Source organism: Microcoleus sp. T3_A4 (assembly GCF_036700465.1).
Lineage (GTDB): Bacteria > Cyanobacteriota > Cyanobacteriia > Cyanobacteriales > Microcoleaceae > Microcoleus.
Genome location: NZ_JAUBOY010000045.1, coordinates 1 through 57,671 on the forward strand (window position 1 = coordinate 1; position 57,671 = coordinate 57,671).

The 57,671-nt window shown below is 45.9% G+C and carries 53 protein-coding genes (1 of these 53 running past the window's edge); 21 read left to right on the plus strand and 32 right to left on the minus strand.

Features of this window, described 5'->3' with window-relative positions:
• Window positions 1–665: 665 nt before the first annotated feature.
• Entirely contained in the window at window positions 666–2,603 is a 1,938-nt protein-coding gene (locus QUA07_RS22760) for a serine/threonine-protein kinase (protein WP_333329558.1), read from the minus strand.
• 502 nt (window positions 2,604–3,105) lie between these two features.
• Between QUA07_RS22760 and QUA07_RS22765 the strand changes: the two genes are divergently transcribed.
• Together QUA07_RS22765 and QUA07_RS22770 are read left to right on the plus strand one after the other, a co-directional pair.
• Window positions 3,106–3,588, plus strand: coding sequence for a 2Fe-2S iron-sulfur cluster-binding protein (locus QUA07_RS22765; RefSeq protein WP_006635922.1), 483 nt, complete (start codon window positions 3,106–3,108; stop codon window positions 3,586–3,588).
• 38 nt (window positions 3,589–3,626) lie between these two features.
• Window positions 3,627–4,097, plus strand: coding sequence for a phycobilisome protein (locus QUA07_RS22770; protein WP_333329561.1), 471 nt, complete (start codon window positions 3,627–3,629; stop codon window positions 4,095–4,097).
• A 17-nt stretch (window positions 4,098–4,114) separates the two neighbouring features.
• Here the strand turns inward: QUA07_RS22770 and QUA07_RS22775 are convergent, their stop codons facing one another.
• The 5 genes from QUA07_RS22775 to QUA07_RS22795 all read right to left on the minus strand — a co-directional run bounded on the left by QUA07_RS22775 (window position 4,115) and on the right by QUA07_RS22795 (window position 7,946).
• Window positions 4,115–5,281, minus strand: a complete 1,167-nt coding sequence (locus QUA07_RS22775; protein WP_333329564.1) for a pentapeptide repeat-containing protein — start codon at window positions 5,279–5,281, stop codon at window positions 4,115–4,117.
• A 242-nt stretch (window positions 5,282–5,523) separates the two neighbouring features.
• Window positions 5,524–6,186, minus strand: a complete 663-nt coding sequence (locus tag QUA07_RS22780; RefSeq protein WP_333329567.1) for a V4R domain-containing protein — start codon at window positions 6,184–6,186, stop codon at window positions 5,524–5,526.
• A 57-nt stretch (window positions 6,187–6,243) separates the two neighbouring features.
• Window positions 6,244–6,714 carry a phycobilisome protein gene (locus QUA07_RS22785; protein WP_333211707.1) on the minus strand — a complete coding sequence of 157 codons (471 nt, stop codon included), beginning with the start codon at window positions 6,712–6,714 and terminating at the stop codon, window positions 6,244–6,246.
• A gap of 170 nt (window positions 6,715–6,884) precedes the next feature.
• Window positions 6,885–7,151: a hypothetical protein gene (locus QUA07_RS22790; protein ID WP_333042386.1), complete on the minus strand. Its 267-nt coding sequence runs from the start codon at window positions 7,149–7,151 to the stop codon at window positions 6,885–6,887.
• A gap of 93 nt (window positions 7,152–7,244) precedes the next feature.
• The gene (locus tag QUA07_RS22795; protein WP_333084954.1) at window positions 7,245–7,946 is read right to left on the minus strand and encodes a V4R domain-containing protein; all 702 of its coding nucleotides are present in this window, start codon (window positions 7,944–7,946) and stop codon (window positions 7,245–7,247) included.
• Between the two features lie 281 nt (window positions 7,947–8,227).
• Between QUA07_RS22795 and QUA07_RS22800 the strand changes: the two genes are divergently transcribed.
• The 4 genes from QUA07_RS22800 to QUA07_RS22815 all read left to right on the plus strand — a co-directional run bounded on the left by QUA07_RS22800 (window position 8,228) and on the right by QUA07_RS22815 (window position 12,792).
• On the plus strand, window positions 8,228–10,063 hold the full coding sequence (locus QUA07_RS22800; protein ID WP_333329570.1) for a caspase family protein: 1,836 nt from the start codon (window positions 8,228–8,230) through the stop codon (window positions 10,061–10,063).
• Between the two features lie 771 nt (window positions 10,064–10,834).
• Window positions 10,835–10,990, plus strand: a complete 156-nt coding sequence (locus QUA07_RS22805; protein WP_333329573.1) for a hypothetical protein — start codon at window positions 10,835–10,837, stop codon at window positions 10,988–10,990.
• 565 nt (window positions 10,991–11,555) lie between these two features.
• A complete protein-coding gene (locus QUA07_RS22810) occupies window positions 11,556–11,780 on the plus strand; it encodes a hypothetical protein (RefSeq protein ID WP_006635912.1) in 225 nt (74 codons plus the stop codon).
• 760 nt (window positions 11,781–12,540) lie between these two features.
• Window positions 12,541–12,792 carry a TIGR02450 family Trp-rich protein gene (locus QUA07_RS22815; protein WP_242725377.1) on the plus strand — a complete coding sequence of 84 codons (252 nt, stop codon included), beginning with the start codon at window positions 12,541–12,543 and terminating at the stop codon, window positions 12,790–12,792.
• Window positions 12,793–13,015: 223 nt separating this feature from the next.
• Here the strand turns inward: QUA07_RS22815 and QUA07_RS22820 are convergent, their stop codons facing one another.
• The 5 genes from QUA07_RS22820 to QUA07_RS22840 form a co-directional block, all read right to left on the minus strand.
• On the minus strand, window positions 13,016–14,128 hold the full coding sequence (locus QUA07_RS22820) for a M24 family metallopeptidase (RefSeq protein ID WP_333329576.1): 1,113 nt from the start codon (window positions 14,126–14,128) through the stop codon (window positions 13,016–13,018).
• Between the two features lie 94 nt (window positions 14,129–14,222).
• Window positions 14,223–15,308, minus strand: a complete 1,086-nt coding sequence (galT, locus tag QUA07_RS22825; RefSeq protein ID WP_333329579.1) for a galactose-1-phosphate uridylyltransferase — start codon at window positions 15,306–15,308, stop codon at window positions 14,223–14,225.
• A 224-nt stretch (window positions 15,309–15,532) separates the two neighbouring features.
• Window positions 15,533–17,212, minus strand: a complete 1,680-nt coding sequence (locus QUA07_RS22830) for an AarF/ABC1/UbiB kinase family protein (RefSeq protein ID WP_333329582.1) — start codon at window positions 17,210–17,212, stop codon at window positions 15,533–15,535.
• A gap of 442 nt (window positions 17,213–17,654) precedes the next feature.
• Window positions 17,655–19,880: a GAF domain-containing sensor histidine kinase gene (locus tag QUA07_RS22835; protein ID WP_333329585.1), complete on the minus strand. Its 2,226-nt coding sequence runs from the start codon at window positions 19,878–19,880 to the stop codon at window positions 17,655–17,657.
• Window positions 19,881–20,413: 533 nt separating this feature from the next.
• The gene (locus QUA07_RS22840; protein WP_333329588.1) at window positions 20,414–21,292 is read right to left on the minus strand and encodes a hypothetical protein; all 879 of its coding nucleotides are present in this window, start codon (window positions 21,290–21,292) and stop codon (window positions 20,414–20,416) included.
• Between the two features lie 177 nt (window positions 21,293–21,469).
• Between QUA07_RS22840 and QUA07_RS22845 the strand changes: the two genes are divergently transcribed.
• Window positions 21,470–22,018 carry a LeuD/DmdB family oxidoreductase small subunit gene (locus tag QUA07_RS22845; protein WP_333329591.1) on the plus strand — a complete coding sequence of 183 codons (549 nt, stop codon included), beginning with the start codon at window positions 21,470–21,472 and terminating at the stop codon, window positions 22,016–22,018.
• Window positions 22,019–22,118: 100 nt separating this feature from the next.
• Here the strand turns inward: QUA07_RS22845 and QUA07_RS22850 are convergent, their stop codons facing one another.
• Together QUA07_RS22850 and QUA07_RS22855 are read right to left on the minus strand one after the other, a co-directional pair.
• Window positions 22,119–22,541 carry an NUDIX hydrolase gene (locus tag QUA07_RS22850; RefSeq protein ID WP_333329594.1) on the minus strand — a complete coding sequence of 141 codons (423 nt, stop codon included), beginning with the start codon at window positions 22,539–22,541 and terminating at the stop codon, window positions 22,119–22,121.
• A 221-nt stretch (window positions 22,542–22,762) separates the two neighbouring features.
• A complete protein-coding gene (locus QUA07_RS22855; protein WP_333329598.1) occupies window positions 22,763–23,188 on the minus strand; it encodes a DNA-binding protein in 426 nt (141 codons plus the stop codon).
• A gap of 144 nt (window positions 23,189–23,332) precedes the next feature.
• Between QUA07_RS22855 and folD the strand changes: the two genes are divergently transcribed.
• The gene (gene folD / locus QUA07_RS22860) at window positions 23,333–24,202 is read left to right on the plus strand and encodes a bifunctional methylenetetrahydrofolate dehydrogenase/methenyltetrahydrofolate cyclohydrolase FolD (RefSeq protein ID WP_333329601.1); all 870 of its coding nucleotides are present in this window, start codon (window positions 23,333–23,335) and stop codon (window positions 24,200–24,202) included.
• A 242-nt stretch (window positions 24,203–24,444) separates the two neighbouring features.
• Here the strand turns inward: folD and QUA07_RS22865 are convergent, their stop codons facing one another.
• Window positions 24,445–25,209 (minus strand): methyltransferase domain-containing protein, encoded by a 765-nt coding sequence (locus QUA07_RS22865; protein WP_333329602.1) that lies wholly within the window; start codon window positions 25,207–25,209, stop codon window positions 24,445–24,447.
• 98 nt (window positions 25,210–25,307) lie between these two features.
• Window positions 25,308–25,796 carry a GNAT family N-acetyltransferase gene (locus tag QUA07_RS22870; protein ID WP_333329604.1) on the minus strand — a complete coding sequence of 163 codons (489 nt, stop codon included), beginning with the start codon at window positions 25,794–25,796 and terminating at the stop codon, window positions 25,308–25,310.
• 110 nt (window positions 25,797–25,906) lie between these two features.
• Between QUA07_RS22870 and QUA07_RS22875 the strand changes: the two genes are divergently transcribed.
• From QUA07_RS22875 to QUA07_RS22885, 3 genes are all read left to right on the plus strand, one after another.
• The gene (locus tag QUA07_RS22875; RefSeq protein ID WP_333329607.1) at window positions 25,907–26,794 is read left to right on the plus strand and encodes a LysR family transcriptional regulator; all 888 of its coding nucleotides are present in this window, start codon (window positions 25,907–25,909) and stop codon (window positions 26,792–26,794) included.
• A gap of 190 nt (window positions 26,795–26,984) precedes the next feature.
• Window positions 26,985–27,911: a geranylgeranyl diphosphate synthase CrtE gene (crtE, locus tag QUA07_RS22880; protein ID WP_333179856.1), complete on the plus strand. Its 927-nt coding sequence runs from the start codon at window positions 26,985–26,987 to the stop codon at window positions 27,909–27,911.
• Between the two features lie 14 nt (window positions 27,912–27,925).
• Window positions 27,926–28,384, plus strand: coding sequence for a divergent PAP2 family protein (locus tag QUA07_RS22885; RefSeq protein ID WP_190658220.1), 459 nt, complete (start codon window positions 27,926–27,928; stop codon window positions 28,382–28,384).
• Between the two features lie 60 nt (window positions 28,385–28,444).
• On the opposite strand, the gene QUA07_RS22890 is transcribed toward QUA07_RS22885, so the two are convergent.
• The 4 genes from QUA07_RS22890 to QUA07_RS22905 form a co-directional block, all read right to left on the minus strand.
• Window positions 28,445–28,948, minus strand: a complete 504-nt coding sequence (locus tag QUA07_RS22890; protein WP_333211678.1) for a YbjN domain-containing protein — start codon at window positions 28,946–28,948, stop codon at window positions 28,445–28,447.
• Window positions 28,949–29,217: 269 nt separating this feature from the next.
• Complete coding sequence (locus QUA07_RS22895) at window positions 29,218–30,111, minus strand: ferritin-like domain-containing protein (protein WP_333329610.1); 894 nt, start codon at window positions 30,109–30,111, stop codon at window positions 29,218–29,220.
• A gap of 309 nt (window positions 30,112–30,420) precedes the next feature.
• The gene (locus QUA07_RS22900) at window positions 30,421–30,654 is read right to left on the minus strand and encodes a hypothetical protein (protein WP_333329613.1); all 234 of its coding nucleotides are present in this window, start codon (window positions 30,652–30,654) and stop codon (window positions 30,421–30,423) included.
• Window positions 30,651–30,977 carry a hypothetical protein gene (locus QUA07_RS22905; RefSeq protein ID WP_333084935.1) on the minus strand — a complete coding sequence of 109 codons (327 nt, stop codon included), beginning with the start codon at window positions 30,975–30,977 and terminating at the stop codon, window positions 30,651–30,653. The genes QUA07_RS22900 and QUA07_RS22905 overlap by 4 nt, the downstream gene beginning before the upstream one ends.
• 37 nt (window positions 30,978–31,014) lie before the next feature.
• On the opposite strand from QUA07_RS22905, the gene QUA07_RS22910 reads away from it, so the two are divergent.
• Window positions 31,015–31,494, plus strand: a complete 480-nt coding sequence (locus QUA07_RS22910; RefSeq protein ID WP_333329615.1) for a hypothetical protein — start codon at window positions 31,015–31,017, stop codon at window positions 31,492–31,494.
• A 109-nt stretch (window positions 31,495–31,603) separates the two neighbouring features.
• On the opposite strand, the gene glnA is transcribed toward QUA07_RS22910, so the two are convergent.
• A complete protein-coding gene (glnA, locus tag QUA07_RS22915; RefSeq protein ID WP_333329618.1) occupies window positions 31,604–33,025 on the minus strand; it encodes a type I glutamate--ammonia ligase in 1,422 nt (473 codons plus the stop codon).
• A 337-nt stretch (window positions 33,026–33,362) separates the two neighbouring features.
• Between glnA and apcB the strand changes: the two genes are divergently transcribed.
• The gene (gene apcB / locus QUA07_RS22920; RefSeq protein WP_293258696.1) at window positions 33,363–33,872 is read left to right on the plus strand and encodes an allophycocyanin subunit beta; all 510 of its coding nucleotides are present in this window, start codon (window positions 33,363–33,365) and stop codon (window positions 33,870–33,872) included.
• A 239-nt stretch (window positions 33,873–34,111) separates the two neighbouring features.
• Here apcB and QUA07_RS22925 read toward each other — a convergent pair whose 3' ends face one another.
• Window positions 34,112–34,309: a hypothetical protein gene (locus QUA07_RS22925; RefSeq protein ID WP_333329621.1), complete on the minus strand. Its 198-nt coding sequence runs from the start codon at window positions 34,307–34,309 to the stop codon at window positions 34,112–34,114.
• Between the two features lie 264 nt (window positions 34,310–34,573).
• Between QUA07_RS22925 and QUA07_RS22930 the strand changes: the two genes are divergently transcribed.
• The 5 genes from QUA07_RS22930 (at window position 34,574) to QUA07_RS22950 (ending at window position 38,593) form a co-directional block, all read left to right on the plus strand.
• Complete coding sequence (locus QUA07_RS22930; protein ID WP_333329624.1) at window positions 34,574–35,416, plus strand: TlyA family RNA methyltransferase; 843 nt, start codon at window positions 34,574–34,576, stop codon at window positions 35,414–35,416.
• 135 nt (window positions 35,417–35,551) lie between these two features.
• A complete protein-coding gene (locus QUA07_RS22935; RefSeq protein WP_333329627.1) occupies window positions 35,552–36,241 on the plus strand; it encodes a hypothetical protein in 690 nt (229 codons plus the stop codon).
• Between the two features lie 183 nt (window positions 36,242–36,424).
• Entirely contained in the window at window positions 36,425–37,024 is a 600-nt protein-coding gene (locus QUA07_RS22940; protein ID WP_333329630.1) for a Crp/Fnr family transcriptional regulator, read from the plus strand.
• 135 nt (window positions 37,025–37,159) lie between these two features.
• On the plus strand, window positions 37,160–37,321 hold the full coding sequence (locus QUA07_RS22945) for a hypothetical protein (protein ID WP_333329633.1): 162 nt from the start codon (window positions 37,160–37,162) through the stop codon (window positions 37,319–37,321).
• A 111-nt stretch (window positions 37,322–37,432) separates the two neighbouring features.
• Window positions 37,433–38,593 (plus strand): serine hydrolase, encoded by a 1,161-nt coding sequence (locus QUA07_RS22950; protein ID WP_333329636.1) that lies wholly within the window; start codon window positions 37,433–37,435, stop codon window positions 38,591–38,593.
• 541 nt (window positions 38,594–39,134) lie between these two features.
• On the opposite strand, the gene QUA07_RS22955 is transcribed toward QUA07_RS22950, so the two are convergent.
• The 7 genes from QUA07_RS22955 to QUA07_RS22985 all read right to left on the minus strand — a co-directional run bounded on the left by QUA07_RS22955 (window position 39,135) and on the right by QUA07_RS22985 (window position 45,107).
• Complete coding sequence (locus tag QUA07_RS22955) at window positions 39,135–40,625, minus strand: DUF697 domain-containing protein (protein ID WP_333329639.1); 1,491 nt, start codon at window positions 40,623–40,625, stop codon at window positions 39,135–39,137.
• A gap of 83 nt (window positions 40,626–40,708) precedes the next feature.
• Window positions 40,709–41,059 (minus strand): hypothetical protein, encoded by a 351-nt coding sequence (locus tag QUA07_RS22960; RefSeq protein ID WP_333329641.1) that lies wholly within the window; start codon window positions 41,057–41,059, stop codon window positions 40,709–40,711.
• Window positions 41,060–41,081: 22 nt separating this feature from the next.
• A complete protein-coding gene (locus QUA07_RS22965) occupies window positions 41,082–42,530 on the minus strand; it encodes a slr1306 family protein (RefSeq protein ID WP_333329644.1) in 1,449 nt (482 codons plus the stop codon).
• A 250-nt stretch (window positions 42,531–42,780) separates the two neighbouring features.
• Entirely contained in the window at window positions 42,781–43,203 is a 423-nt protein-coding gene (locus QUA07_RS22970) for a thioesterase family protein (RefSeq protein ID WP_333329646.1), read from the minus strand.
• A 4-nt stretch (window positions 43,204–43,207) separates the two neighbouring features.
• Entirely contained in the window at window positions 43,208–43,384 is a 177-nt protein-coding gene (locus tag QUA07_RS22975) for a hypothetical protein (protein ID WP_333329649.1), read from the minus strand.
• A gap of 94 nt (window positions 43,385–43,478) precedes the next feature.
• Window positions 43,479–44,561, minus strand: coding sequence for an ATP-dependent 6-phosphofructokinase (locus tag QUA07_RS22980; RefSeq protein WP_333329651.1), 1,083 nt, complete (start codon window positions 44,559–44,561; stop codon window positions 43,479–43,481).
• Between the two features lie 303 nt (window positions 44,562–44,864).
• Window positions 44,865–45,107: a hypothetical protein gene (locus tag QUA07_RS22985; RefSeq protein WP_333052315.1), complete on the minus strand. Its 243-nt coding sequence runs from the start codon at window positions 45,105–45,107 to the stop codon at window positions 44,865–44,867.
• Between the two features lie 137 nt (window positions 45,108–45,244).
• Here QUA07_RS22985 and QUA07_RS22990 point away from each other — a divergent pair, with 137 nt between their 5' ends.
• Together QUA07_RS22990 and QUA07_RS22995 are read left to right on the plus strand one after the other, a co-directional pair.
• On the plus strand, window positions 45,245–45,751 hold the full coding sequence (locus QUA07_RS22990; RefSeq protein ID WP_333211658.1) for a hypothetical protein: 507 nt from the start codon (window positions 45,245–45,247) through the stop codon (window positions 45,749–45,751).
• A gap of 285 nt (window positions 45,752–46,036) precedes the next feature.
• Window positions 46,037–46,855 (plus strand): FkbM family methyltransferase, encoded by an 819-nt coding sequence (locus tag QUA07_RS22995; protein ID WP_333329654.1) that lies wholly within the window; start codon window positions 46,037–46,039, stop codon window positions 46,853–46,855.
• Window positions 46,856–47,313: 458 nt separating this feature from the next.
• Here the strand turns inward: QUA07_RS22995 and QUA07_RS23000 are convergent, their stop codons facing one another.
• The 4 genes from QUA07_RS23000 to QUA07_RS23015 all read right to left on the minus strand — a co-directional run bounded on the left by QUA07_RS23000 (window position 47,314) and on the right by QUA07_RS23015 (window position 57,275).
• Entirely contained in the window at window positions 47,314–48,894 is a 1,581-nt protein-coding gene (locus tag QUA07_RS23000; RefSeq protein WP_333329657.1) for a glycosyltransferase, read from the minus strand.
• Between the two features lie 121 nt (window positions 48,895–49,015).
• Window positions 49,016–50,458: a xylulokinase gene (gene xylB / locus QUA07_RS23005; RefSeq protein WP_333329659.1), complete on the minus strand. Its 1,443-nt coding sequence runs from the start codon at window positions 50,456–50,458 to the stop codon at window positions 49,016–49,018.
• Between the two features lie 21 nt (window positions 50,459–50,479).
• Window positions 50,480–55,663 carry a PAS domain S-box protein gene (locus QUA07_RS23010; RefSeq protein WP_333329662.1) on the minus strand — a complete coding sequence of 1,728 codons (5,184 nt, stop codon included), beginning with the start codon at window positions 55,661–55,663 and terminating at the stop codon, window positions 50,480–50,482.
• A gap of 115 nt (window positions 55,664–55,778) precedes the next feature.
• Window positions 55,779–57,275, minus strand: coding sequence for a mannitol dehydrogenase family protein (locus QUA07_RS23015; RefSeq protein WP_333329664.1), 1,497 nt, complete (start codon window positions 57,273–57,275; stop codon window positions 55,779–55,781).
• 312 nt (window positions 57,276–57,587) lie between these two features.
• Between QUA07_RS23015 and QUA07_RS23020 the strand changes: the two genes are divergently transcribed.
• A protein-coding gene (locus tag QUA07_RS23020; RefSeq protein ID WP_333329667.1) for an NAD(P)/FAD-dependent oxidoreductase crosses the window boundary here: on the plus strand, window positions 57,588–57,671 show its 5' portion. 1,206 nt of this gene lie beyond the right edge of the window; only the first 84 of its 1,290 coding nucleotides appear in the window; it begins with the start codon at window positions 57,588–57,590; the stop codon falls past the right edge of the window.

The following is a 57,671-nucleotide window of genomic DNA, read 5'->3' on the forward strand; positions in this document are numbered from 1 at the left end:
TTTACTCTCTATCTTGATTTTTTTGACGAGGTTAATAGTGCTTTAAGCTTTCAAACTATTCTTTTTTCTAGGTTCAGTTTTCTACCTTTAGTTCGTGGTTCAGTGAACCGCTTCCCTTCTGGCGCTTTATTAATATACTTATTCCGCAAGGTGTTGTCAAGCGTTTTGTGAAAATATTTTTGAGTTTTTGGGGAACCTATACACAGTAAAGGTTTGAGCTGTCCTTCACCGCTCCGGTATCCCCTGGCTGACTCCTCTTTTAACTATGGGGTCTTTTTTTAGACCAAAATTACGGCTTTGGGGCAGACTCTCTCCCGCGAATCGGTAGAAGAACTCAGTGGTTCAATATGATGATGGGGCTTACTGGGACTAGAGCTAAGGCAAAGTTAGAGTGTAAGCTGTGAGGCTGCATCATGGGCTTAGGATGACAGAAGCAGGCTGGTGCATGAGTCATATATATGTAAGTGGTGTCTGCATTTCTTGGACTTTACTGAGGGACGTTTGGGTCTCAGATTGAGCCGATCGCCCTTAACAATTCCTCTGATTCAAAATCCAGAAGCTGACACGACACGGTACTCTAACCCAGATCAAACTCCCAGGAATCGATCGCCCGCAAATACACTCTTCTGAATTACACCCCCAAACTCCTTCAGTTACGCCAGTTATCAGCCTTTGATGATCGAGGGCGAGTTGGTATCCTCAACATCTACATCTAAAAAGTGCAAGTGACTCTCTTCCTCAGTATTGACAGCAATCACCAAACCTCTATTCCCCCAGGGAGCTATCGCCCGGGGCGAGGCGGGGCTGCTAAAACTCCCTACTTGAATCCCTTGACTGTTTACCACCTCTATCTGCCCTCCAACATCTGCCAACACCCATCCCCAATTAGCCACACAAGCAGACACAGGCAAAGTTTCAAGAGGAATTCGCGCTACCTTGAGTGGCCACAATTTCATCAACAGCACCGCCGCTTTACCACCTTGAGGAATTCCCAGCAAAGTATAAGGCTCAGGTGTCAACAGCATCTGTCTGACACTGGCAGACAACCGCACAGAACCCACAGGCGTGCCACGACGAGTGTAAACTCTAAAAATAGTTTGGGGATTTTTTGGTTCGTTGTCCGGCCAAACTGCTAAGACGTGTCGCCGATCCAAAAACATTAATTCTGGTAAATAGTGTTCTGGTAACGGCACAGTAGCGATCAGCTTCAGCGCTTTTTTCGGATCGCCCGCAGTGCTGTTTCCAGCTAAAGAATAAAAACGCAGTTCGCCGGGAACCGCTACTGTCAACCAGTTGCCGTGAGAGTCTACAGCAGCTTTAAAAGCATCTGGACCTTGCCTCAAACCCATATCCAGCAAACATTGAGGCTCCCAAGAGCGCTCATTGAGCCAGTAAAGTTTTTGCGGAGTGAGAACGCAGCAGCCGTGAGAAACAGGTAAAATGCCCCGCACAATTTCCGCCATTAATGAAATAGAAGTAGACATTTCTCCTGTAACTAGCTGTTTTCCCGGCTGAGACCAAACCTTGACCTCTGTACCTACAGCAGCATATAGATACGTTTCAGTGGCAATTAAAGCGGTCAACGGTGCAGGAAGTATCAGTGGCTTTGGCTGCGAAAGCGAATAGCGCACAGTCCCAAGTAAATTAATAGCCGACTGTGATGCTTCTTCCTCTTCAACTTCCAGCAAAGAGTCAGTTTCCGATTTCAGACTTTTATCAATACTGGTTGTGGGGCTTTCCCAAGGAATAATGCAGTCGCCCAATTGCCTGACAGCGGGGTCGTACATGATCAGCCGCAGAGCTTGAGCCATTTGGGAAGCACTGGCAAAACGGCGGGCTGGCAGCTTTTCTAAAGATTTTTTGACTATTGCTTGCAAAGGTTCGGGGATGGCGTCGGGAAATTGCAAGCGTTGATTCAGGTGTGCCCACCTCAAGTCTCCGGGGGTTCCCCCGAAAGGGCGGTAGCCCATTAGCAATTCAAACAGCAGAATGCCTACTGCATATATATCTGACATCGGGGAAAAAAGACCGTAAAACCGCTCAGGGGCCATGTAAGCGGGGGAACCTACGGTAGCGTCGGGAGAAAGTTCTTGGTGGAGGCGAGTGGTACCAATTTCTGGCAGCCGACGCGCGATGCCAAAGTCAGAAAGCCGGGGCGACCAACCTTTTGCTCCTAAAGTTAGGAGGATATTTTCGGGTTTGATGTCGCAGTGAACTACGCCTCGGCGGTGGGCGTAGTCTAAGCCGGCTAAAACTTCCATGACTAGCTGTAAACCTTCGAGCAGACGCAAGGGGCGGTCTTGTTTGAGTAGGTTGCGGAGGGTTCCTCCCTCGCAGTAGTCCATAACCAAGTACCTGCCTGTAGCTGTGTGTTCTAGAGCTCGGCAGGTAACAATGTTGGGGTGCTGCAATGTGATCAGAAACCACAGCTCTCGCAAGAATTCGCTAGTTGGGGCTTTTTGATGACTAAGTTCTTTCAGAGCAACCAGTTGGCTGGTGAGGCGGGAGTCCTGGGCGGGAGCTTCTCGAACGCTGGCACAAAAGACTCGACCAAATTGTCCTTGTCCGACTAGCCCTAAAATGCGGTACTTAGAATGTTGCATCGGTCTAATTATAGAAAAAGCTTGAGCTAGTATTAAAATATGTAAATAATTCTGACAAAAATTCAAATTTTTGAATCGCTCGCCAGGTACAGCCTATGTTATCTCAGGTTCATTCTCAGCCTCCTTGAGAGCGATCGCACACTCGCACCTACTAAAATCCTTGAGCTTCGGAATCACTATCAATCTTGCCGGATGCCGGTATCTGATCGGGAACTACCTGTGGCTGCTATTTTAGTCGATCGCGACTATTACAGTTTTTTCAATGCCATCCAGAAAGTATCTAAGGTTTTAGCTTTTCAAGGCTAAGCTGGGGAATCGGGGCGAGGGAACAGCGATATGACCAAAACAGAAGTGCGGTTATGCCATAGGGGTTAGAGAGCCAGAAGCCGATGCTTTCGTCAAGGCATCTTAACCTTTTTGAGTGTTAGCCAAATTTTTTTGCGCTTTGAATAAGTTGATCGTAACTTGCTAAATACTGAAGTTGACAGGAGTAAACATCAATATGGTTAAAATTATTAAACTAGATCCCATTGCGGAGGAAATAGCAGTCGAAACCCGATCAAATATCCTGTCTGCCTTACTTTCCAAAGACTTAGACGTTCTCAAGGAATGCGGGGGGCGGGGAATGTGCGCTACCTGCCATGTTTACATTAAAGAAGGCATGGAAGGCTTGTCGGACATGAACCGCCGCGAGAGAAGAACGTTGGAAGTCATTACTACGGCTAAAGCCAATTCGCGACTTGCTTGTCAGGCTCAAATTATGGGTGAGGGTGTGGTTGTACAGTTGCCTGCGGGGATGTACATTAATGCGATTGAAAATGTCGAAGCTTTGATCGGTCGCCGGGCCCAGCAAGATTTATTACACCCAATTACGGGTCAAGTAGTTGTAGAATCGGGAAAGTTAATTACTCGTTCTATCGTTACACAGCTTAATGAAACCCGCTTTCAAGTAGGACAGTATTTAGTTCGGACTAAAGAAGCTTAAAACTGATATGTTTGTATTTTAGTAGTAGAGAAAAATCTATGTTGAGCCAACTTGCGCGTTTGAGCACGGAAACAGATGGACGCTACGCCAGTGCAGAAGAACTCCAATTTTTGAAAGACTACTTTCAGTCTTTGAATCACCGGATGAGTGCTTATAAAAAAATTCAAGCCTCTGAAACAGAAATTATGCGGCAAGTGGAAGCACAAATGCTGTCTCTAGACCCTAATTTATTTCGCCGGGGGGCTAACGATATGACTGAAAAGTGCCGTGGAGATATTGTGCGGGTGTTGAGGCATTCGGCTGCAGCACTGTTGATTAATGATACTGAACGGTTGCGCGATCGGCTACTACTTTGGTTGCAAACTATTTTAGGCGCTGTTCAAGTTAGAAATAGTGCAACCGTGACCTATGATGTGATGAAAAAAGTCCTTAAACAATATCTCACGGTGGAAGAAAGGAACCTATTTTTTCCGATTCTGGACATTAACCGCACATTGCTGGGCAAATAATCAAGGGGGTTGACCAGTTAACGCCAATAAACTGTGCCGTTAGGAAGAGTGGCTCCAATCAACTTCGCTCCCGTCAAATCCGCCTCAGTGAGAATCGCTCCCCGGAGGTTGGCTCCTGTCAAGTCAGCTTTCTGCAAGTTGGCTTTACTCAGGTTAGCTTTGGTCAAGTTAATTTCATGCAGGCAAGAATTAGACAGGTCGGCATTGATCAGGTAGGCTAGACTCAAGTTGGCTTTGCTGAGGTTTGCCCCGCTTAAGTTAGCTTCCATTAGATAAGCACCGCTCAAGTTGGCTTCGTTCAACAATGCCTCTGCCATATTAATTCCAGTTAAAAGTTTGCGACTCAAGTCTACACCGCTGAGGTCGGCCCCGCTGAGGTTAATACCGCTTAAGTGGCTGCCATTCAAAGTAATGTTTCTCAGGTAGGTTTTGCTGAGGTCTGCTTTGCACAAATTGGCTCTATCCAAGCAAGCTTCGCTAAGGTCTGATCCGATCAAGCACGCGCCGTTTAAATAGGCTTGAGTGAGGTTAGTTCGCCTAAGATTTGCTTTCAACAGGTTGGCTTTGCTGAGGTTAGCACGGGTTAAGTTGGCTCCGGCTAGGTTGGCTTTGGATAATTCGGCTCCGGTGAGCTGTGCTTCGGTCAAGTCTGCCTCTTTCAAACTCGCTAGACTTAAGTAAGCATCTTTGAAGTTGGCTCCGTTGAGATTGGCTTTAATCAGATAGGCTTTACTGAGATTGGCCTCGGTGAGAACGGCTTTGGTGAGGTTAGCGGCGCTCATATCTGCACCTATGAGATTAGCATTGGGAAGATTTGCTCCGGTCAGGTTTGCCCAATTCAGATGAGAGCCGGCTAGGTTGGCGCCGGTGAGATTAGCACCGATGAGATTAGCTCCGCTCAGACTGGCTGCCATGAGGTTGGCGCCGGTGAGATTGGCTCCGCTGAGGTCAGCTTTGCTGAGATTGGCTCGGCTCAGATGGGCTTTGGTGAGGTCGGCCCCGCTGAGGTTAGCGCCGATTAAGTAGGGTCGTTGCTGGTGTTGGTTGAGGTTTGCCAAAATTAGAGTTGGGGCATCGCTGGAACGGTATAAATCGATCGGACTCAACACAATGCCGCGCAGATTTGCCAGTCTAAAATCTCTTTCGCCGGCTGCATATCGAGTTAGAAGTTCATTGGCGTCCATTAAGTTCTAGCAAAATGTTTGAGGTTTTGATGGCTTTTAAATTTTATGAGTTTCTAGAGTAAGTTATGAAGTTTCTAGCTGCTAGTTATCATCAGGTTTTATTTGAATTGCTAAAACCTTATTTTTTAACTCACGAGCTTTTTTATAATTTAACTCACAGTTTTGATGATACGGTCGATAATATGGCTGCCCAAAAATCGATTTGACAGCTATTAGCAACAAACTAATAGCTGTCAAATAAGTCAGTTTTTTTGAAAAAGTTGACTGAGAATAGCTTCATGGTCTTTTCCTTCTTCGACCATAGAATCTGCTGGTTGGAGGCGCTCGCGCAGCCCTAAAATAAAGCGGTTGCAGTCCGAGCCCAATGATTCGCAGGATGTTTGCAGGCAGTGAAGTTCTCGACCCGTAAGCTGACTAAAGAAAGAACTTAAAATACCTGCTTCTAAAAAACAGGCTGGTCGCTTAGACTTGGGGGCTGTTTTAGCAAAAAGAGAGTTGGCAATTTTTACTATTAAAAATCCCTGTTCGGAATAGCTGGGATCTAGATCAAATGTTCCCCATCCATGAGTTTTCCAACACTGCTGCAAGGACTGAAGAAATTCTACCATTTCCATTTCAGAAACTGGCTGACCGTAGTATTCGCTGACTTCTTCGCAAAAACGCACGTAGAAGTTTTTACCCCACCAGCGACCGCAGTTGAAAAGCACGAGGCGGGAGGCTTGACCTGTTTCTTTTTCTAAGCCAATATAAATAGCTTGAATCAGTGTTTCTGGGAGTGCTAAGAGCCGATCGCCCCGGCGGTTTTCGAGGAGACCGAGTTCGAGGTCGCCTCGGACGTAGGCATCGCTGGCAAAGTAGTTTCCCGGTAGTCGGGGCTGTTTGAGTAAGTCGGCAATATTAATCATCGGGAATTGGGAATTGGGAATCGGGAATTGGAAATTGGAAATTGGGAAGAAAGCTGATTATTTATTACCTTGGTCAATAATAATTGACTGTGCTTGGTCAAAAAATGGTTGCAATATAGCCCGGGCTTGCTCGGAAAGCAATTCTTTTAAACGAGTTTGCAGCAGATTGCAAACAGTTGCTTCGATTTTTTGAGTTTGGTGGGCTGCGACTATGCCGGAAAGCCAGTCTACAAGGCGCTGTTCGAGAAAATTTTGATCGTTTAGCAGCATAGCCATAGCGCAGTACCGCAAGACTAACACCCAATGTTTGAGCGATCGTTCTAAGGTTTCTTGTTTTTCGTCGGGGAATGTTTCTTGTAGTTTGTTGGCTACTGGTTGGAAGATGCTTGCTTCCTTCTCTCGCAAAAATTCGTAAATTTTTAAGCGCTGGACAAGGGTTACAGCTTGACGCTTAAAAGCCATGAGTTCTTCGCCTTTTAAAAAGCGGTTTTCTGCCTGATCCAGCAGCGCCTCAATCTCAGGGTGCATGATTTTAATTAAGTGGTAATCGGTAATTGATAAAAGGAAGGAAGTTCGGCAACGAGCTATGTACGGGATTTAACGGGTTTAACTAATGGATTTTGAGGGATGAGGAAAGATGGGTGAGGGAAGATGGATGAGGGATTGCCCTATTTTTTATTTTCCATTTGGCACACAGATTAAAACAGGTCAAATAGGTCATCAATGGTGACTTCTGCTTGTTCAGAAATAGAAATTACTGGCAAGGGTGGCGGTAGGGGTAGGGCACCTACTTCCGGAATTCCTTCCCAAGAAATAGCTTGAAAAAAGTCTGCTACTGGCTGGGTTAAACTCAGAAGTTGACCGGGAGTCGAGCCATTTGGGGTTTCTAAAGATTTTCCCAGCCAATTATAGTGACCAAAGAATTCTTGGACAGATTGGTCCAACCATGAAGTTTGACTTTTCATCTTTCTTCCTGCCTGGAGAAATCCACCATCGCACTTTCATCGCGAAATTGGTGGGAGGAAAGGCAGGGCAGGGGATGTGCCTTTCCAGGTTGTTTACCGCAATATTTCACCGTGTTGCAGTCGATTTTGAATATCGCGGGCGTTCGCACCTTCGTTGAGCCAGAATGCTGCTGCATCAATTTTATCTGGGTTGCCAAGCAGGAACTTGCAATAGGTTTCTCCCATTGAGTAACATTGGAGTTCTATGCAGCTCAGAGGCTTTTTGACTAAAGAGCCGAAGAAACCGGCGAACAAACCGGCGTATAGGTGACAAACCGGTTTGCCTACGTCGCCCAAAGTGCGAGCAACTGCTGAGTCAAAGAGGTTGATGAAGATGCAGCCGTGTTTGCGATCGCTCATGTCTACTTCCCAGCGACCCCAACCTTGAGCCGTGAAAGGCCACCACCAAGTTTCTAGCAGAAACATGAGATTTGACTGGCGAATGTTCTGGCTGTATTCGGCACTAAACCATTTTTGAAAAAATTCGGAATCTTGGAGTCCCCACTGGCAACCAATAGTATACATGATGACAGAGGACGCGGGGCCGACTTCTTCTTCGAGCCCCTCCACCAAACCGATAATGAAGTCTTCGCTGGTAAAAATGTTGCGTGACTCATTCCAGTCGTCAATTGTACCCATCTGGCGATCGAAGGCAAAAAAATCCTGAAACCTATAGTGGCTGTGAGTTTTAGGATGATTTTGCTTCAGTAACGATTCGCTGTGGGGGGAGATTTCTTTTTTGGCGGTAGAGACCATTGGCGGGTTATTCCTTTTTGGTGTAGTTTGGTGAAATTAGAGTCAAATAGAAGGGCCTGTGTATCCAATTTAACTTTATTTTTCTAAAGGCAGGCAGAGGATATAATTTTTTACTGCAATATAAAAATTAAAAATTCTAGGATGCTAAATTGGGGGGCTTGTTGGGAGTTCTGCCTGCGGTCAACTGCTCTCTGAGTGCTGACGAAAGTGGGTATAACCTTAAACGGGTATGTGTTATCGTTTTGTGCAAGCTGTCCACTATATATATAGGGCATATGGGGATGAAAAATCACGCTTGTATTGCAATAGGCATCAATCAATATCAGTTACTCCAGCCTTTGAGTTATGCCCAAGAGGATGCAGAGGCGCTGTACGGTTTTTTGACTGAGGAGGCGGGTTTTGCACCGGATGGATGTCTGCTGATGACCGATAGCTCGCCGTCGCTGTGGGGTCAATCTACCTATCCAAATCGGGAAAATATTCTGAGATTGACCCAAAGCCTGTGCGCGGAACATGTGCAACAGGGAGATTTACTCTGGTGTTTTTTTAGCGGCTACGGTGTCAGCTATGAAGGTAAGGATTATTTGATGCCGGTTGACGGCAATCCGGCTGACATTCAGGGTACAGGGATTCCGGTAGAGTTGCTGTTGAATACTCTGAAAAACGCTCCTACGGAAACGGTGTTGGTGCTGGTTGATATGAACCGCAGCCAGATTGTGAAAGCGGGGGAAACGATCGGCTCTCAAACGGTCGAGCTGGCGCGGGAACTGGAAATCCCGACGGTGCTTTCTTGCCGCCCTAATCAAGTTTCGCGGGAAACTTCGGCTTTGCGTCAGGGGTTTTTTACGACGGCGCTTTTGGAGGGGCTACGCTCGGGACAGTGCATGACTATTAAGGGTTTAGACCGTTTTTTGAGCGATCGACTGCCGGAGCTGTGTGACCACCATTTGCGTCCGAAACAAGAACCTTTGATGGTGGTGAATCCTCCAGGAAAGGCTAATTTGGTGATTTTGCCCGATGCTTCAGGGGTACCAACTGCTGCGTTGGCAGGACGCAACGGCAATATGGCGGTTGGTACGGCTGATGGGTTCGATCGCCCGCAAATGGCGATGGCTACGGCTCGAATGGATGTGCCTCCGGCAGTTCGTAACGCTCAGGATTCGTCGGTTGAGATGCCACCTGTGTCGCCACCAAATGCTGTGGGTCCGGCTGATGGGGGGGGCGATCGACCGAACTTGCAAAAGCCGGAGGATGAGCATAACGGGGGGTCGGATAAGTCATTTTTGCAGCAGCTAGTTTTATGGAGTTCAGCTACGGCTTTGGTGCTGCTGTTGGGTGTTTTTGTGACGAACAAATCAATTTTTGTTGGTCAGCAGGAAGGAGATCCTCGATCGCCTGCTAAAAATGCCGAAAACTCTGGATCTCAAAAATTTACTGGTACTGGGGGATCGCAGAACCAACCGCGGGCGCTGCAAGCGGGGACTGGAACCAAGCAGCCACCATCCAGCCAGCAGGTGTGGGCTGAGGCGAAAACTTTCCTCAAAGATGGTTCGGCTTCTAGTTTTAATAGAGCGGTGGTTAAGGCTCGAACGATTCCGGCTAGCGATCCGCTCTACCCGCAGGCTCAGCGGGATATTGAGCGCTGGAGTTTAACGATTTTGGATATAGCTAACGGGCGGGCTGCTCGGGGCGATTTCCAGGGGGCGATCGGCGCGGCTAAATTGATGCCGGATGTCAATCAGCCTGTTTACAATCAGTCGAAACAGGCGATCGCTCAGTGGGAGGAGCTATCCAAAGACCAGGATGTAAATATTGCTTTGCTATCGGCTGCTAAGCGTCAAATTAAGCGGGGGGTTGCCTCTTCTTACAGTAAAGGCATCCAGCAAGCTAATAAAATTGAACCCGGTCAGCCGAAGTATGCAGAAGCTCAACAGTTAATTGGAGAGTGGAGCGAAAGTATTCTCAAAATTGCTCAGTTGCGCGGCTCTCAAGGAAAGCTGAAAGAGGCAGTTGAAGCTGCTTCGCTGGTGCCGTCGGGTACTAAGAGTTATCAGCCGGCTCAGAAGGAGATCGCCAATTGGAAAACTAAGCTCCAACGCCAGCAGAAAAAAGGTTGATTTAGTTGATAATTTCTCGGTTTCCCACCGGGAAATTATTTTAGCGACTGGCCGAAGTAGGTCGCTCGATCGCTCGATACCTTTTGATACTGCCAAAAGAGATCTACACATCGATAATTTAAAACCAATAATTTTATTCACCATTTCCCCTCCGCAGCTTCTGCGCGAGGGGATTTTATATGCTGCCTGGTAGGTTAGTTTTTGTAGAGCAAAAGATATTGTATGAGCTGTTAATGGGGGGTTGCATAATAGCGTGATGATTTTAAGTTTTTTTGCGATCAACCCATGATCCCGAAGGCGTGTATTTTCAGAGCAGGCGAGACGCCTAACCCTAGTCCCCACAAGGTCTCAAATTGTGCAACCAGGTTAATTAATATTTTAAATTCACGTCCAAAGTTCCCTAAATCTGCACCTGCACCGTCACAAATGAGTTGTCATTAACAATAAGCATTGGTGTTAAAATGTTTACTAAGAATCATGAATAAAGCCTAAATAAGTTAAGTTAAAATTAACTAAAACAGTTAATTTTTGAATTCTATTCGGTATGTTTGTTACCTAAGTTTATAGTTTATTTTAACTTAAATTATCATCAAATTTAACTATATCGAATTGCTATCTCAGGCAAGTGGCTAAGGCAAAATCGCTTTAAACAATTGGGTATGCAGAGTTAAAAATTTTTATCCCTCTTCGTGGGCTATTAGGAGCGATCGACGGATGGAAGACTGTTTAAACTTGTACTGTTTTTAAATTATGAACAGTGACATATCTGTTATGAAATATACAAAAGGAGCCGTTACTGGCAATTCTGGCGGAGGAGCGATCGCCCCCAATGAATTCAGGAAACAGATTCACCGCCACAGAGTACAAATTATCTGGATTCGCAAGCTGCGAGTCTTCGTTAGCCCGGAGATGATAAAGCTGCCTTAATTAACACAAATAAGGGCTTTGCACGAAAATCCAAAAAATATTTTCTTGAGAAACAAGAATAAAAACTTGCTCGCTTATTGTAGCCGCGGTAACAACACGTATGCCTGAAGTTATAGTCCACAGCCAAGTCTACGGGATGATCTAAATCAATAGGGTGATGTGGCAGTGTGGGGGTGTTAAGAGGGGCGCTCGAAGAGGAATGTTCCCGGAGCGATCGCTTCCCAATCGGGGAGTCTAAAACCTAGGAAGGCAAGGAGTTGGAGACAATGCTGAACTTTTTGAGTTCAGGAAAGTAGCGTTAGCACTAAACTCTGCCGTATTGTGGAAATCGAGCCAAATTTGTAACAGTTCTTAACTATAAATAATTCTGCCAAAACTGCTAGCATAGTGACACTTTTGCTAGCAAAAACAGATAAAGTAAATAAAGTTGGCTAGCTCTAGACCCCGCGATCCCCAGGATGGGGATGTTGAATCAATTTGATTCATACCAACTGGTTTTAGAGTTACAATCGGAATCAAAGCATCGCTATTTAACTGAGTTCTTTACTTACTTTTACTTTCAGCTATGAACGTGGATTTTATCAAAGCCCAAGTCAGGTTGCTACAGGGTGCAAGTTCATCGGAGCGAGAAACCCTTATTAAAAACATCGGCGTCTGTGCTGGCGTGATCCGACCGGGAGAGTACGTGACGCCGCAACGGAAGCACGCTATCACTCTCTGGCTGCAAACAAATGCGGTTCGCCTCCGGCTTCCCCAACTTCCTCTGGACTTATCAGGCCAAAAGCCTTAACAGGGAAGTCATCAAGAGGTAGCGACAGAATCAAAGAAATTAGTCAATCTTACCTAAAAGTGCGTTTTTATTGAGCTGTACAGGATCAATGAAACACGATTAAGATTGAAAAAATGTTTGTAGGGAAAGTTGGGCTCGAAAACACGCCTGTGGAAAAGAAGCGGCCGACCGCCTTGCTAGAAACAGGAAGTGAACGTCAAACCTGCTCTAAAAGTAGATTTGAGTAAGTTTCACAGAAAGGATTATTCTGCACAACTATAACCTGGGTTATTTGCTTTTAGATTTGAGATTCACGATTTAGCTCGTACTGGATAAATTTGCTATTTGTGGATCGCCTGAAAAATTATCCTATTCAATAGGTATAACTAATTACAGGGGCAGTCATTGAACTGCCCTTACTTTTGAACCCCGATGCGAAACTGCTGCAAGTTACAATAAAAACATCTACTTGCAGATAGAGTTTAGGCGAACTCTCATGTAAGCTGCTGCGGATCTATATTATTTGGTATGTTCGAGAGAAGGGGAGAGGGGGAGAGGAGTTGACGAGCTTTAATAGGGAATTAATATCATCAAACAGAACGAGTTATAGCAATCCTTGCAGGAGTCCTACAAAGATGTAGGGATAGTGCCTTTCTTTGCCTACCCCGGCCTCATGGGGGCAACCACGGAGGGGTTTGCCCCTACAAGAATTACATAAAGGATTTAGGATGGCTATATTACAATTCACTTGCTTTCTAATATATTTTTCCACAAAAATACTGTGAGCAAAAAACAAAAATTTCCTTATTTAGTTGGTTCCCGATGGACTTCACACCAAAAAACTTGGGGGTGGCGACACTTTCAAGTCGTCAACCGAAAAAACGAAGGTAAATGGGTATTTGCAGAAATGGTGGCGGCTTGCGATCCAAATGTCCGTTTTTGGCTGAACGCCGCACAGCTCAAAGACAGATCCCTCTGGCAAGCTGGATGGCAGTCTACGCAAGAATTAGAGGAACTAGAAACTGCCGACTAAAAGACAGGGTTGTGGGGTAGAGTGAGGGGAACTTCCGCCGCCTCCTGCTATCGTTCCGATCCAAACCAATACGGAGTGAAACTTTGCAGGTTTTGAAAAATCTTGTACATGACTACAAGTTCGGAAACCCTTATGTGGCAGCGTTTTTGCTTAAGTAAGTCGGTTGAATGCGTTTTGTAGGGTAGTGTACTTTTTTCTCTACTAAGGCGATAAGTTAAATTGACTAAGGTCGATCGTCCCATATTTCCAGCGGCACAGGGCGCAACCTTCCGGCGACTTCTACACTCGGCCAATTCGGATCGAAAGTCAAATTTTCCAACGTTCCATCGCTGTGAATTACAAATGTATCCTCAATTTTTGCTCCCGACAAACTCGGATTCCAAGCCACAGCCATATTTTCTGCCAAAATATCTGAAGTTGCCGGATTCGCCACAATTTCCCGCGCCAAATATCCGGTAGTTCCGCCTTGATGATGTTCCGCAATTGCTTGAGGATATCCGTGTTCTTCGTAAGCAGTTTTAAGCGTATCATAAACCGCATTCAGCGTTACTCCCGGTCGGCAAAAATTTAGCGCGGCTGCTTCAATTTCTCTGACTTTTCGGTGTAACTCGGAATGCTTTTCTCCAAGAAAATCGAAACAGACAAATCTGGTTAAATTTGCATACAAACCCCATCCCCTCGCGCAAAATACTAACATTGCTTGTCGTCCAATTTGTTCGGCGGTTGCTGTGGCGTGGCGGTACAGTGGCAAACGCCTTTCTCCAGCAACTAAGGTAAGTGCTGGATGCAAACCTCTCGCCCACAAAGCCTCTGCACCGGCTCCCGCTAGCTGATATTCTGTCCATGTTGGTTTGGCTGCAGAAAGTACCTCTGTCATCGCTTCGCTGGCTAAACGCCCGACTCGCCGATATCGCTCTAATTCGCTTGACATCATTGTCTGTTTGCGAGACTGTAAAGATGCGATTATTGGTGTTTCTTGGGCATTTGGTCGATCGCTCATGACGTTACCGTCACCAGTAATTTCTTTAACAAAAGCTTCGCGCTGTGCAACAGCAGCCCAAGGATAGATGTACATTTGAAAGTTGGCAGGCAGTTCCTCATCCTGCAAGCGTTGAGCTTCGATTTCATCGGTGAGAACCCAAGCGTTTTCGGCAGTAATTAATATTTCTGCAACTCCGGTTTCTGCGGTTAGCAATACTGTATGGGAACCGCCGGCTGTGGCCCAGGCAAACCAGTCGGTGCCTCGCAAGCGAAGGGCGATCGCTTTTGTTTCGGTTAAGGCTTGGCGGATGAATTCGACTTTTAGATCGACTTCTTGATTTAATGAGTTTATCATTAGCTTTATTGCATATAAATTGTATTTTTTGGGCGGGCGGGACGCCCACCCCACAATAATTGAATCAAACTTTACTTGAAAATTTAAATGCGTTTCAGCTTATATTGACAGATACGGCTTGCAGTTCTTTAGCTTTTTCTTCGGGTAAAGCGTCGTTGGCAAACATTCCGGCGGCGAGTTCGGTTCCTGCTAGGTATTTTAGGCGATCGCTCGATCGATAGGGCGGATAAAATTGGGCGTGCAAATGCGCTTCTGGATGGGGTTTGCCGTCTGTGGGCCCTTGAAACCAAGCCATCAAATAAGGGAAGGGGCGATGCCACAAACCGTCGTATTTGAGGGTGACTGTTTTTAATGCCTTAGCGAGTGATTGCCGCTGTTTTTCCGTCAAATCGACAAACGTAGCAGCGGGGGCGATCGGGGCAATCCACACTTCGTAAGGGTAGCGGGCACAAGCGGGGACAAAGGCGATCGCCTCTTCGTCTAAATAAATAATGCGCTGTTGGTCGGAAATCTCTTTTTGAATCAAATCTTGTAGCAAACCGCTACTGTTTTTTTGATAGTAAACCGATTGACATTCTAACATCCGTGCCGGCACCGGTGGCACGAATGGATAAGCGTAAATTTGACCGTGAGGATGGTGTAAAGTTACTCCGACTTCGACGCCGCGATTTTCAAAGGGCAAGACGTATTCAATTTCGGGATTGCTGCCGATAACTGAAGTGCGATCTGCCCATACTTCTAACAGCAATTCTAAGTGAGATAATTCTAAAGAGCCGAGGGAAGCTAGCGGATCTTGAGTAAAAACAACGACTTCGCAAATGCCTTTAGCTGGCAAAGTTTCTACAATATTTGCCGGTGCGTTTTTGGCTTGCAAAGTCATCGAGGGAAAGCGGTTGTCAAACACTGCTACATCGTAATCTCCCGGCGGCAATTCTGTCGGAAACTTAGGGTTAATTGTAGCTGCCAGCGGGTTGTATTCCGGCGGCGGCATGAAAGTTCTTCCCTGACGGTGGCTGGCGTATGCTACCCATTCCCCCCGCAAAGGATGCCAGCGAAAGTGGGGGTTGGCCTCTACGGGTTCATTGCTGGGACTTACGGCCGCGATACCTTCTGGGATTGGGTAGCGGCTGTACAGTGTGAGTGGGCGGCCGTCTGGTTTTAGCAATGTTTGGGCGTACATTTTTTGTAGGGGCGGGCGATCGCGTTTAATATATGTTAGGAGTATAACTTCGTGCTTTGAGAATCCGCCCCTACCTAAAGTCGCAAATTAGGTTAACAAGTTGAGTTGGCAGTACCAACGTCTGCCGATCGTGTGGTATTGTGGAACCGGCCCCAGAGCCAGGATCTGGATTCAATTTAAATGCGTAGCAGCTTACGATCGCAATTCTCAATTACCCAGTATATTTATTGATTGACTATTCGATCGAGCTTTTCCTTAACCAACAAGTCTAACAACGATCGCAACACAAACAAGCCACCGAATCCCGAAACCGCAAAAGCTGCGATCGCCCCCGTTTGATATCCGCCCACTAGCAGCACAGCACCCGACAAAAACACAAAACCAGTCAAACAAGCGAAAATTAGAGTTTTCAGGGCTAAATTAATGCGTTTCAAGGCTCTTTCGCTCTCGATATTTCGGACTCTAATTTGCAGTTCGCCCTCTTCAATTCGCTGCTCCAAACGCTTGAGAAAAATTTGCGATTTGCTGGGCTGCCGTAACTTATATGTAATAAAACTTCGCGCTTGCCTTGCCAATTCTCCGATCGCATTTCCTCGCCCCTTGCTCACCGCAATACTTTTGACAAAAGGCTGAGCGGATGCTAGGAAATTATAGTCAGGGTCGAGAGTTCTAGCAATGCCGTCGAGAGTCGTCACCGACTTGATAATAAACATCATTTCTGCAGGCAAGCGAAACGGTTGCTGCTCGAACATGATATAAAGTTCGTTCTTAATTTCATTAAAAGCTTGAAAGTCGATCGGCTTATCAATAAACTTATCCAACAGAAAAGCAATCAACCTGCGTACCGGCATCATATCCGGCATCGGCTCAACCAAGCCGATCTTAATTAAAGTATTGATTACCTCGTCAGTATCCTTTCTCATCACAGCAAAAAAAGTCTTAACCATTTGGTCTTTAGCCAGAGACTTCACCTCAGCCATCATCCCAAAATCGTAAAAAATCAAGCTACCATCTTCTGTCACCGCCAAATTTCCCGGATGCGGGTCAGCTTGAAAAAAACCGTCAATTAACAACTGTTTCAAATAACAGCAAATTCCCAGTTGATTGAGCTTCACAATATCGACTCCAATCGCCTCTAAACTAATGCGGTCGTCCACCTTAATCCCTGGTGCATATTCTAGAGTTAGCACTTTTTTAGTAGTGTATTGCCAGTAGACTTTCGGGACAATAATCTGAGGATATTCTCGAAAATTATGGCTAAAGCGATCGGAATTTTTACCTTCTTGCAGGTAGTCAATTTCTTGATATAAAATCTTAAAAAACTCGTGATAAATAGATTCTAGGTCATATTTGCGCGTCGCAGGCAGATAGCGATCGCAAAAACGCATCACTTGGCGCACCGCCTTTACATCCAAATCAAATAAACTTTCCAAACCCGGACGCTGCACCTTTACAATCACATCTTCCCCGGTGTGCAGCCTTGCTTTGTGCACCTGTCCCAGACTCGCAGCAGCGATGGGCGACGGGTCAAAATCGCGGTACAAAGCATAAATATCCTTGCCTAACTCTGATTCTACAAGAGCGATCGCCTCTTCCGAACTAAACTGAGGAACCCGATCCTGCAACTGTTCGAGTTCCTTCACATACTCGAGCGGCAACAAATCCGCCCGAGTCGAGAGAGACTGCCCGATTTTAATAAAAGTCGGGCCTAAATTCAGCAAAGTATTGACCAACCAATGAGCGCGAATTCTTCTTGTATGAGGCGAATTATTTTGCAGCAGTGCGTCCCACCACAAAAAAAACATAAACTTTCCCGCCGCTGCAAAAATGTCTATTTGCCGTGCCAGTGGCGAATATTTAGAACGTTGCCAACGCAGGGTTTTAGGTGCTGCTTTTGTGAGCATAATATTGGCGATCAAATTCCATGCACCATGACAATTTTTAGGGAACAATCCAGGACGCAGAAACCCGCTGGTACGAAAATACGGGTTGCAGGCTTTTGAAACAGTTAAAAAACTCAGTTTTTTTGGTCTATCTTGCGTAATATCATATCCGACTATACAATTATAATTAAGTTCCTAGTAAGTAATACAAGTCCTGATTAATTCATAAATATAGGACAGTCGTACTCACTACAAACAGGCGCTAATTACGGGCCAATAACCAGACATAATATAAGTCCTGTGGAAAATCAGCAATCGAGAACCGGCAATTTAGACGGCAACTAGATCAACAATTCAAAACAGAGGACTTGGTAGTGTTTACGACATTTCCAAATCTCTCTTTTCTGGCAAGTCTTCTAATTTTGCCTGTTCGCTGCCAATTCCCAACAACTTCTCAACCGAACTATTCTTCTACGTTACAGAGTGCCACTGCAAATTGCGGCAGAGTCAAAGTAAAAGATGTGCGCCACAAAGTGTCAGCTTCTGAACTTTCGACCGGACAGCTTGATACATCAATAGTACCATTCAAGTGCTGCACTAAACACTTTACCAGCGCCAGACCCAAACCCGTACCGGCGATAGCTTGGTCAGTAATGCCAGTGCCACGGCGGAACTTATCAAAGATGTGGGGCAAATCAGCAGCAGAAATGCCACGCCCGAAATTAGAAATGCTCAGGACAATATAGCCGGCTGCCTCAGACGCCTCCAAAACTACCGCCGTTCCAGAAGCAGAGTATTTTCCAGCATTCGTCAGCAGTTCCAGCAGTACCCGATTTAGAATGTCCAGATCAGTTTCCCAGCAAGGGGTCAACTTGGGCAAATCCACCTTAAGAGTCAATTGCTTATCCGCCCACTGTTTTTCAAAATCCCCAGCTAAATCTTGAAACAAACGGTTGAGATCGATTTTGATTAGAGAAATGGGGACTTGCTGAGGCTCAAACTGCTTGAGGGCCAGCAAATCGTTAACCAGAGCAGTTTCCTTAGAACACTGCTGTTCTAGAATGTCGAGATACTTAGTCCGATTCGCTGACGGCTGTTCAGCTTGTTTGAGCATCAGAATCGCCAGCTTCATGATTGTTAAAGGGGTACGCAACTCGTGACTCAGAGTGCTGAGAAACTCGTCTTTAATCAGCTTCAATTTCCGCATTTGCTCTAGCTGATTGGCAGATTGTTCGTACAGTTTCCCCTGCACGTCGAGGCTTTGCTGCAACTGAGAGGTTCTGTCGAAGACTAAGGTTTGCAATTCCTTAAGCGTTTGAGTTTGGATAATCATCTTGCTCACTTGAGCGCTGATTGATTCGAGAACTTCTAATTCTTCCGGGTTCCAATTGCGCGGCTTCGAGTGCTGCAAAACCAAGAAACCCAAAACAGTTTCCTGGTAGCTACGGCCCGTGAGGGGAACCAGCAGCAAGCCGCGAATGTCTTGGAGTTTCAAAATTTCTGTGGCCGCTTCTTGTTCTTTGCCGATTAATGCGCCTGCATCAGCGAGGGCGAGGGGTTTGGGTGCGCTGTGGAATGCTTGGTGGCACAAATTAGATTCTGACAGCCAAAAAGCGGGATAGTTATTTGGTTGTGAGTTGGGGATTTTGGATGGGGGATTAGCAGTTTTATCTTTGTTTTTTGTTTTGGATGTTGAGCTTTTTTTTCCGGTAGCGCTTTTTGCTATTGGCTGTTTCTTTGGATTTTTTTTTGCAACGGATTCGCAAACTAATTCGATTTTCGCTTTGGGAGTTTGATTGGGGGAGCGAGTTGTAAATAGAGGATCTGTATATTTCAATAGCAGGATTTGGCCTCTATCAACTTCCAGGGTATCGACGGTATTTTCAATAACTTGCTGCAATATTCGATCGACTTCTGAATTTGTGTCGATCGAGGCAGCAACTGACCTGAGTAGATTTTTGTATTTAGCTTGTCGCTGTAACTGTTTGTTTAAGCTAGCAATTTCTTGAGTTTTTTGAATGTGAGAAATCGCGCTGCCGATCGCGTCTGATGCTGCTTCAAGGCGCTGCCGATCGGCTACCGACCACTCGTGAGGTTGCGACTTACCAACAATCATCATCCCATTTACAGCCCCTCCAAATCGCGCAGGCCCTGCCAGAATTGCCCGAAAAGGCAGCGCAGTCACAGGGGAATTGGGCGATGAAGCTGCCGGAATATCAAGATAGTCGGATATCGCCACTATCTCGCCGTCTGCTAGGACGTTTGCCCAAACAGGATGTTCGAGTGATATGCTAGGCGGTTTTAATCTAGGGGTTTTGGGGTGTTCCGGTGTTTCGGTGGAATCGGCAACACCGGCAACATAGGGGAAATCGCTGCTATTTTGCCAGTAAGCATTCGGATGTACTACTTTTTGGTCAACCACAGCAGTAACTAAACAGAAATCTGCCCCCCATGCAACCCCCAAAGTATTGGCTATTTGCAGCAGGAGGAGTTCTCGATCAAAGCTGGTGGCGAGAATTTGGCAAATTTGTCGCCCAAGAAGGGCAGGATCGACCTGGAACTGCATAAGACGATCCAGAAATTTTTGGACTGATACTGGTTCTGCGATTTGCGGAAAATACAAAGTGCAAGACTCTGACGGCGATCGGTCGATCGAAGTAAAGTCTTGATTTCCCTGGCGATCGATCATGGCAACCAAGCCTTTATTCTAAGATGTTTGAGCCGGCTCCCGCTGCCAATCTAGAACCTTTCCATAACTGTCGGCTTGACCGTTGTTATGAGCCTGCTTTCTGTGTTTGTGCAGCCGGTCGGCGGGTCGCTCGATATGTAAAAATATACCCAGATCTGACCGAGTTCTATTTTCCTGTTTTCTACCCTTTGATCTGTACGGGAGGAACTTTAGCATCCTTTACCGGATGATTATCAACCCCATTCCCGCTAATTTTGACGGCTATTAGTAGTATGAAGGTTTTCTAGAGACCGCTTAGTGACACCCATCTCCTCACCCTGTGATGTTTCCTCTTTAAGTTTGTGATCTTAACAAATTTTTATTTTGATACAAATCGGCCGATCGAGTAATGCCGATCGCAAAAATTCAAAATCCCCAAATTATCACTCATAACTATAGCTGAGAGTTTCCGAGTTTTGACTCAAAAACTCATTTTTCACAACACCGAGAGCAGCGCGGCAAACTCTAGGCTTAAATTTATCAGACTTACCTGCTTACTTATTTTGTGCTTCCTGTTGGGCTTTATCGCTATTTTGGCGGTAAAGTGCCGTCCGGTTCTGAGCCGTTGTGTAGCGGGGATGCTTGGAAGGCACGGCGGCCATCAAATCGGAAGCTTGCTGCCACTTAGCAGCTACGACCAACCAATCCTGGCGAGATTGAGCGGTTTTGCCTTGGGTGGCTGCTTGTTCGGCTACTCGCACTGCTTGGGCAAAAGAGTCAACAGCAGAATTAAGAGTCTCCTTAGAAATTTTCAAAGCAGGTTTTGCCTCCGAGGAAGGGGCAGTTGCTACGGCTTGGGTGGTGGCTTGTTTGCTGTTTGGCACTTGGGAATTAAGTCCTTTGTAGATGGCAGTTGCTGCTGCAAGCAACAGCACGGTCAAGCTGATGCCGCCGACGATACCGCGCTGAAATTGCCGCGGTTGCTGCATCGATCGAGGTATAGCCATTCTCGGCAAACCCCGCTTGCCTGCCACAGCTTGTCGTTCGTGATGCTTGCTCAGAGCTAAACGCTTGAACAAATTCGGCTTTCGGAGTTTAATTTCTTGAGACCACAAAAGTTGATTATCTGGATCGCGGCTAATTTCTTCCAGCCACAGCAGTTGGTGTTCTCGGACAAGCCGGCTGTTGATGTTGACTCGGCGAATATTGTGGGGCGAAATGCGTTCCAAAATTTCTCGGACTCGATCGACCAAACTAGACTCTTCGAGCAGTTGGGGCGTTGCAGCTTCGCACAGCAGTTGCAGCACGCCGTCTGCAAACACGGCTCTGGCCCTCACCCCTACCTGTGCCAGTTCGTCATTAAGGATTTGAATAATCGATGCAACCGAGCCCTCGCGAGCTTGTCGAGCAATGTCATCTATTGGATTTGCCATAAAACTATCTTGACGCTTAGCAATTGTTAATTGTTAACCCAAAGTCTCGGATCTAATTTTTACTCATACAGGTTATCACTGACACTGCCAGGTTAAAATAAACAGATGCAAATCTTGCATACCGATCCACTTAAAATTATCACCACAGCATCGAGCGAGGCTAACAGGAAATAAACTATGGGTAAAGTAATTAGCGGTCAAATTTTTGTTGTAGACGACAACATCGATACAGATCAAATTATCCCGGCAGAATACCTGACCCTGGTTCCCTCGAAGCCGGACGAGTACGAGAAACTAGGCAGTTACGCGATGATTGGCTTGCCCGAGCGCTACGGTAAGTTTATCGAATCCGGTGAACAGAAAACCCGGTATCCGATTATCATAGCGGGCGAAAATTTTGGCTGCGGTTCTTCGCGGGAGCACGCTCCGATAGCTCTGGGGGCCGCTGGCGTCACAGCGGTGGTAGCTTTGTCTTACGCACGCATTTTCTTTCGCAATTGCTCGGCTACTGGCGAATTGTACCCGATCGAATCAGTCGATCGACTCTGCGACTTGTTTGTAACCGGCCAAGAAGTGACGATCGACTTTACAGCAGAGGTAATTGTCAACCACACTCTCGATCGAACTTTCTCACTCAAACCTTTAGGAGAAGTAGGCCCGGTAATAGATGCCGGAGGGTTATTTGACTACGCGCGCCAAACGGGAATGATTGCGGCTCGCTCTTAACTGTTAAAATCCCTGCAATGTAGGGTGCGCGGCTCTGCCGTCCACCTTACGAATATCTCTTTGCTCAAACCCCTCCCATCTAGGGTGCGTGGCACTTTTCTCACATCGAGTCAATAAAATTCAATAAAATACGCTGGTGAGCAATGCCAAAAGGTCGCACATCTCCTGACTGCTCAGAAAAGCATTTTCCCGCCCGAATCTGCTCCGGTGTCAACAACTTCATATCCCAACCTTCAAGCAAAACTAAATCGTTGACATCCGCACTAAGTTGTGCATGAAAAACGTGGCGAACCACATCTTTTTCGACATCACAACAGAAAAAAGAAACACTTGCAGGAGCATAACTAATTTCTTCTTTCAATTCCCGCAATACAGCCACTTGGGCAGTTTCTCCCGGTTCCAAGTGTCCGCCAAACAAAGCCCAATGTCCGGGATACCTGATATGAGGAATATCGTCTCGCAACTGACAGAGAAACTTGCCGTCTTGGTACAAAATCGCGATCGCAACGTGAATTTTAGTCATGTGTTAGAAAGAAGAGAGAAGGCAGAAATTGCTGTAGAAGCGGGTTCACCAACATCTGTAAAATTAACTAAAAATATAGGTAAACCCGCCCAGACCCTAATATTATGATTAAGGAACTTTTAAGATAAATAAACAGCTCCCAATAGCCCAATCACAACTATAAACCTTTGATTTTTATGAAATAGACTTACTTATGGAAATAAATTAGCATCTTCGTATTGTTATTTATTAGCTGCTGGAGTGCGCTTTAATTGTTCCATTTCCTCAACATAAACTTCACCTAAATCTTTTCCGGCCAATTCCTTCAGAGTAATACTCTTGTAGCGGACTTCTCCCTTCAGCAACACTTCATCCCCAAGCTGGGGCAAATCTTGCTTGGTTAAAATCCAAATACTGCCCGTACCATCCTCAAGTTGATAAGCCGCATTCCCCACAAACGGAGCGCGATTTTCTACCTTTCCCCGAAGATAAACTTCAGCATCCACTTGCCGCTTTTGTTGAACGTCGCCAATGCTAGCAACATTAAAGCCAAGATTAAGTTGAGACAGAGGTAAATTGCCACAACTGAAAAAACCGCTGGCGAGGATTAGCGATAAAGAGCCGGTGCAGAATCTTTGAACCCAAACTTGCTTAATTGCAGTAGTCATTGGTCAACTGAGTTGAGATTTGAGATACGACTTACTTTAACAGAATCCCAAGAATCGATCGCAAGTAAGAAATTTCTCTAGTGTAGTCCTTGGCGGGGATTAAGCTAAAATCTAAAATCGTCAGCCCCTAACCCAGAGTCTACAATGGATGCCAAAACTGCTCAAATACTAGATGGCAAAGCTTTAGCGACAAAGATTCAAACCGAGCTGAGCGATCGAGTCCGCACCCTACAACCCCAAAAGGGGCGTCCTCCCGGACTTGCGGTGCTGATGGTGGGCGACAACCCAGCTAGCGCAGCCTATGTTCGCAACAAAGAGCGAGCCTGCGCTAAAGTTGGCATAGCTTCCTTCGGCCAGCATTACCCAGCCAACGCTACTCAAGCCGAACTAGAACTTGCAATTGGGGCACTCAACGAGGACGATCGAGTAGACGGCATTTTAGTGCAATTACCACTACCAGAGCACTTAGATGCAATTTCGCTGCTGTACCAAATTGCCCCCGACAAAGATGCTGACGGACTTCACCCTGTAAATTTAGGCCGTCTCGTGCGCGGGGAGGAAGGTTTGCGAAGTTGTACTCCCGCCGGAGTGATGCGGTTATTGCAGGAATACCAGATTGATTTGAAAGGAAAAAATGCCGTTGTTTTGGGACGGAGTATTTTGGTAGGTAAACCGATGGCGCTGATGCTATTAGAAGCTGATTGTACTGTTACTGTAGCTCATTCGCGGACGAAAAACCTAGAATCGATTACCAGCCAAGCCGATATTCTAATCGCCGCCGTCGGCCGCACAGAAATGATTACAGCTAATATGGTCAAACCTGGATCAGTAGTAATTGATGTCGGTATTAACCGCGTTGTCAATCCAGACGGTACGAGTCGTTTGGCCGGAGATGTGGACTTTGATGCTGTTAAAACAGTAGCGGAATTTATCACGCCGGTGCCGGGAGGAATCGGGCCGATGACTGTTGCTATGCTGTTGGAAAATACCGTTTCGACCTACAGTATTAAGTAGTAATTAGTCCTTATAAATACACCTAACGTAGGGTGCATCGCTGTCGAAAATTCTGGTGAAAAATCGATCAAGTTTTCAGGAAGCCACGCACCCTACAACTACACCTAATGTAGGGTGCGTCGCTGCTGAAACTTTTGATCCTATTGGAATATCTAAGGGTGGCGACGCACCTGACTTTACCGTAGGGTGCGTCGCTGTGATATTGTCTATCGGATTTGCAGATTTAAGGGTGGCGATGCACCCTACTGCTTGACCGCAACAACACGAATTCGGCGATAATCTGCACTCCAATTACCATCGCGGTACAGCGTCGGCCGCAAACGTTCTTCAACTGCGTTAATTACCTGCGATCGCACATCATCAGACAACCCCGACAAAAACCCGCCAGCAAACATCTCAATCCAATTTACCATACCCGCGCTGCCGCCTTCTAGGGGAGTCGGGCGAGCGAACAAAACGGCATAACCCACCTCAAATCCCTGCTTTTCCAAAAGCCCAGCATACTCGCCAATACTCGGAAAATACCAAGGATTAAGCGCTTCAGGCTCCTGACAGCCAATTTCTGACAAAACACTCAAAAGTGCGCGGACGATCGCCCCCACGTTCCCCTTACCCCCAAACTCAGCCACAAAACGCCCTCCCGGCTTCAGCGCTTTTTCCACACAATTAATCACAGCATCCGGCTGTTTAATCCAGTGCAAAACCGCATTAGAAAACACAGCATCTAACGGCTCTTCTACTTGAAAATTACTCGCATCCGCTGCATCGAAGTTGATGTGAGGGTAGTTTACTTTTGCCGTGGAAATCATCGACAAAGATGAATCAATACCTTGCACAAAAGCACCACTTTGAGCAATTTTTTCAGTTAACTGCCCCGTCCCGCAGCCCAAATCCAGAATTTGTTCACCAGCCTTCGGAGCTAGTAACTCCAAAAGCGATTCACCGTACCGCCAAACAAAAGCATGATTTCCCTCATAAAGAGCGGGATTCCAAGAATTTTGTGCCATGATAACTACCCTAAATCTGTCTTCTCTTTCTCTGTGTTCTCTGTGTTCTCTGTGTTCTCTGCGGTTAACAAAAAACCTTCTTCACAAAACCAATCAAATTATTTGTTAGCGAGTTGGGCGATCGCACTTCCATCAATACGGCAAACCCTAATATTTTCCAAAATCCGCGCTCCCTGCTTTTGATAAAAAGCAATTCCCGGCGCATTGCCAGTATTAACAGTCCATTCCATTCGCCCGCAATTTGTGGACTCAGCAATTCGTGCCAAAGACTTTGACAGTGCTGTACCGACTCCCATACCGCGCATAGGAGCTAGGACAAATAAATCATCAAGCCAAAGACAAGGCTGCGCCAAAAGACTTGAATAGGAAGCATAAAACATCGCAAACCCTACCGCTGTGTCGCCAACTTCCGCCAACAATACTCGCACTAGGGGAGACTCGACAAATAGTGTTTGCTTCAATTTGTCTGCTGTTGCTTCTAAAAGATGTGGAACTCCATCGAATTCTGATTTCTGCGAAATAAAAGCCAGAATTAGTTCCAAATCTACCAGCTCTGCTTCTCTAATTTTGATATCCAAATTTGCCATTTTTTGATTCTGAATTTCGCCTATTAATCACTGTATGAAATATCATCATTAATGTCCAATATATGTTTGACTAACAACTTATACTTTTAAAGTATCAATCATTGGGACTTATGGAACTTCGGCATTTGCGTTATTTCATTGCAGTTGCAGAGGAACTGAATTTCACTCGCGCAGCCGAAAAACTGCATATTGCCCAACCACCGCTGAGTCAACAAATCCAGCATTTAGAGGCAGAGTTGGGGTTTCAACTGTTTCAGCGAACCAAGCGGACGGTGCAGTTAACGGCAGCGGGACAGGTTTTTTTCGAGGAGGCCGGGAAAATTCTGCAGCAAGTCGATCGAGCAATTCAACTCGGCCGACAAACCAGTCGGGGCGAACTCGGCCAACTGACGATCGGCTTTGTGAGTTCTGCAGCACACAACGTGGTTCCAGCGATTTTGCAGGCGTTTCGCACTCGGTGTCCCGCCGTCAAACTGGAACTGCACGAACTGACGACAAACGAACAGTTGCAGCGGCTGCGGTTCGGGCAAATTGATATCGGCTTCGTGCGCCCTCCGGTTGAGGAAGATGGGATAAATTCTGAAATCGTTTTTCGAGAACCGCTGATCGTGGCACTGCCAGAAACGCATCCGGCGGCCGATCGCACGAATGTTGAATTACGCGAACTTTCCACGGAACAGTTCATTTTATTTCCGCGTTCCCAGGCTCCGGGATTGTACGATGCGATCGTCAGTCTTTGTCAGCAAGCAGGTTTTAGCCCGATCGCAGCTCAAGAAGCAATTCAAATGCAAACCATTGTGAGTCTGGTAGCTGCCGAGATGGGCGTGGCGATCGTCCCGGCGTCAATGCAAAATTTCCAGCGCAGCGGGGTTGTTTACAAATCTTTGCCAGAATCAACCTGCATTGTGGCGATCGCTCTGATTTGGCGCAGCGATCCAACGGCGGCGGTGCAGCGGTTTTTGGAAGTCGCCAGACACATCAGCGGATTTAAGATTTGAGATTGTAAATTTTAGATTGACTGGCAATTTGACAAAGTTATCAAAACTCAAAGATTTTCTGTGCAACAACACCCGTAGAATGATTAATTGATGCTCGGAGTTCGAGCAACTACTGCCGTAAACGTCGGCACCATGCGACCCGAACGGCTCACAATATCCCACATAACTATTCAGTACAAGAGAGCAAGGGATGGTATTGGCAACAGAAATGGGTTCGTCCCAACCGGAATCCTCTTTCGACCTATCTACTTATCTAGTCAATCGAAAAGAGGCGATCGAGGTAGCTCTCGACAGTGCACTGCCGGTCATCTACCCAGAGAAAATTTACGAAGCAATGCGCTACTCGCTGCTAGCGGGGGGCAAGCGCCTGCGTCCGATCCTGTGTCTGGCTAGCTGCGAACTGGCCGGCGGCACTACATCTATGGCAATTCCGACAGCTTGCGCTTTGGAAATGATCCACACGATGTCGCTGATTCACGACGATTTGCCGGCAATGGACAATGACGACTACCGACGCGGCAAACTGACGAACCACAAAGTTTACGGCGAAGATATCGCCATTTTGGCTGGCGATGGTTTGCTGACCTATGCTTTTGAATTTATCGCTACTAAAACTGAGAACGTACCCCCCCAACAGGTGTTGCAGACGATCGCCCATTTAGCGCGGGCATCGGGTGCTGCTGGATTGGTAGGCGGTCAGGTGGTTGATTTGGAATCGGAAGGAAAGACAGATGTTTCTCTGGAAACTTTGAATTACATTCACGCTCACAAAACAGGCGCGCTGTTAGAGGCCTGCGTAGTTTGTGGGGCAATTCTGGCTGGGGCGTCTGCTGCAGATTTGCAGCGGCTGTCTCGTTTCGCTCAAAATATTGGGCTGGCTTTCCAGATAATTGACGACATTCTGGATATTACTGCTACCCAAGAAGAACTGGGCAAAACTGCTGGCAAAGATGTTCAAGCAGGGAAAGTCACTTATCCGAGTTTGTGGGGAATTGAGGAGTCTCGGCGCCAAGCTTCGCAGCTTGTTGCTGATGCTAAGGCTCAATTGGCAGTGTTTGGGAGCAAAGCTCTACCGCTGCTGGCTATCGCCGATTTTATTACCAGCCGCAGTAACTAGAAATACTAAACACTATGCAGGAAATTTGCAGCGGCATATTCAACAATCATGTACTCGTGGTTGCTTTGCTCGCTTGTCTGGCGGCTCAGATCATGAAGTTGCCGATCGAGTTGGTCAAAAATCGCAAGTTTAATCTTCAGTATTTGGTAACAACGGGGGGAATGCCCAGCGCTCACTCGTCTTTTGTGGGCGCTTTGGCTGCTGGAGTCGGACAAACGATGGGATGGGAAAGCCCGGATTTTGCGATCGCTGCGATCTTTGCAATTATTGTGATGTACGACGCAGCAGGCGTCCGCCAAGCAGCAGGCAAGCAAGCTCGCATCCTCAACCAAATTATTGACGAGTTTTTTGAGGAAGATCACAACCTTAATGAGGCTCGCCTGAAAGAGTTGCTGGGACACACTCCTTTTCAAGTGCTTGTAGGTTTGGGGCTGGGAATCACGATTGCTTGGATCGCAGGGCCTGCATATTAGTTAACTGTTAACTGTTAACTTTTAACTGTTAGTTGTTGACTGTTAACTGTTAACTAATCACTACTGACCGAATTCTGCTTGCAGAATATCGTCATTGTCATCGGCGATCGTGGCGACAATAGTAATAACCCGAGAAATTTCCCCGGCCGAGATTTCGGCGATCGTCCGAGTCGATATTACCGCAACTTGATTGTCAACAATGGCAAAATGAGATTCCAAAGTAGACAGCCAATTCATTTCTAGAAGTTTCCGCATTAATTGAGCTTCATTCTTCGCTGGCAACTGTAGTACAAAAGCCCAAACAGTCAAAGTATCCTCTTCGGTTTCGCCGGTGAGTTGCACGAACACTTCAACACTGCCGTACTTAAACTTCCAAAGATGTCCGCCAGCTTCATTTTGACCGACCATCACTTTTTGGTCTACAGCCATGCTGGCGATGACAGTTTCAATTTCTTCTGCATAGGTGACGGCTGTGGCTTTTTCGACCTGCTCGGAGGCGATCGCGCTTTCACTCGATAGGCTTTCTGCGGAAGCTGTTTGTATGTTCGGCTCGCTGGTAGTCATAATTATATTTAGATGGAAAACTATTCCAATAATCAGTTTACTTGCTATGTTCTTCAGATTGTAAATTTTAAATCTTAAAGCTCCGACCAGAGTAACTTGTTCCTAGGCTCTGCCTGGGAACCGATGTCCAGAGGCTCCGCCTTGCTTAACTACAAAAATTTGAGGCACAGCCTCGGGATCTGCGTTACCAGGCTCTGCCTGGTAACGAGTACATCTCTTAGTCTGCGGAGGCAGACTTCGTTTCTGTAGCCGCGGTTTCAACCGCCGGGTCATCTAGGCTTAGTCGCCGCCGGCTTCTTCTCAATGGTATTCAAGCCGTTGAGGAACATGGGTACCAATTTCTCCATAAATGCCTGCGGATCGCGGTTCCAGGCGCGCTGAGCTACATCAACTCTGGTCATTTGTAGATCCGGGGCCAGGAGGGTTGCGGGCAAGCGTTCCATCAGGTATTGCGGGCGTTCCCACATCGGCATGGTGTTGGCAATATCCACGAGGCGGGTGACGCGCCGGAGTTCTGCCCCCAGCATGATATCCATTCCCGATTCAAAAGCTGCTTGTTCGATCGCCATATACTTGCGCTTTGCCTGTTCCACCTTCTGGCGGTGTTCCGGGCTTTTGTCGGCGATTTGGGCGAGCCAGCGGTTGCCCCAGCGGACGTGACCAGCTTCTTCGGGAAAAATCTTTTCGATGGTTTCGCGGATTTTGACGTTTTCTGCGGTTTGGGGAGCCTGTTTGAGGGCGTGGATGTGGGCGGAGAAATACTCGCAGCCCCGCTTTTCGGTGACATTGATTGCGGCTAAGGCTGCAATTATACCGTCATCGAGGTTGCGGTATTGCTCTTTGTCCAGCAGGCGCTCAAATTCGTCAATGTAGGAGACTCCTGGTGGCGTTCCCACCTTGTGGCCGATGTCTACCAGCAAGTCGGTGAGCCACATGGCGTGTCGCGCTTCGTCGGAAATGTGCCGGGAGAGGTCGCGCACGAGTTCGGCCGGTTCCCCGTCTAGCCGTTCGATCACGTCGGTGAGGTCTTTGCAACTGCGCTGTTCGCTATAGCGGTAGCGGTTGAGGGTGATCAGGTGCAGTTCGCGATCGCGCACTACATTAGCTAAAATTTCGCGCGCTCCCATAGCGTTGCGAAGCTTGCGGGGATAGGCAACAGTCATGCTTTTATGTTGTTTTGTAAAGATACTTGTATAAGTGTAACGCACTTTTTTCCACAACCAATTACCTCCCAAGGCAGAAAGTTATTGTTTAGCACGGAGATTCAATTTTATAAAGACACTTTTTTACTAGCTCAACAAATAACAATAGTTTTGAGTTGCGAGTCATACCATTTTAGATTTTAGATTTTAGATTTTAGATTAAACATGACTGATGAGTATCAGGGTTGGGAGCTTTTATACAGTTAGATTATTTTTTAAAACTGCTATCACGCAAGGGTTGTGCGGATCACACAAAGCAACCTCATACACTCAAAACTTTTCAGTTTCCGTCGAGTCTGAAACCTCCACACTAGCAGACTCTTGTTGAAATTTTCGCGCCTCTTCTACTTCCAATCTAGCCAGAGTTGTCGCCACATCGGCTAGCTGTAAAGCCAGATTCATCCGACAAACCGGGTTTTTTTCCCTCCAGAGGTCTTTTGCCAAGAAATGTACTCGATAGCGAAACATTTTAATTGAATTTGGCGGAGTAACTTTCACAGTCATAGTCTTTCTTCGGTTGAAGTTTGAATGCGGAGCAGCACCCGTTCTAGCTCCAAGTAAACAAATGTCAGCATGATTACTTTATCTTCATCGGTGATTGTAACACTACAGGTTGCCGATCGAGGTTCAACGCCTTCGTGCCTGACAACTACAGTATATTTTCCCGGCTTCAGGTTATCAAAATTCACATCAGCTTCAAACAGGTCAACTGTCTCCTCGGCCAGCACTCGTCCTTCTTGAGTCAGTAAAGTGACAAACGCAATGCCGTCAACTGAAGTCATGGCGACGTTACTCTGATTGCGGATCATCACAAAAATATCGGACATCGTTTGGTCATTGTTAATTGCTAATTGCTAATTTAGAATGAGTGCAGAATCTCACAAAAGAAGGAGCATAAATACAGTGAATCCTTTCAAGTTTTTGCTAATTTTGACTGTTAGTGCAGCGGTTCTCGGTTGGGGAAAAAGTGGGACCGTAGCTGCTATCTCAAATATCTCTGAGATTGAGCCTCGTTTGCAGCTTCACGGCGTGCGGGTTGCTCAAAGGGACGATCGCAATTTAAGCAACTCGAAAGGTACATTAAAAGAAGGCAGTGCCCTCTCTATCGATCCTGATGAAGTTACGGGCATACCAAAAGCTGAGGCGCGACAGCGTTTCATTTTGAATAAGATATATCGGGTTCAGGAAGGCACTACCGCTGACGATTTGTTTATTGTTGATGAGAAAGCAAATAAATGGGCTGTAGAGGATGTCTCTGAGGCTACAATGGGCCCTACTACTAACAGCGTTGCCCAGATAGTGTCGGGTAACGGGAGAGTCTGGGCGTTGATCCAGAAGTTCTAAACTTCAAAAAAACGCCGCTTTTAAGGGCGGCGTTCTTATTAATTAAAAATCACAGGTTAAAAATGGTATAATTACCAGTTTTAACTTTTAATTTTTAATTTTTAATTTTCTAACAGTCGTAGTAGAGAGCAAACTCGTAGGGGTGAGGACGCAGCCGCATCGGGTTGACTTCATTGTCTAGTTTGTAGGAAATCCAAGTTTGGATGAAGTCTTCGGTAAATACGCCGGTTTCAGTTAAGAAACTGTGGTCTTTTTCTAAAGCTTCTAAAGCGCCTTCCAAGGAACCGGGAGTCGAAGGAATTTTGCTCAATTCTTCAGGGGAAAGGTCGTAGATATCCACGTCCAAAGGTTCGCCCGGATCGATTTGATTCTTGATGCCGTCAATGCCGGCGCACAGCATGGCTGCAAATGCTAAATAGGGGTTGGATGTAGCATCGGGACAGCGGAATTCTAACCGCTTGGCTTTGGGGTTGGTTCCCGACAACGGAATCCGCACTGATGCCGATCGATTTCCTTGAGAGTAAGCTAAGTTTACAGGCGCTTCAAAGCCTGGAACTAAACGCTTGTAGGAATTGGTGGTGGGATTGGTGAGTGCCAAAAGTGCCGGTGCGTGCTTGAGAATGCCACCAATGTAATGCAGTCCCATTTGACTGAAACCTGCGTATTGATCGCCTGCAAATAAAGGTTGGCCGTCTTTCCAAATCGACTGGTGAACGTGCATCCCGGAACCGTTATCGTTAAATAGCGGTTTGGGCATGAAGGTGATGGTTTTGCCGTATTTTTTGCCGACGTTTTTGATTACGTATTTGTAAGTCAGCAAGTAGTCGGCGGCTTTTACCAAAGTGTCAAAACGGAAGCCGAGTTCGCATTGACCGCCGGTGGCGACTTCGTGGTGGTGCTTTTCGATTGGTACGCCGCATTTTGCCATTGTCAGCAGCATTTCCGTTCTCATGTCTTGTGAGGTATCGGTTGGTGCTACTGGGAAATAACCTTCTTTGTAACGCGGTTTGTAGCCGAGGTTGCCGCCTGCTTCTTCTTTGCCGGAATTCCAGCGACCTTCGATCGAATCTACGTAATAGTAGCCGGAATTTTGGGTTTGGTCGAAGCGAACGTCGTCAAAAATAAAGAATTCTGCTTCCGGGCCAAAGAATGCTGTATCGCCAAGACCGGTGGAAAGCAAGTAGTCTATGGCTTTTTGGGCAATGGTGCGCGGACAGCGACTGTACGGTTGGCCGGTGCGAGGTTCTTTGATGCTGCAAATGAAGCTGATGGTAGGTTCTGCCATGAACGGGTCCATCCAAGCGGTGGTCGGATCGATGACCATCGTCATGTCTGATTCGTTGATGGCTTTCCAGCCCCTAATGCTGGAACCGTCGAAGGGTACGCCGTCTGTGAATGCAGTTTCGTCGATTTGGTCGTGGTACAGGGAAAGGTGTTGCCAGATCCCCGGCATATCGATGAATTTGAGGTCAACGATCTGGATCTTATTTTCTTTTATGTAGTTTAAGGCTTCTTGGGGTGTCTGGAACATGACTTACTCCTGATATTGGTTGTTTCTTGGCGATCGGCCGATTTCAGACTGTTTGGGCGATCGTAGGCCTTCAGTATCCACTATTTTGTATCTAGGGCTACAAAATTCTGAAATAGGGGCCCAGTGCGGCCGGGCAGTTTGAAATTCTTGCCCTGTGGATTTTTCGACTGAAGATACAAGGCAAACGGCTGAATTTTACGACAGTTTGCCACGGATAGACTACCCTTCGTGAAAATCCTATCTCAAATCTTAATCAAACGCCGATTTGTAGTAGTCTACAATAGGCGGTCTGTCTCAGATAGCAAAGTATTGATAAAGATTTTTGGGAGAGAAACTTATGCGCGATGCAGTGACGAGCCTGATTGAAAATTATGATGTTGCTGGTAGGTATTTAGACCGAGATGGTATCGATCGGTTGAAATCTTATTTTGCAACGGGCACGGCACGGGTACAGGCGGCGGCTGCGATTAACAGCAATGCTGCGGCAATTGTTAAGCAAGCTGGTATCCAGCTATTTGCTGAACAGCCAGAACTGATCCGTCCCGGTGGAAATGCCTACACGACTCGTCGCTACGCGGCTTGTCTGCGGGATATGGACTACTACTTGCGCTATGCTACTTACGCCCTGGTGGCTGGAAGTACCGACGTGCTCGACGAGCGCGTGCTGCAAGGTTTGCGAGAAACTTACAATTCTCTCAGCGTTCCCATTGGCCCGACGGTGATGGGGATTAGCATTATGAAGGAGATGGTTAAGGCTCAGGTGGAAGCTGCTGGCTTGTCTGTGGGGCCTTTTTTGGATCAGCCTTTTGATTACATGATTCGCGAATTGAGCGAACAAGATATTTAAGTCAATTTGCTAATTCTTTTAGCAGCAAATTGCACTTGTGGCTGGCAGTTAGCAGCAGTTGGATCGATCGCTTTTTTTGGCCTCACCGCCTCCAAGCGATCTTTTTTTATGGGTTATACAATTTTAGATTAAAGATTTCAGATTAAAAATAATAGATTAAAAATTTAAATAATTGGGAATGACTGATGAATTAAGGGTTTGGAGCTGCCCTACAATTGCATTCTTGTTTGAAACTGGTGCTAAAAATCGTCAACACATCCCCAGACGAGGCATTTGTCCAGGGGATTTTTAGTTTGACCCAGATCCACTTGTGCGACGGTTGTTGCTTCTACTTCGCCATTGGGGTAAAGAATGTGGATGATGTCACCGCTGACGAATGCGAGGGGATTTTCTTGACAATTGCCGGGATTTCTGATAGGAAAGTTCATTGTTTTCATGGTCGCTCGCCCTGATGGTATTTGTAGCGCTTTTAGCTGCATATAAATCATCCGCTAGTAACAAAAATTATTGTGTGATTCTATGAATGTTTATCTGTGATAAAACTACACACTCAGAGCGATCTCAGTCACATCATGTAAGCTGGGGGCGATCGCCCCGCGACAATCGCCAAACCAAAATAATCGCCAAAAATTAGCAGTGGGGCTTGTGCGTAAGTGCTAATCTGGTACTGTTCTTAACCCTATCCGTACAGATTAAAAACCTTGGCTAAACAGCGACTAGACACTTTATTGGTCAGCCTAGATTTGTGCAGTTCCAGACAGCAAGCTCAGGCATTGATTCGGACTGGAAAAGTCTCTATCAACCAGCAGGTAGTTGACAAACCGGGCACTGAGGTTGACATTGCAGCAAAAATTCAGATAAAAGAGCGATCGCGCTATGTTTCCAGAGGCGGTGACAAATTAGCCAAAGCTTTAGAAGTTTTTGCGATTCCCGTTGCAGGCAGAATTTGTCTCGACGGCGGCATCTCCACAGGCGGTTTTACCGACTGTTTGCTGCAAGCCGGCGCGGCCTTAGTCTACGGCGTAGATGTTGGCTACGGTCAAGCAGATTGGGGCTTGAGGAATGATCCGAGGGTAATTTTGAAAGAACGCACCAATTTGCGGTACATGACTGCTGCTGAGCTTTACGGCGACTCTGAGCGAGCAGATTTGGCGGTAGTAGATGTGTCGTTTATTTCCCTGGATAAGATTTTACCGGCGCTGTGGGAATTGTTGGCACCACCGCGAGAAGCCGTGTTGCTGGTAAAGCCGCAGTTTGAGGTAGGGCGGGAGAGAGTCGGGAAAAAAGGCGTAGTGCGAGACTCAGCAACTCAAGCTGATGCGATTTTTCAAGTGTGGAAGGCAGCCACAGCTTTAGGATGGCAGCAACGCGGCTTAACGTGGTCGCCTTTACTTGGCCCGGCCGGTAATATCGAGTATCTTTTATGGTTGGGGATCGATCGCGAACAAGAAACAGACCAGAGGGCGATCGAAGAGGATGTTGTGAAAGAACGGATCGCACAAGTCACCAAAGCGGCCGCGCGGGAACTTGTCGATCGATTGTAGATTGTAGATTTTAGCTTGATTTCAAGATGTCAAACTAATCAATTTAAAAAATCAAATTTGGAACTCCAGATTGCTCTAAATTTTCAAAAATTTTGTCAATCAGACTCCTAAACTTTCACAAGAGTGAATAATTCCATGCAATCATTCAAACAAGCCGGTTCCATTTTCCTGTACGTTCTAGGTGCCATCGGGTATGTGGCGATTGTAGCTACTATTATAGGCGTTTCAATGCTGATCAAGTGGGCAGCTCTGCTACTAGCTGACAAATTATTATATACAATTCTGATTATCGGTGATTTGTTGAGGGGCATCGAAATTATTGAACTGTTAAATATATTGATATTTGCATTTATCGGTATGGGAGTGGGTGTGGCGACAAGGCTTCTACACCCTCAATACGGTCGCAAAATTAGTGCTGCTTTGTTGATAGTTATAGTTCCCTTAGTTTTCATGATTACGCCAGCCATTCGATATAATTCTTGGCTCGAAAAAGTGGAAGAATCGGATAAATTATCGCCTCCGCAAACTGCAACCTTAACTAACTCATTTTTGAATAGAAAAGTAGGATTGCCTGGTTTTATCGGTTATTACGTATATACTGGTCAGTTTCCCGTTATTCCGACGAAACAATCGGAGATGAAAGACCTTGACAGCTTTGAAAAAAAAGTTAATTCCAGATTTGTACAGTTCACAGGTATTGCTCCGACTATTGTTTCTTGGTCAATGCGGGTTTGTTTTTGGCTGATTAGAATATTTTACTTTTCTATAGCGGTAATTGCGACTATCGCGCATTTCAGGGAAGGTGTGAGAATCGCGAGACGGTAAGACGATTTTCGATTTTCGATTAAAGAATTGGGAATCACTGATGAAGGTCGTGGTTTGGAGCTTACCTACAGTTGCATTGTTTTTTGACAAAAGTATTAGTAGCGATCGCTTGCCACTCAATTTAGCCGTTAAGCCGCTAATTAGTTAAAAATTATTAGGTTTTTTACAAAGGGTTAATAAGGAATGCATGAGCAACTTTTCCAGACATTCAATCAGATCATACCTCTATCTCCACAGCAACGGGAAGAACTTCGTAGAGTTACATACCTCCTCGATTTGCCTCAAGGCTCTTTATTGCTAGAACGGGGTCAGATTTGCAACCATCTTCATTTCATTTTGGAAGGAGTAGTTAGAGCAGTCCACTATGATAATTGGAAAGAAGTTATACCTTGGTTTGGGTTTGAGGGCGATATTGTAAATTCACACCTCAGTTTTACCTATCGCCAACCCAGTCTAGAAAGTATTATTCTGAGCTCAGATTGTAAATTCCTCTCGATAACCTACGAGAGTCTCCAATATCTCTACAGTAAAGATCCGATCTGGCAAAATCTGAGCCGCGTCTTTATTGAACGCTACTATATTGATGTTCAAGACCGGTTGATATCTTTCCTTTCTTTGACAGCATATGAGCGCTACGAGCAATTACTACAGAAATATCCAGACATTGAAGACAGGGTTAATCTTGGTCATATTGCTTCTTACTTAGGAATCCGACAAGAAACTCTCAGCAATCTCCGTAAGAGGCGCAGAAGGCATCAACGCAACCATGGCAAGCCTAATTGAATGGAATAGCTTGAAATTTGATCTAGATCAAATTTGATCTAGATCAAAAAAAACTACTATTCATCATTCCTTTTGGCATTCTAATATTATTCTTGGATTGCCAATAGAGAACACGTCATGGGTAAGGAGATAGTAATGAGATTTTTTCTGACTCGGCTCTGTCCGGCAGTAATTGTATTCTTCATTATTTTCTCTGTGACTGCTCAAGCAGTAAATGTGAATCAGGAAAGAAAATACGATCGAGCTGTTAATTCATTTTCGCTTTCAGCTTTTGCTAGAGCTTTACGCTCTTTTTAAAGTTTGCAAAAGAGCGACAATATTATGAGACCCAGCCCGCCTTTATTCCTCATTGTTATACTTAAATTTAATCATATATTAACCAATCAGAATAAGTTATTAATTTTGACAGTGGCTTCGATCAGTATAGTATGTGTTTCTTTATTTTCTGTTTGGCAACTCTATTTTTCTCCCAAGCTATCTTTGTTTGACCCTAACAAGCGAGCAGCCAACTTTCGCAACATGGGAAAAATTTTTCCAAGCAAACAAATTTACTCTTCTAATAACCCATATCATTTCAAAGAAAATCTGCATCTTTTAGATGTTTCTTATAAGTTTGAAGGCCAATATTATCAAATGTCTGAACTGCTGAAAAAGACAGAGACCACTGGTATTTTAGTGGTAAAGGACGGCACCATTGTTTATGAAAAGTATTTTCAAGGGAATAGTGCTTTATATAAGAATACTTCTTGGTCGATGGCAAAATCATTTACATCAGCATTAGTGGGAATTGCGATCGCGGATGGATACATCGATAGTATCAATGACTCAATCACAAAATATATTCCAGAACTAGCAGAATCAGGCTATCGCAACGTTCCTATTAAACATATTCTTCAAATGTCTTCTGGAGTGAAATTTAGCGAAAACTATGACGATGAATCCTCTGATATAAACAATTTACTTCCCCAGCTTTTTCTCTATATGCAGCCAATTAAAAAAGTTGTTCTCAACTTTCCATCAGATTATCCATCGGGAAAGAGATTTAACTACATCAGTTTAGACACACAGGTATTGGGTTTGCTTCTTGAGCGAGTAACTGGACAGAGTATTTCGTCATATTTTCAAACCAAACTATGGCAACCGCTAGGTGCTGAATCAGATGCTTTATGGTTGACAGATAATCACCATACAGAACTGACATTTTGCTGCTTGAATGCGACCTTGCGCGATTACGCCAAGTTTGGGCTACTCTACCTCCACGAGGGCTACTTTAACGGAAAACAAATCATCCCCCAAGCCTGGGTTAAAAAGTCTGTTGCCCCAGATAGTCCCTATCTGCAAGTTGGATCTACAGCGGAGGAATATGGTAAATGGGGATATCAATACCAATGGTGGATTCCTACAGATTCTAATGGAGACTACAGTGCTGTAGGTGTTTGGGGGCAGTATATCTATATTAATCCGAAGGAAAATCTGGTGATTGTAAAAACAAGTTCTGACTTAACAAAACCTAAAGATGATGATGAGGTGATAGCACTTTTTCGGGCTATTGCAAAGGAGTTAAAATAGTCTGGATCATTTCACTTACCACTGAAATCGGAGGTAAATGAGCAGTCGTACAGAAACTTACGGGCATAGAACCCAGATCAGAATGAAAACGGAAATAGTGGCTAAAAGGCTTGATTTTCCTTGCCTCTAGATGCCCTTGGTGCATTTGTAATCACAAAACCCTTTGGATTCAAGACTGGCATTGAATTCCAGAAGACGGTTGAATAGGGAGGCAAGTCTTTGGGAAAATCACAACAATTACAGCCGTTTTTGAGCTGATAAAAGCTCCCATCCAAGATTGGCTTTTTACTCCAACGAGGAGGTGTAGTTTTATTCTTTTGTGAGAGTAAGAGTTCGATAAGTTCCCCCTATGAGTCGGTTAAGCTGCTGGAGTGTGACTTTTATTTCTGTGATTCTAGACTCCAGTGATCTTAGCTTGTTACGAAATATCCCAAATGGGTTCTATAAGATTACAAGCAGTAGGGTGCGTCAGATCCTAGATCTTCGATTATTAAGAAATAACCCTCTGCTGACGTACCCTACTCAACTACTAGGGCAATTTTTAATTGCCAATTTTAAACTCTTGCTGCAAGCGATCGATAATTGTATTACGCTCGATGGTGGCGAGAATTTCTTGAATTACCGTATCTTGTCCCAGGGGGCCCCAGGTGCAGCCTTTTTCTAAATAAACTTGGGCGGCACGACCGACAGCGTAGGTTCCGTAAGCTGCTAAACTAGCTTGAGTGACAGCGACTCCGGCAAAAGTAGAAAAGCCGATGTGCGGGGCCGCTGCGGCTGCACTTTTGCCAAATCCCAACAGAAAACTGCTACCCAATTCTCCCAAAAGTACGCCGCCAGCGCTGGAGAAAATAGTCTGCCAAAGTTTCCCGGCTTCGTAACCAGTCATGGGTAAGCCGTAAAGTCTGGATAAAGAGCGAATTAAGGCTAAATCTGCGACACTTGCTCCCATTACATCCAAGAATGCCACTGGATTTAAACCGACAGCCAAAGCTTTATATTTGGCAAATTGCCAGATTAAATCTTCGGCTTCTGTTTGTCGCAATTTGAGAACGTGACGGGCAATATTGGCTTCGGCATCTCTAGCTTCAACTAACGCATTTAGAGCGAGGAGCGATCGACCTTCTCTGTTAAGAATTGTGAGAATTTTATGTTTTAGTTCGTCTATCTGCGCGGGCGGCGACTCCCATTCGTTAGTTACTCTTCCGTCAGACCATTCCACCCGCACTTGCACCGGTGCTGGTTCGGCAGCTACCATGACTATTTCTAATGATTTGGCAGTTTTAGGCGGTGATTTTGCAGTAGATTTATCAGATGGGTTGTTTGGGCGATCGGACAAATTTTCGCTATCTGTTTCCTCTGTTACCGCAGCGGCTGCTAACTGTTCAGAATTTCCCAGCGCTTGCAAACTTTGGTAAATAGCTTTTCTGTCTAATTCTGGATACAGGTCAATTTTATTAAAAACTAAAATCACCGGTTTTTGAGCTGTTTGCAATTCGCACAGTGCTTGATATTCAGTTCGGGTGATATCACCTGCAACGACAAACAGAATTAAGTCAGCTTGGCGAGTTACTTGTTTCGCCATTTCGCCCCGCACTTCGCCGCCAACTTCATCAAGTCCGGGAGTATCGATTAATTCAACTTGCACCCCTCCTTTCCCCCCTTTGGCAAGGGGGGGTTGGGGGGATTCGTCGCTGTCAAGGAAGGATAAAGGCACACTCCAGCGCACCGAACGCGGCCACTGAGTCACGCCGTTGAGAGGGCCTGTTTGCAGAATTTTGTGACCTAAAAGCGCGTTTAATACGGCTGACTTGCCACGGCTGACTAAGCCGAAAGTAGCAATGCGGATTATGTTGTGGTCTAGTTTTTCTGAGGTGGAAGTTAAAATATCTAACTGATATTGCAGCGCCGCTTCTAGTTCTGTATTATTCGAGTTTTTTTTGCCTTGGCGCAGGTGGGAATAGCGCGCCAGGGCTTCGCGCAAACTGGCACGGGCAAGAGATAAGCGATTTTCTTGAAGGGAATTGTCAGCCATTGGCGATCGGCTTTTTTAAGCAGGTATAATTGATCGTCGAATTATAAATCCTATTTCTTATTTTAATACAATTTTTCATAAATTTATAATTTTTTAGTTTTGAGTTTTCCAAAAAATATTGAACGGGCAAGATGCCCGTTCCACAATAACAAAAAATTTTTTGTGACACAGGCATCTTGCCTGTTCTTCCACAATAACAAAAATTTTTTGTGGCACAGGCATCTTGCCTGTTCTTCCACAATAACGGGCAAGATGCCCGTTCCACAATAACAAAAAATTTTTTGTGGCACAGGCATCTTGCCTGTTCTTCCACAACAAAAAAATTTTGTGGCACAGGCATCTTGCCTGTTCTTCCACAACAAAAAAACTGTCTTGTGCAACAGGCATCTTGCCTGTTCTTCCACAACAAAAAAACTGTCTTGTGGAACAGGCATCTTGCCTGTTCCTTTATTTTACTTAATTGACCGCCGACTTAACGGTTTCGGGCCCAGATACCTGAGATGAAAGGCGACTCGCCACTTGGTTGACGAAAGATTGCAAGAAGGAAACTTGCTGATTTTGCGTAAATACTGCTTGCAAAGTTTTAGTCAACTGGTCGATATTTAAAAGGCCTATTGCAGCATTTTCCCCTTCTCGACTTTGGAAATATTCAATTAAACTTAGTCCAGCTATTCTGGTAAAATATGCTGCACTAATTCCCTGCACTGCGCCTCCGGCTACGTAGGTGACAGCATTGCTTTTCAGCAGCCCAGTAATAGTTTGGGTAGACATTTCTACCAACCCCAATTTAAACATTTGACTTGCCAAAGTTGCCGCTACTGTCTTAGCTTGGTCTAAGGAAAACTTTTGCTGGTAGATGGCGCCGAGGTCGATTACAAGTTGGGTGCTGATGGCGGTTGTTGCTAGCAAGTCTAACGCTGGAACCGGGTTAGTAAAGACGGCGGCGGCGGCGATGTACTGATATTGTTCGATAATGGGAATTGCCCGATCGCGCCTGACTGCATTTAATAAGGTTTTCGCCTCTAGCTTGATACTTGCAGCCTCGCGCACTGCACTCGCCCAGACCAACTGTTGCCGTTCTTCAGTTAAGATTTTAGTCAATCTTTCCGTCAGCCCGTCGAGTTGAGAGACTTGATTTTCGATGCGTTCTTTAAATGTGCCGTCCGCTTGGTGCTGGCGCACTTTAATAGAATTGGGAGAAGCTGCGATCGCAATTATCTCTTCTGTTCCCAATATTCCTTGCATTTTCTGCTGCAAAGAGTGCAAAACCTGCGACTGCTGTTCTGGCAAATATTGGTCTTGTTTGTTCCAGACTAGCAGCACGCGCTGACCTGCAGAAGCTAGCTGAGATAATGTTTTAAATTCGGAATCTGTGATGTCGCCCGCTGTCACAAACAGCACTAAATCACCGTTGATTTTGGCATCGGCATTTGTATTAGCAAACAGCGCTGCTGTTTCTTGTAAACTAAGCTTTTGCGAGTGTTGAGAGACCCAATTAGAATTTAAAACTTGAATTAAGGCAGTTTTGCCGACAGCTTTGCCGCCTGTTACGGTAATCCGTAAATCTTGTCTATCTAATTCGGCTCTGAGCCGATCGAGCTGTGCTGTTAGATTAGCAGGATCAGCAGAGTTTGGAGCTTCTGAAGCCAGCAATTTAATTGCCGCTTCGGAAGTCGCGATCGCTTTTTCGGCTGCTTCCCTGTTGGCCAAGGGTTGGGGGAGTGCGAGTTCCAGTTTGGGGGATTGTTGCTTCCACCACCAATACCCCGCACCGGCAGCCGCCAAGCCGATGAGTGCCGTTTCGCCCATTTCTGAACCCGAATGCTGTAGAGTTTCCAGCAGCCACAGCGCTGCTGAAAGTCCTATTCCGCCTATCAAAATCGGTCGCCGCAAGTTAAGTGTCATTTTTCCCTTCCTGTGGGTATTGTCGCCAAGCTTAACCTTACCGGGCTTGGCCTCCCTCCCTCTATTCCATCGTACCTCTGTGGCATCCAAACTGGCAGGCGGGCGAGCCGACTTTTTGCGATCGGGATTTGCGGCCCCGGCAACAATCAACTTTTTGCACTTCTACAAACGGGGAATAGGGGACTGAAGTCCTCACTACAAACCAATAGATTTTTACAGGATTTTGCAAATATAATAGTTGATTTTTTCTCTAGGTTGGTAATGCTTGAGATTGTGATTCAAAAATATCAATTATTTGTTTGGGAATTGCTCGCGGGCGCATGGTGGTAACTTCAACCAACACCCAAAGCGCCTCTGCTTTTAACAAGATTTCGTCACTTCCAGCTAAGCGAATTTCGTAGCGGCGAACAGCCCGCGGGCCGCGCATTTGTTCGATCCAAGTGGATATCTCCAATCGATCGCCCGCAGCGGCCGATCGCAAATAGTCAATCTCTATCCGCCGCATTACAAAGACGCCGCCCAGTTCCCGGTAGCGATCGAGGGTAAATCCCAAGTGTTCTAAATGTTCGATTGCAGCGTGTTCTAAATAATGCTGGTAGACAGCATTATTGACATGACCGAGGGCGTCCATTTCGTAATGGCGTACTCTAATTTGTGTAGTAAATGGTGTCAATTTCTCACCTTTCCACTTGTTGCGGTATTTTGTAGTTCCGAGTGCGATCGCACTCTGGGTCGATACTAGCTCGGAACTGATTGCAAGTTACACTAAATAGTTGAAACGTCACTGCTTCCAAGTTAATCTTAGTCCTGGAAGCACGGACGGTCATCAGCTTGGTTTTTTTACGACAATACACTGGCTTAAAACCCTCATTCTCCGTTGAAAAACCCGGTTTCGTGGTTCTGAGTGCGTCCCCAACTAAACCTTTGAGAAATCGGACGGGTAATTGTTTAGTCCCCCAGACAAATCCCTAAACCGCGAGCCGTTTTAACCAGAGTACCATCGAAGTCTACAGGTCTGTATTTGGCGATCGCATCTTCCAGAGGAACGCTCACAACTTCCCGCTTTTGCCAAGATACCATGCAGTCGTATTTCTCTTCGGCAATTAAATCAACTGCTGCGATGCCAAAAGCAGAAGCAACTAATCTTTCTAACGATGAAGGAGTTCCTCCGCGTTGAATATGTCCCAAAACAGTGACGCGAGTTTCTGCACCGCTGCACTCAGAAATTGTATCAGCTAAATACTGACCTATTCCGCCTAATCGACTTTGACTTAAGCGATTTGTGTGCATTACTAACTCGCCTTCTTCAGTGCGAACTGCCTCCGCTACTATAATTAAACAGTAGTTTTTTCCCCGGTCTTGGCGTTCTTGGATTTGGGCACAGATTTTGGAAATTGTGTAAGGGATTTCTGGAATCAGAATTATATCAGCTCCTCCCGAAATTCCGGCACTGATCGCAATATGTCCAGCGTCGCGTCCCATGACTTCAACAATCATGACACGACTGTGACTTGCCGCAGTAAAATGCAAGCGATCGAGTGCTTCAGTGGCAATATTGACAGCAGTATCAAAACCGATGGAACGCTCGGTAATGCCAACATCATTATCAATAGTTTTAGGAATAGCAACTAAATTCAAATTACCTTGTTGAGCAATCTTCCTGAGAATGGCAAGACTGCCATCGCCACCAATGCCAATTAAGGCATCCAGACCTAGTTGGTGATAGCCTTCGATAATGTCCTCAGAACGATCGCGTAGAGTGCCGTCAGGCATTGGGAAAGCAAAAGGGTCGCCCTTATTTGTCGTGCCTAGCATCGTACCGCCAATGGTGAGCCACGAGTCTACTTTCTCAATATCCAACGGAATTGCTTGAGGGGGACGACTCATCAATCCGTTGGTGGCTTGACGAATCCCCATGACTTTCCAATTGTAAGTTCCCGTTGCGCGGTAGACAACGGCTCGAATAACTGCGTTTAAGCCTGCACAGTCACCCCCGCTAGTGAGGATACCGATACATTTTTGTTCTCCCATAATTAAGACCCGACTTTTGTTCTTCAGAACATGAGTTGATATTTTTAGATCCCGATCGTCCAATCCTGATTTTCGACGTAAATATGTAGGCGAAAATAAACCTTACTCTGTAACAGAATGTAAAGCTATCATAACTTTTGTGATGGCTTTCATAAGAGCTCGCTCATTCAGGGAGCTTTTCACTACTTATGTATTTTCCAGCTTCATCGACCTAATGGAGTGCCTCATCTCTGACGCATCCCACAAGTTCGATCGCCAACAATCGTAGCATCGCCAATCACCGTCTCCAACAAAACATCAATTTTACTTGGGATTGAGGCGTTTAGAAACTTGGTTAATTATACCGCTGAGAATAGCACCGCCCATAAGAATTCCCAGGGCGGGATTAAATACGGGCTGCCAGAGACTGTACCACAAATCAAAACCGAGATTCACCCCGGTCGATCGACCTGCTACTGCGATCACAAACCACCCAAAAATGGCAAAGACGAAAAACACATCAGCTACTAAAATCAAGTTGAGAAAGTTAAGAAATTTATCTTTCATTGTCGAGGGTTCCTTTTGAGTGTATATGTGCCAAGTTTGGGCAAGCGGTTGGTAATGGAGCGGATCGATAGCTGCAACTGGCGATCGAATAAAGATAAAATATCATTCAATTGTTTTCGCGCACAGGCTGTCAAAATATGGTTCGCTATACACTTCCTCAAAGCCCCGAAATTATTTTAACTGTCAAGGGGAAAGATTCAGCCAAAGCCCGGGAAGAAGCGATGGATCGGCTGATGGATCTCATGGATGAGGGCAAGCTGCCTACGGAACTCGTGGAGGGATTTGGGCCCAAGCAGTTTGTTGAAGTTAAAGATATCGAAGATGCTGCGTCTGACGGCGAGGATGCGATTACTGAAGCCGTCCAGATTTTGAGCAATTTGGCAAGTCTCAAATTGAAAGTCATGGAATCCCGCGAAGAAGCACTCAAAATCCGGGCGGCGATCGACATTTTGTTTACAGATGAGGCTGTGAGTGCCGAGGAAATTGGTCGTTTGAAAGATGGTTTCAAGGTTCTCAAAAACTTTGCTCAAGCTAATGTCCGCTATCGAGAAGCTAGAAGTAAAGCCGAAGAAGCACGGGCAATTCTCGACGAAGCTTTGCAATCTGTAGAACCGGAAAACAAGGCGCAGAAATCCGCGAAATAATAGCAAGTTGGGTGGAAACTCACATCTTGTACTATTCTCAAGAACAGGCTTTTCGGCCTGTTCCACAAGAAAATTCACTCTTTGTGGAACAGGCCGAAAAGCCTGTTCATAAAAAGCTTATTGACAAGAGTGCCACATCTGAGTTGAAACCTATTTCTGTCATTGCGATCCGAAGGGAAGCAATCGCCGAGGTTTGCGATTGCTTCGTTTCTTTATTCGGACATACAATAACTCGGCGGCAGGATATAATATTAATTTTATCCACATTGAAATCGGGAAAAAATTGTGAGCCAACAACAAACAGGAATTCTCAGAAACTCGATGTCAGGCAGCTTGCTGCTGGCTAAAAAGTTAGGTTTCCAACCAAGAACTGTGATTGATGTCGGTGCCGCCTTGGGAACTTTTAACCTTTACGAAACTTTCCCCGATGCGCGACATTTGCTAATTGAACCCATCGCCGAAAATGAACCTTATCTAGCCAAAATTTGCCGCAAGCTCAAAAGTGCAGAATACATTATTGCGGCAGCGACCAAAGAAGCTGGAGTTTTCACGCTTAACGTCAGTCCCTCTATGTTGCATTCTTCAATTTCTGAAAATCGCGTTACTGACAGCAGCAATCCTTATTTGAGAAACATACCAGCAATTACCCTGGATGGAATATGCAGGGAAAGAAATTTGCCAGGGCCGTATTTAATTAAAGTTGATGTAGACGGAAAGGAATTAGATGTTTTAGCAGGAGCAACTGAGATTTTGCAGCAGACTGAATATGTAATTGTAGAAGTTACTTTGTTCGGTCAGATGTATGATGTCATGAGTTTTATGAAGTCCCAAGGATTCGCAGCTTACGATATTGTTGATTTGTCATATCGTCCGATTGATAAGGCTTTGTGGCAAGTTGACATGGCTTTTGTGAAGGAATCCGGTCACTTCAGAAGAGAGAAGGGTTTCGCCACCGGAGAGCAGGATATCGAAGCACTTAACTCGCATCTCAAAGCTTATCGGCAAAGTTTCATCCAATACATCGACACTCATTACAGCGACCCAGTAGAGCAGGAACCACAGGTCACTCAAGCTGTTTTGGGCGAAGATTGTGTCATCATTTAACTCAAGTTGCTTCCATCTGGTACCAAATCCGGGTAGCACTTGGCACGCTTATTTAATTAATCCTCAACATCTAAAAAACTGGTTTTCTAAATGCTGCTATTGCCGTCTCTAAACTGGCAATCTGCTGTCAATTGGCTTTCACTGCATATCAGAAAGTGGGAATGCCCTAATGCGGCAGGGCGGTTTCATTTTCTTGTAGGGGCAAACCCCCCGTGGTTGCCCCGATGCCTGAAATGCCCATGACATCATCTGTGGGTGAGGGCGGGCACTCTTGGCACCGCCCCTACAAAAGCCTGATTTTCCCTAGGGGCAAACCCCCCGTGGTTGCCCCGAAACAGCCCTACGCTGTGACGGCGGAGTGTCAACTACCACAATTAATCCCAAGGCGCTTTTATTGTGAATCGTTGAGTTGCTGGCGGCCTAAGCTGTCAACCATCAACCAGTGGAAGCGGGCAATTCTATTTCTTGAGCCCAAGGTATTGCTGCCAAAATATAGTAGATGTCATCTCCTTGGAAGCACTTTTCCATTTTTCACTTAAGGATGACCATTCATTAATACCTTCAGCAGCAACTTTAAACCACCTAGTCAAAAGGTTAGTACCAGCTAATTTATCTACCTCATTTTGGTTATTATAGCTTTTACTAAGCTTTACAATGCTCATGTGAAAGCTTTCTGGGTCAGAGTTTTTGATAAAATCTGGGCCTTTTAGATAGTCTTCAAAAGCTTTTACAACCATCTCTACATGATTATAATCAAATTTTGCTAAAGCCTGAAGTATTACTTTTGTCAAATGCTCAACTGCCGCCATATATTCTGGAGAATAATGGATGGAATAAGCTATTAAATCATTGCGGATATAATAATAATTTTCCCAATTTACATTCTTGGCCGCCGCTGGTTGATGCCACACCGCCATTGATGGAAAAGCTACAATGTTATTCCCCAACTCTTTTATTCTTAAACCAAACTCCACATCATCTATTTTGATAAATAAAGGCAGCGGTAATTTAGTTTGTTCAACAAGTTCCTTAGAAAAAGAGAAAAACCAAAATCCGCCATAGTCTACATCTTCTTCCTTGAGCAACCTGTTGAGAGAATTAGAATCTCGTAAATCGATATTATAATTTAAAGCAATTAATGCCCCAGGCCCAAATCCTCTAGTTTTAGAATAGGCGTTGTACGATGCTCCTGCTTCATACAACATATGCTTTTTCTGTAAATTTAGCAGTCCACCCGCTACAGCAAAATCCGAATTGGCGTATTCATACAAAGGAAATAATTTATAAATACATTCACTTTCTAACTCTATATCATCATCCATAAGCAAAAAGTGAGAATATTTTTCTTCCCCTAAAGCTTCGACTAACCCTCTGGTAAAGCCACCGCTTCCACCCGCATTTATATTAGGAACTAGCCTCAGTTTTGGCTTTCCGAAATCAGCTTCATCTAAAGTTCTACCATTATCAACAACGAATACTTTAAAGTCCTTGGTTTCTAGCAATTCATCTTGAAAAATTGCAGTTAATGTATTTTGTATGAAGTCCTCTTTTTTAAAGGTGCAAATTACAATCCCCAATGATACTTCTCTAGTTTTACTTTCATCAGTTGCTATCCATGCCCCTTTAAATTCGCCCCGTTCACTAGAACAAGTTATTTCAAAATATATTCTGCCCGCTTTTTTGCCTTGAAAGAGATTTATTGGTGAGATTTTTACCGGCTCCGAGAATTGACATTTCTCAAAGCTCTCTTCAGAAATTATTTCTTTGTTTTTTTGTCCATCAAATTCTCGGTAAACAGAAACTTTAAAATCGCCTTCAAGTTTCAGTACATAGTAGATAGAGCTAAGAGTTGTATATTGAGTATAATATCTCTCGTAAAACGAATTAAAATAAGAATTTGAGGAGACAACACCACCCCGATATAAAACAACTTTTTTGTCATTTTCCTGATAGTTTATAGATGCAGATTCATTACACCGTATATATACATCCGCGGCCTCGGCTGATTTTGGTAGCTTAATGCCAGCTAATATATTCATGTAATATCTACCTCTTTTTGTACTAAACTTAGTTATTTTATTTGACTGATGTTAAACAGTCTTAGCTTAAGAGTAAATTGTGGATAGGTTCTAGTACCTCCTCCTTTAGACATAACTCATATCACATTTTTTTAAGCCGTGGATAAAGAGATTGATATCGAAACCAAGCCTCTTCTAGGATTGGATCAACTGATTGGGGAGTGGCAGCAAGCATTGGTGTGGTTGCCAGTTTGATGGTGTCATTAGCATCTGCGTATACGCCAATTCCGATACCCGCCAGTAGAGCAGCACCACGTCCAGAAGCCGCAGCAACTGTAGTTGAATAGAGGGGTATTCTCAATACATCGGTCAGTAATTGTTTCCATGGCATTTCTGCTGTTCCACCGCCTGCTAAACGCAGTTCTGTCGCTTTAAAACCTGTTGCTTCAAGGGCCTCAAAACCTTGTCGTAAGGCAAAAGCAACTCCCTCTAAAGCTGCCCTCATCAGGTGCGCCTGTGTGTGATGAAGTCCAAGCCCCACCCATGCGCCACGTACATAGGGGTCGAGGTGTGGAGTTCGCTCACCTGTGAGGTATGGCAAAAATGTCAATCCTTCACATCCTGGGGGAACAGAAAACGCTTTAGTATAGACTTCCTGCCAGCTCAAACCGAGGATACCTCGCACCCACTCCAGCGCTAACCCCGCATTTTGCATTGCAGCAAGGGTGTACCACTGGTTAGGTAGGGCCGATCGATAGAGATGGGTACGACCATGACGATCGATAATTGGTTGCGATCGAGGTGTAATGATTTGAGCGCCTGTGCCGATGGTTAGTTGAACCAATCCAGGCTCTAGTAGTCCGTTACCAAGCGCCGCCGCAGCGGTATCCGCAGCACCAGCAATAACGGGTAAGCCAACAGGTAAGCCGAGATGCTCTGAAGCAATAGTTGTTAGGTAGCCGGAGATCGCACTTGAGGGGATAATTTTTGGTAACCAATCACTACGTAGATTCAGCCCTGAGATGGCATCCTCTGCCCAGTTGTCCGACACAACATCGTAAAGCAAAGTACCGCTAGCATCAGATGGTTCTGTTGCAACTTCTCCAGTCATCCGTAACCGCAGCCAATCTTTTGGCTGAAGTGCCCAACGCGCTTCGGTGTAGACAGTAGCCTCGTGTTCTCGTAGCCACAACAAAGTGGGGCCCGCCATTCCAGCCGTAATCGGGTTGCCCAATCGCTCTCGAATAGCAGCATCGAGCGAATGATAAGTGTTAAGCGTGGCACTAGAGCGAGTATCCGCCCAAAGGATAGCAGGGCGCAGAGGCTGACCCGACTCCGAAGCTAGGACAACGCCGTGCATTTGTCCTGAAAGTGCGATCGCCTGTACTTGGTCAGCGTGATTTCCCACTGCCTTCCTAACAGCCGAGGCAACAGCTAACCACCAATCTTCTGGCTCCGACTCAGCCCATCCAGGTTGGGGTGCATGAACAGGATAGGATGTTGATGCTTCACCTATAGTGGTTCCGTCTATCGCTAGGAGCAATGCCTTAGCAGAGCCTGTTCCTAAATCTATACCCAGCAGCATGATAGCTAATCCTCAAATCATTCAGTGTCTTAGCAAACGGGCGATCGCTTTTACCAATTCATCGGGTTCAACAGGCTTGGAGATATGTATCTGAAATCCGGCAGCTAAGGCTTGCTGCTGATTGATCTCTCCAGCATAGGCAGTAAGTGCGATCGCAGGAATCGTGCCTCCCTGTTGGGGTGACCACTTTCTAATTTGCCGAATTAGGGCATAACCATCCATCTCTGGCATCCCAATGTCACATAAGAGTACATCGGGGAGAGATTGATTCAGAAGGGTCAACGCCTGTGCCCCCGAAGCTGCTGTGGCAACTTGTGCGCCAGATTGCATCAGGGTGAATGCTGCCAACTCCCGCATATCTGCATCGTCGTCCACAACCAAGACCTGAATACCTGCTAAGTCTGCCGCACTTTCTGGATGCCTGTCATCAGAATAGGGTTCCGGCTCTACGATGTTTAACGGTAGCCGGATGGTAAATGTAGCCCCTAAGTTCTGTCCTAAGCTGTCTGCTTGAACGGTTCCTCCATGCAGTTCGGTAAAATGACGGACGAGCGCTAGTCCCAATCCCAATCCGCCGAATTGTCGGGTTATGGTGCCATCTTCTTGACGGAAGTAGTCAAACACATGGGGTAAGAACTCTCGTTTGATGCCTTTTCCAGTATCTTTGACTTGAATCTGAGCGTACATACCAACCTGCTCTAGTTGCACGTCGATGCGTCCTCCGGTTGGGGTGAACTTCACAGCATTGGAGAGGAGGTTCCAGACTACTTGTTGGAGGCGATTGCTATCGCCTGAAACCGTTCCTGAAATAGGATTAAATGTAGTCTGGATTTGAATGTGTTTGGCTTCGGCTGCTAGTCGTACCGTTTCCCGTGCAGCCTCAATCATTGCCGCTAGATTCACAGGAGCGACGTTTAACGTCATTTTTCCTTGCAGAATGCGCGAGACATCCAACAAGTCCTCAATTAATTGGGCTTGCAGCTTGGCGTTGCGTTCGATCGTTTCCAGCGCTTGCTGGGTTTTTGTGGTATCTAGTCGCCCTGTTCGTAGCAATTTTGTCCAGCCCAGAATCGGATTGAGGGGCGATCGCAACTCGTGGGACAATACTGCTAAAAATTCGTCTTTAATCCGGTTAGCCGCTTCTGCTTTTGCGCGATCGCGTTGAGCTAACCGATATAACTGAGCATTGTCGATCGCCAAGGAAGCACGACGCGCCAATTCCTCTGCCAGTTGCAAATCTGCTGAGGTATACCGTCGTCCAGATTCGGCTGAGATAAAGGAAATGGCCCCTAGAATTCGTGCCTGAGTTCGTAGTGGCACCGTCATTACCGATTTGAATCCAACCTGCCGCAGTATTTCCAAATGCTTTGAATCACGCGCTGCCTGTACCAGCAGTTCATCGGGAATATCCGGCACAAAATCAGATTGCCCAGTTCGCAAGGTGTATGCAGCACCGCGAGGGTCATCCGGATTCATAGGATACTTGTCTCTAATCTGATATGCCCAATCCAGTTTGGCAGGGTCGATGTGAGCCACTGCAATCTGCTCGATCGAACCATCCTCTTCTATCATGTGAACCGTACACCAGTCCGCTAATTCCGGCACTGTAAGCTGTGCGACTCGCTCTAGAGTCGTTTGATAATCGAGTGAGGATGCCAGCACCGTACTTGCCTCAGAGAGAAAGCGTTGGGCAAGCTCTAACCTGACGCGCTCAGTCACATCGACTACATAAACTAAAACCCCTTCAACCTGAGCATTTGAGTTAACAGTCGGAAGATAGTAAACGTTGTAGTAACCGGGACGGCGATCGCTGCGTCCGGGAACATTCACCGCAAAGTTGGGTGAAGTGAAGGGATTTCCTGTGGTGTATATCTGATGAAAGACTTTAACTACTTGGGGATCGAATTGACCAAAAAGTTCTGAAATGGAATGTCCTAAGTGTTGCTCGCGGGTTAATCCATTAATTTCTGCCAAGGCTTCGTTGATGGAAATAAATCGCTGCTTTTCATCTAACAGGCCAAGTCCAATCGGAGACGTGTCAAAAATATTTGCCAGTTGGCGCTGTGCGGCTTCTGCCTGAGAACGGGAAATACGTTCGCGCTCTAACAGTTGTTCTCGTTCTTGTTCGGCATACTTGCGCTCCGTCACATCCAGCACCAGCGATAACACCGAAATCATCCGTCCCGATTCGTCCCTGAGACTGGAGTTATACCACTCGCAGTGCACAATGTTGCGATCTTTGGTGTAATTGCGGTTGTATGAAAAAATATGGGCTTCTTCACCATAGACCAGCCGTTGGCAGACTTCTGTCACCGTTTCCAGGTCTTCCTCAAAGACAAAAGGTATCTCTGTTAAAGATTTGCCCAGAATTTCTTCGGCTTTCCAGCCCAAAATGCGCTCTGCACTAGCAGACCAGCGAGTGACTTGAAAGTCTCGATTCCATTCAACGACTGCCATTGGAGAGTTTTCAACATGGAAGTTGAGCTTTTGTAGAGCTTGACGCAACGCCTCTTCTGCTTGCTTGCGTTGTGTGATATCGATGACGACGCCGATCGAGTGCTTGGGATTTCCCTGAGAATCATAAGTAAACTGTCCTCTCGCTTCAACCCAGTGAATGGAGCCATCTGGCCAACGCAGGCGATGTTCATGGTGATACTCTTTCTTTTCAGCTATAGCTAGCTGAAGTTTCACATTAGCTTCTGCTAAGTCATCAGGATGAACCCGACTTGCCCAAACCTCATAGCTGGGTTCGCACTCATTAGGTTGCAGACCGAGTACCATGAAGTGCCCTTCTGACCAATGCCTTGCTTTGGTCTGCATATCCCAGTCCCAGGTTCCCATGCGTCCAACCTTCAGAGCGAGTTGCAGGTGAGCTTCACTTTCTCGCAATTCCTCTTCTGCCCGCGAGCGCTCCACGGCTAGCCAGGTTTTTTCAGCAATTCGCTCCATCAGCACCACATCTTCCTTCGTCCAGTGGCGACCAGAGACATGGTGCAACACCAACAATGCGACAAATTTCCCATCTTTCACCAATGGAACACATAGGAGAGATTTGGTTTGAATTGCGTTAAAGGTAGCAGCTCCCGATCCGGCAGTCCGAGGATCGGTATCAACATCGTCCACGACGATTGTTCTGCCTTGCTTTAATTCAGCAATGAGTTCAGGGCCAAACGAATCCATGCGATGTCTACCCACTATGCTGATTACACCATTGCAATAATCGCGATCGACAATCACATATTCCTGAGTAGAATCAATTTCACCGTAGGTACAGCGAGTGACTTGGAAATATTGCCCTGCGGAGCTAACCACTCGCCACATAATTTCCTTCGAGTCTTGAATGGCACGAATCGCATCATTCAATTCGATTAGGAATTGCTGAATTTCTTCTTTCTGCTGGAGGTTCTTGAGCAGTTGTTCAATTTGTTGCCTTGCCCGCACCTGGGCTGTCACTTCAATGTTATAAATCAACACACCCTGAATGGTTCCCTCAGCATCCCGCCAAGCTGTAAAGATGCAGTGGAAAAATGCTTCTTCCAACACCCCATCGCCGTTCCGATCCCAGTAAGTAGGTGACTCCTCCCGAATAAATGTTTCTCCCGTCCGGTAAACCTGTTCAAACGCTTCAAAGTAAATTTGCCCCTCTATCTCTGGGAAAACATCCCGTATTGATTTCCCGATCAGGTCGGGAGTGCGCCCAGTCGCTTGCAGGTAGGTGGGATTGGCAAATTCATACACAAGATCGGCACCTTTAACAATGGCAATCATGGCAGGCAATTGCATCAGGATGTCATGCAACCGCTTGCGTTCGGTTTCGGCTTCGAGTCGGGCAGATTGTTCTCGTTTTAAAAGACGATCGCGTTCTGCTTCGATCTGTTTGCGTTCTGTAATATCAACCGAAACGCCAATCATGCGAACTCCTTGCCCCGTCTCATCCCGATAGACTTGTCCCTGACTGTTGAGCCAGCGCACAACGCCGTCTGGACAAATTACCCGATACTCCGGTGCGTAGGGCTGTTCCCCAGCCATTGCCCCTACCGTCGCTTGGAGCACCTGTGGTCGATCGTCTGCATGAATGAGTGCAAAAAAGTCTTCTCCTGTGCCTTCATGAAAACCCCAAACGTCTAGAGCATTAGCAGAACACACTACCTGATTGGTCGGCAAATCCATATCCCAGACCACCATCTGAGCCGCCGTTAATGCCAATCGCAAGCGTTCTTCGCTCTCTCGTAATGCCTGTTCAACCTGTTTGTAATCCGTCACATCTTGGAAGATAACAACGGCTGCAACAATCTCTCCCTGACTATCTAAAATTGGTGCTGAGTTGATGTTAATGAAGACGCGGCTACCATCATCTCGATGAATTTCCATCTCTTCGTTGGTAACGACCTCACCGGTTTTTAGCGATCGCGCCAGGGGATACTCATGAGGGGCATAGAGCTGACCCTCTGAGCCAAAAAAGGCTTTAAATGGAGCAATGGGTGCATATTCCTCAATCTCAAGCGACTGTTCATAGTCATACCCAACAACTTGCTTGGTTTGTTCGTTCGCTAGAACTAACTTACCGGATGCCGCATCGGCAATTATTACACCCGCAGGCATCTGTCGCAAAACGGCTTCAAATCGGCCGCGTTCGATTTCCAGCTCGTGCAATAACCGTTCTCGTTCTGCCTCTGCTTGCTTGCGTTCTGTAATATCGCGAAAATAAACTGCTACTCCTGCAGTCGAGGGATACGCCTTCGCCTCTATCCAACGCTGGACAGATTCCCCAAATTCTTCCCAGGAAACAGGAACCTGTTCCGTCATTGCCCGATGGAGTTCTCGATAGGGAATTGCACCAACCAGCTCAGGAAAAACCTCATTCCAAACGTGCTTTCCTAGTAGATATTCTGGTGTTTTGTGCAGGATTTGAGCCGCCGCCCCATTCACGTAGGTGTAGCGCCAGTCGCGATCGAAGGCGACAAAAGCATCCGTAATGCTTTCCAGAATCGTTGCTACCTTGCCCTCAGTTTCTTGGGCAGGGAACAACTGTTCGCCTTCAAGAGTGCGGGCAAAGCGTTCAATGACTTCAGAGCGAGAAATTCCTCGCCTGTGAGCCTCTTTATCGAGCGATCGCCATGCTGTATTAGTGAGAGATACGCTCACTCGTTCTTTCGTCTCCGAGTTCCAATTGCTAAGAAACTTGCCTGTGGCGTCGCGCTTCATTAAGATTCATCCGTATACATACACGGTCTTCTCTATTGAACCTGAGTTACTCACTCAGGAGAATCCACCTTAAGATAGATGCTTTGGCCAGAGGCAATACGAATGCAGATGGTACTTACGACAATCGGCCTAGTGTTCCTTTAGCACCAAACTCATGCAAACTACGCAACTGGTCAGCAACAGTCTCGACGAAACGTGGCGACTGTACTAAATCTCCAAAAATCTCAAATATGCTGAGAAATGGAGTGGGATCTGTTTTACCTGAGCGGGCTTGTTGAGTGAGGATATCAGCTAAAGGGTCATCAATGACGATAGGACGGTTTTGGTCGTCGTAACCATTGAGATAGTGACACCAAGCAGCGATCGTCAAACTTAGGTAATCGATCGCACCTTCAAGTTGTAATTTATCGCGCATCGATCCCAAAACAAACTTAGGAATTTTGGCCGATCCATTCAGGCAAAGGCGCGGAAGCTGATCGCGAATTTTGGGATTGGAAAACCGTTCAATTAAAGTTTTTTTATAATCGTCTAAATCGATCCCAGGAACAGGTTGGAGCGTTGGTGTCACCTCATCCATCAGGTTAGCGACTGCTTGCTGAAACAAGGGATCGGCCATGACTTCATAAACGTAGGTATAACCTGCCAGAGAGCCGAGATAGCCAATCAGCATATGGCTGGCATTGAGAAGCCGAATTTTCATCATTTCATAGGGATGAACATCCTTAGTCATCTGTACGCCAACGGATTCCCAATCCGGTCTGCCTGCACAAAAGGTATCTTCGATTACCCACTGAATGAAAGGCTCCGCGACGCAGGGAAACGCATCATCAATACCAAACTGTTGGGCTACCATTTTGATATCTGCTGGGGTTGTCAGCGGAGTAATGCGATCGACCATGCAGTTGGGAAACGCAACGTGTTCAGCAATCCAACTTCCTAAATCTGGATCGCGCATTTGGGCAAATGTCGTTAGCATTTTCCGCACCATGTTGCCGTTGCCCTGGATATTGTCGCAGGACAAGACTGTAAAGGGTGCCAACCCCTGTTTACGCCGCTTTTCGAGTGCGGCTGTCAAAAAACCGTATGTCCCAATTGGTTGCTCAGGATGTTGCAAATCGTGCTGCATCGTCGGGTGGTTTACATCGAAATTGCCACTTCCTTCAATGTAGTAGTAGCCGCTTTCTGTGATTGTTAGAGTAACAATTCGGCATTTGGGATCTGCTAATGCTTCAATAACTGCTTGACGATTGTCTGGTGCAAACAGGTATCGAGTGATTGAACCAATGATTCGAGCGCGATCTCCTTCTAGCGATCGCTCAACTAAGGTATACAAACAATCTTGGGACAGAAGCGCATCCCGCATACGCCTGTCATATTCATTGTCAAGCAATCCAACACCACAGATTCCCCAATCACTACCAGGATTCTGATGGAAATAATCATCGAGATAGAGCGCTTGGTGCGATCGATGAAATCCACCAACTCCAATATGCAAAATTCCATTAGTAATTGGATGGCGATCGTAATTGGGTACGCGCACGTTTCCAGGTAAACGAGATAGGGATGCTTGATTCAGCTTGATTGTTGAGTCTGTGCTGGTATTGCTGTTCATCTTAATGTATGACCTTGTGATGACGGCTGATTATCAGTATTGCAGGATGGTTGAAAAAGGTGGAGTCTATTTTGGCGAATCTGCATGGCAAGTCGATCGCAAAACCGATCGCCGATGAAGTTGTCGCCCAAGCTATTCTTGAGAATATCTAACTTTTCAGGGGTTGCCGATGGCAGATGAAAAGACAACCCAGACCCCCACTTCTTTGGTGAAACCCTGATTGCCCTGAATCAATGTGATTCAGAAGTCGGGGCTCTGCCGGGAAGCATAATAAAGTTCGGTACATCAACTCATCGTATTCGGTAAACCCCTATGGTTCAAAACGTTGTGATCATTGGATCTGGTCCGGCTGGACTGCTACTGGCACATTATTTATTGCGTCGGGGCAACTACCAT

Bases quoted from the DNA above. Each gene is read 5' to 3' on its own strand.
- QUA07_RS22865 (WP_333329602.1), bottom strand. From the start codon at position 25,209: ATGGCACAAAATTCTTGGAATCCCGCTCTTTATGAGGGAAATCATGCT.
- apcB (WP_293258696.1), top strand. From the start codon at position 33,363: ATGCGCGATGCAGTGACGAGCCTGATTGAAAATTATGATGTTGCTGGT.
- QUA07_RS22900 (WP_333329613.1), bottom strand. From the start codon at position 30,654: ATGACTGTGAAAGTTACTCCGCCAAATTCAATTAAAATGTTTCGCTAT.
- QUA07_RS22965 (WP_333329644.1), bottom strand. From the start codon at position 42,530: ATGACACTTAACTTGCGGCGACCGATTTTGATAGGCGGAATAGGACTT.
- QUA07_RS22870 (WP_333329604.1), bottom strand. From the start codon at position 25,796: ATGGCAAATTTGGATATCAAAATTAGAGAAGCAGAGCTGGTAGATTTG.
- crtE (WP_333179856.1), top strand. From the start codon at position 26,985: ATGGTATTGGCAACAGAAATGGGTTCGTCCCAACCGGAATCCTCTTTC.
- QUA07_RS22765 (WP_006635922.1), top strand. From the start codon at position 3,106: ATGGTTAAAATTATTAAACTAGATCCCATTGCGGAGGAAATAGCAGTC.
- QUA07_RS22775 (WP_333329564.1), bottom strand. From the start codon at position 5,281: ATGGACGCCAATGAACTTCTAACTCGATATGCAGCCGGCGAAAGAGAT.
- QUA07_RS22905 (WP_333084935.1), bottom strand. From the start codon at position 30,977: ATGTCCGATATTTTTGTGATGATCCGCAATCAGAGTAACGTCGCCATG.
- QUA07_RS22940 (WP_333329630.1), top strand. From the start codon at position 36,425: ATGCATGAGCAACTTTTCCAGACATTCAATCAGATCATACCTCTATCT.
- QUA07_RS22785 (WP_333211707.1), bottom strand. From the start codon at position 6,714: ATGCACCCTGAGATTGAGGCGCTGCTGGATCAGGCAGAAAACCGCTTT.
- folD (WP_333329601.1), top strand. From the start codon at position 23,333: ATGGATGCCAAAACTGCTCAAATACTAGATGGCAAAGCTTTAGCGACA.
- QUA07_RS22945 (WP_333329633.1), top strand. From the start codon at position 37,160: ATGAGATTTTTTCTGACTCGGCTCTGTCCGGCAGTAATTGTATTCTTC.
- QUA07_RS22770 (WP_333329561.1), top strand. From the start codon at position 3,627: ATGTTGAGCCAACTTGCGCGTTTGAGCACGGAAACAGATGGACGCTAC.
- QUA07_RS22820 (WP_333329576.1), bottom strand. From the start codon at position 14,128: ATGATAAACTCATTAAATCAAGAAGTCGATCTAAAAGTCGAATTCATC.
- QUA07_RS23000 (WP_333329657.1), bottom strand. From the start codon at position 48,894: ATGAATATATTAGCTGGCATTAAGCTACCAAAATCAGCCGAGGCCGCG.
- QUA07_RS22760 (WP_333329558.1), bottom strand. From the start codon at position 2,603: ATGCAACATTCTAAGTACCGCATTTTAGGGCTAGTCGGACAAGGACAA.
- QUA07_RS22925 (WP_333329621.1), bottom strand. From the start codon at position 34,309: ATGAAAACAATGAACTTTCCTATCAGAAATCCCGGCAATTGTCAAGAA.
- QUA07_RS22985 (WP_333052315.1), bottom strand. From the start codon at position 45,107: ATGAAAGATAAATTTCTTAACTTTCTCAACTTGATTTTAGTAGCTGAT.
- QUA07_RS22885 (WP_190658220.1), top strand. From the start codon at position 27,926: ATGCAGGAAATTTGCAGCGGCATATTCAACAATCATGTACTCGTGGTT.
- QUA07_RS22955 (WP_333329639.1), bottom strand. From the start codon at position 40,625: ATGGCTGACAATTCCCTTCAAGAAAATCGCTTATCTCTTGCCCGTGCC.
- QUA07_RS22935 (WP_333329627.1), top strand. From the start codon at position 35,552: ATGCAATCATTCAAACAAGCCGGTTCCATTTTCCTGTACGTTCTAGGT.
- QUA07_RS22805 (WP_333329573.1), top strand. From the start codon at position 10,835: ATGAAATATACAAAAGGAGCCGTTACTGGCAATTCTGGCGGAGGAGCG.
- QUA07_RS22980 (WP_333329651.1), bottom strand. From the start codon at position 44,561: ATGGGAGAACAAAAATGTATCGGTATCCTCACTAGCGGGGGTGACTGT.
- QUA07_RS23015 (WP_333329664.1), bottom strand. From the start codon at position 57,275: ATGAACAGCAATACCAGCACAGACTCAACAATCAAGCTGAATCAAGCA.
- QUA07_RS22875 (WP_333329607.1), top strand. From the start codon at position 25,907: ATGGAACTTCGGCATTTGCGTTATTTCATTGCAGTTGCAGAGGAACTG.
- QUA07_RS22960 (WP_333329641.1), bottom strand. From the start codon at position 41,059: ATGCCTGTTCCACAAGACAGTTTTTTTGTTGTGGAAGAACAGGCAAGA.
- glnA (WP_333329618.1), bottom strand. From the start codon at position 33,025: ATGTTCCAGACACCCCAAGAAGCCTTAAACTACATAAAAGAAAATAAG.
- QUA07_RS22855 (WP_333329598.1), bottom strand. From the start codon at position 23,188: ATGACTACTGCAATTAAGCAAGTTTGGGTTCAAAGATTCTGCACCGGC.
- QUA07_RS22840 (WP_333329588.1), bottom strand. From the start codon at position 21,292: ATGGCAAATCCAATAGATGACATTGCTCGACAAGCTCGCGAGGGCTCG.
- xylB (WP_333329659.1), bottom strand. From the start codon at position 50,458: ATGCTGCTGGGTATAGATTTAGGAACAGGCTCTGCTAAGGCATTGCTC.
- QUA07_RS22800 (WP_333329570.1), top strand. From the start codon at position 8,228: ATGAAAAATCACGCTTGTATTGCAATAGGCATCAATCAATATCAGTTA.
- QUA07_RS22835 (WP_333329585.1), bottom strand. From the start codon at position 19,880: ATGATCGATCGCCAGGGAAATCAAGACTTTACTTCGATCGACCGATCG.
- QUA07_RS22845 (WP_333329591.1), top strand. From the start codon at position 21,470: ATGGGTAAAGTAATTAGCGGTCAAATTTTTGTTGTAGACGACAACATC.
- galT (WP_333329579.1), bottom strand. From the start codon at position 15,308: ATGTACGCCCAAACATTGCTAAAACCAGACGGCCGCCCACTCACACTG.
- QUA07_RS22895 (WP_333329610.1), bottom strand. From the start codon at position 30,111: ATGACTGTTGCCTATCCCCGCAAGCTTCGCAACGCTATGGGAGCGCGC.
- QUA07_RS22990 (WP_333211658.1), top strand. From the start codon at position 45,245: ATGGTTCGCTATACACTTCCTCAAAGCCCCGAAATTATTTTAACTGTC.
- QUA07_RS22795 (WP_333084954.1), bottom strand. From the start codon at position 7,946: ATGGTCTCTACCGCCAAAAAAGAAATCTCCCCCCACAGCGAATCGTTA.
- QUA07_RS22910 (WP_333329615.1), top strand. From the start codon at position 31,015: ATGAGTGCAGAATCTCACAAAAGAAGGAGCATAAATACAGTGAATCCT.
- QUA07_RS23010 (WP_333329662.1), bottom strand. From the start codon at position 55,663: ATGAAGCGCGACGCCACAGGCAAGTTTCTTAGCAATTGGAACTCGGAG.
- QUA07_RS22810 (WP_006635912.1), top strand. From the start codon at position 11,556: ATGAACGTGGATTTTATCAAAGCCCAAGTCAGGTTGCTACAGGGTGCA.
- QUA07_RS22850 (WP_333329594.1), bottom strand. From the start codon at position 22,541: ATGACTAAAATTCACGTTGCGATCGCGATTTTGTACCAAGACGGCAAG.
- QUA07_RS22830 (WP_333329582.1), bottom strand. From the start codon at position 17,212: ATGCTCACAAAAGCAGCACCTAAAACCCTGCGTTGGCAACGTTCTAAA.
- QUA07_RS22790 (WP_333042386.1), bottom strand. From the start codon at position 7,151: ATGAAAAGTCAAACTTCATGGTTGGACCAATCTGTCCAAGAATTCTTT.
- QUA07_RS22780 (WP_333329567.1), bottom strand. From the start codon at position 6,186: ATGATTAATATTGCCGACTTACTCAAACAGCCCCGACTACCGGGAAAC.
- QUA07_RS22890 (WP_333211678.1), bottom strand. From the start codon at position 28,948: ATGACTACCAGCGAGCCGAACATACAAACAGCTTCCGCAGAAAGCCTA.